General features: G+C 34.3%; 60 protein-coding genes and 2 tRNA genes (2 of these 62 only partly in view). 35 read left to right on the top strand and 27 right to left on the bottom strand.

Annotated features, from left to right (window positions below):
• The 6 genes from Q0770_RS07905 to Q0770_RS07880 all read left to right on the top strand — a co-directional run.
• On the top strand, window positions 1-491 hold the 3' portion of the coding sequence (locus Q0770_RS07905) for a thymidine kinase (protein ID WP_299115757.1). Its footprint begins 157 nt before the window's first position; 491 of the gene's 648 nt are visible here — the last part of the coding sequence; its start codon lies beyond the left edge, outside the window; its stop codon occupies window positions 489-491.
• Window positions 484-1,584: an alanine racemase gene (alr, locus tag Q0770_RS07900; RefSeq protein WP_299115755.1), complete on the top strand. Its 1,101-nt coding sequence runs from the start codon at window positions 484-486 to the stop codon at window positions 1,582-1,584. The genes Q0770_RS07905 and alr overlap by 8 nt, the downstream gene beginning before the upstream one ends.
• Window positions 1,585-1,672: 88 nt before the next feature.
• Window positions 1,673-2,077: a large conductance mechanosensitive channel protein MscL gene (mscL, locus tag Q0770_RS07895; RefSeq protein ID WP_299115753.1), complete on the top strand. Its 405-nt coding sequence runs from the start codon at window positions 1,673-1,675 to the stop codon at window positions 2,075-2,077.
• 130 nt (window positions 2,078-2,207) lie between these two features.
• Window positions 2,208-3,197, top strand: coding sequence for an aspartate-semialdehyde dehydrogenase (locus Q0770_RS07890; protein WP_299115751.1), 990 nt, complete (start codon window positions 2,208-2,210; stop codon window positions 3,195-3,197).
• A gap of 179 nt (window positions 3,198-3,376) precedes the next feature.
• Window positions 3,377-5,545, top strand: a complete 2,169-nt coding sequence (locus Q0770_RS07885; protein ID WP_299115749.1) for a prolyl oligopeptidase family protein — start codon at window positions 3,377-3,379, stop codon at window positions 5,543-5,545.
• A 69-nt stretch (window positions 5,546-5,614) separates the two neighbouring features.
• Window positions 5,615-6,526 (top strand): ABC transporter ATP-binding protein, encoded by a 912-nt coding sequence (locus tag Q0770_RS07880; protein ID WP_299115748.1) that lies wholly within the window; start codon window positions 5,615-5,617, stop codon window positions 6,524-6,526.
• On the opposite strand, the gene Q0770_RS07875 is transcribed toward Q0770_RS07880, so the two are convergent.
• The 14 genes from Q0770_RS07875 to lepA all read right to left on the bottom strand — a co-directional run bounded on the left by Q0770_RS07875 (window position 6,527) and on the right by lepA (window position 19,701).
• Window positions 6,527-8,776, bottom strand: coding sequence for an RND family transporter (locus Q0770_RS07875; RefSeq protein WP_299115746.1), 2,250 nt, complete (start codon window positions 8,774-8,776; stop codon window positions 6,527-6,529). It abuts the gene before it with no gap.
• 2 nt (window positions 8,777-8,778) lie between these two features.
• The gene (locus tag Q0770_RS07870) at window positions 8,779-9,342 is read right to left on the bottom strand and encodes a 4'-phosphopantetheinyl transferase superfamily protein (RefSeq protein ID WP_299115744.1); all 564 of its coding nucleotides are present in this window, start codon (window positions 9,340-9,342) and stop codon (window positions 8,779-8,781) included.
• Window positions 9,342-9,593, bottom strand: coding sequence for an acyl carrier protein (locus Q0770_RS07865; RefSeq protein WP_299116464.1), 252 nt, complete (start codon window positions 9,591-9,593; stop codon window positions 9,342-9,344). The genes Q0770_RS07870 and Q0770_RS07865 overlap by 1 nt, the downstream gene beginning before the upstream one ends.
• A gap of 113 nt (window positions 9,594-9,706) precedes the next feature.
• A complete protein-coding gene (locus Q0770_RS07860; RefSeq protein ID WP_299115742.1) occupies window positions 9,707-10,981 on the bottom strand; it encodes a beta-ketoacyl synthase in 1,275 nt (424 codons plus the stop codon).
• Window positions 10,978-11,415, bottom strand: a complete 438-nt coding sequence (locus tag Q0770_RS07855) for a 3-hydroxyacyl-ACP dehydratase FabZ family protein (protein ID WP_299115740.1) — start codon at window positions 11,413-11,415, stop codon at window positions 10,978-10,980. The genes Q0770_RS07860 and Q0770_RS07855 overlap by 4 nt, the downstream gene beginning before the upstream one ends.
• A gap of 1 nt (window position 11,416) precedes the next feature.
• Window positions 11,417-12,211, bottom strand: a complete 795-nt coding sequence (locus Q0770_RS07850) for an enoyl-ACP reductase (RefSeq protein WP_299115738.1) — start codon at window positions 12,209-12,211, stop codon at window positions 11,417-11,419.
• On the bottom strand, window positions 12,208-12,747 hold the full coding sequence (locus Q0770_RS07845; RefSeq protein WP_299115736.1) for a dihydrofolate reductase family protein: 540 nt from the start codon (window positions 12,745-12,747) through the stop codon (window positions 12,208-12,210). The genes Q0770_RS07850 and Q0770_RS07845 overlap by 4 nt, the downstream gene beginning before the upstream one ends.
• Before the next feature lie 15 nt (window positions 12,748-12,762).
• Complete coding sequence (locus tag Q0770_RS07840; protein ID WP_299115734.1) at window positions 12,763-13,815, bottom strand: type III polyketide synthase; 1,053 nt, start codon at window positions 13,813-13,815, stop codon at window positions 12,763-12,765.
• Complete coding sequence (locus Q0770_RS07835) at window positions 13,816-14,526, bottom strand: methyltransferase domain-containing protein (RefSeq protein WP_299115732.1); 711 nt, start codon at window positions 14,524-14,526, stop codon at window positions 13,816-13,818.
• Window positions 14,526-15,656 carry an NAD(P)/FAD-dependent oxidoreductase gene (locus Q0770_RS07830; protein ID WP_299115730.1) on the bottom strand — a complete coding sequence of 377 codons (1,131 nt, stop codon included), beginning with the start codon at window positions 15,654-15,656 and terminating at the stop codon, window positions 14,526-14,528. The genes Q0770_RS07835 and Q0770_RS07830 overlap by 1 nt, the downstream gene beginning before the upstream one ends.
• A complete protein-coding gene (locus Q0770_RS07825) occupies window positions 15,653-16,171 on the bottom strand; it encodes a YceI family protein (protein WP_299115728.1) in 519 nt (172 codons plus the stop codon). The genes Q0770_RS07830 and Q0770_RS07825 overlap by 4 nt, the downstream gene beginning before the upstream one ends.
• Window positions 16,172-16,279: 108 nt before the next feature.
• A complete protein-coding gene (locus Q0770_RS07820) occupies window positions 16,280-16,729 on the bottom strand; it encodes a 3-oxoacyl-ACP synthase (RefSeq protein WP_299115726.1) in 450 nt (149 codons plus the stop codon).
• A gap of 2 nt (window positions 16,730-16,731) precedes the next feature.
• Window positions 16,732-17,844: an FAD-binding oxidoreductase gene (locus Q0770_RS07815; protein WP_299115724.1), complete on the bottom strand. Its 1,113-nt coding sequence runs from the start codon at window positions 17,842-17,844 to the stop codon at window positions 16,732-16,734.
• 60 nt (window positions 17,845-17,904) lie between these two features.
• Window positions 17,905-19,701, bottom strand: a complete 1,797-nt coding sequence (lepA, locus tag Q0770_RS07810; RefSeq protein WP_299115722.1) for a translation elongation factor 4 — start codon at window positions 19,699-19,701, stop codon at window positions 17,905-17,907.
• 165 nt (window positions 19,702-19,866) lie between these two features.
• On the opposite strand from lepA, the gene Q0770_RS07805 reads away from it, so the two are divergent.
• On the top strand, window positions 19,867-22,281 hold the full coding sequence (locus Q0770_RS07805; RefSeq protein WP_299115720.1) for a TonB-dependent receptor domain-containing protein: 2,415 nt from the start codon (window positions 19,867-19,869) through the stop codon (window positions 22,279-22,281).
• 2 nt (window positions 22,282-22,283) lie between these two features.
• On the opposite strand, the gene Q0770_RS07800 is transcribed toward Q0770_RS07805, so the two are convergent.
• Window positions 22,284-23,396, bottom strand: a complete 1,113-nt coding sequence (locus Q0770_RS07800; protein WP_299115718.1) for a hypothetical protein — start codon at window positions 23,394-23,396, stop codon at window positions 22,284-22,286.
• A gap of 47 nt (window positions 23,397-23,443) precedes the next feature.
• Here Q0770_RS07800 and Q0770_RS07795 point away from each other — a divergent pair, with 47 nt between their 5' ends.
• From Q0770_RS07795 to dusB, 3 genes are read left to right on the top strand one after another with little or no spacing between them, the layout of a single operon-like run.
• The gene (locus tag Q0770_RS07795) at window positions 23,444-24,688 is read left to right on the top strand and encodes a M28 family peptidase (RefSeq protein WP_299115715.1); all 1,245 of its coding nucleotides are present in this window, start codon (window positions 23,444-23,446) and stop codon (window positions 24,686-24,688) included.
• A 7-nt stretch (window positions 24,689-24,695) separates the two neighbouring features.
• The gene (locus Q0770_RS07790; protein ID WP_299115713.1) at window positions 24,696-25,088 is read left to right on the top strand and encodes a DUF4345 domain-containing protein; all 393 of its coding nucleotides are present in this window, start codon (window positions 24,696-24,698) and stop codon (window positions 25,086-25,088) included.
• Window positions 25,089-25,110: 22 nt separating this feature from the next.
• On the top strand, window positions 25,111-26,103 hold the full coding sequence (gene dusB / locus Q0770_RS07785; protein ID WP_299115711.1) for a tRNA dihydrouridine synthase DusB: 993 nt from the start codon (window positions 25,111-25,113) through the stop codon (window positions 26,101-26,103).
• Here the strand turns inward: dusB and Q0770_RS07780 are convergent.
• On the bottom strand, window positions 26,100-27,308 hold the full coding sequence (locus Q0770_RS07780) for an FtsX-like permease family protein (RefSeq protein ID WP_299115709.1): 1,209 nt from the start codon (window positions 27,306-27,308) through the stop codon (window positions 26,100-26,102). The two genes, dusB and Q0770_RS07780, sit on opposite strands and share 4 nt — an antisense overlap.
• 64 nt (window positions 27,309-27,372) lie before the next feature.
• Window positions 27,373-27,765 (bottom strand): 30S ribosome-binding factor RbfA, encoded by a 393-nt coding sequence (rbfA, locus tag Q0770_RS07775; protein ID WP_299115707.1) that lies wholly within the window; start codon window positions 27,763-27,765, stop codon window positions 27,373-27,375.
• Between the two features lie 62 nt (window positions 27,766-27,827).
• Here rbfA and mce point away from each other — a divergent pair, with 62 nt between their 5' ends.
• The 3 genes from mce (at window position 27,828) to Q0770_RS07760 (ending at window position 28,946) form a co-directional block, all read left to right on the top strand.
• Window positions 27,828-28,232 (top strand): methylmalonyl-CoA epimerase, encoded by a 405-nt coding sequence (gene mce, locus Q0770_RS07770; protein ID WP_299115705.1) that lies wholly within the window; start codon window positions 27,828-27,830, stop codon window positions 28,230-28,232.
• Between the two features lie 86 nt (window positions 28,233-28,318).
• Window positions 28,319-28,392 (top strand) — tRNA-Ile (locus tag Q0770_RS07765).
• A gap of 320 nt (window positions 28,393-28,712) precedes the next feature.
• On the top strand, window positions 28,713-28,946 hold the full coding sequence (locus Q0770_RS07760; protein ID WP_299115703.1) for a hypothetical protein: 234 nt from the start codon (window positions 28,713-28,715) through the stop codon (window positions 28,944-28,946).
• Here Q0770_RS07760 and Q0770_RS07755 read toward each other — a convergent pair.
• Window positions 28,935-29,525 (bottom strand): riboflavin synthase, encoded by a 591-nt coding sequence (locus Q0770_RS07755; protein ID WP_299115701.1) that lies wholly within the window; start codon window positions 29,523-29,525, stop codon window positions 28,935-28,937. The two genes, Q0770_RS07760 and Q0770_RS07755, sit on opposite strands and share 12 nt — an antisense overlap.
• Before the next feature lie 91 nt (window positions 29,526-29,616).
• On the opposite strand from Q0770_RS07755, the gene pdxA reads away from it, so the two are divergent.
• The 6 genes from pdxA to accC all read left to right on the top strand — a co-directional run bounded on the left by pdxA (window position 29,617) and on the right by accC (window position 34,597).
• Window positions 29,617-30,657 (top strand): 4-hydroxythreonine-4-phosphate dehydrogenase PdxA, encoded by a 1,041-nt coding sequence (pdxA, locus tag Q0770_RS07750; protein WP_299115699.1) that lies wholly within the window; start codon window positions 29,617-29,619, stop codon window positions 30,655-30,657.
• A 79-nt stretch (window positions 30,658-30,736) separates the two neighbouring features.
• Window positions 30,737-31,279 (top strand): DUF177 domain-containing protein, encoded by a 543-nt coding sequence (locus Q0770_RS07745; RefSeq protein WP_299115697.1) that lies wholly within the window; start codon window positions 30,737-30,739, stop codon window positions 31,277-31,279.
• Window positions 31,280-31,287: 8 nt separating this feature from the next.
• Complete coding sequence (gene rpmF / locus Q0770_RS07740) at window positions 31,288-31,491, top strand: 50S ribosomal protein L32 (protein ID WP_296345562.1); 204 nt, start codon at window positions 31,288-31,290, stop codon at window positions 31,489-31,491.
• Window positions 31,492-31,659: 168 nt separating this feature from the next.
• Complete coding sequence (locus Q0770_RS07735; protein WP_299115695.1) at window positions 31,660-32,655, top strand: beta-ketoacyl-ACP synthase III; 996 nt, start codon at window positions 31,660-31,662, stop codon at window positions 32,653-32,655.
• Between the two features lie 30 nt (window positions 32,656-32,685).
• Window positions 32,686-33,162, top strand: coding sequence for an acetyl-CoA carboxylase biotin carboxyl carrier protein (gene accB, locus Q0770_RS07730; RefSeq protein WP_299115693.1), 477 nt, complete (start codon window positions 32,686-32,688; stop codon window positions 33,160-33,162).
• 82 nt (window positions 33,163-33,244) lie between these two features.
• Window positions 33,245-34,597: an acetyl-CoA carboxylase biotin carboxylase subunit gene (gene accC, locus Q0770_RS07725; protein WP_299115691.1), complete on the top strand. Its 1,353-nt coding sequence runs from the start codon at window positions 33,245-33,247 to the stop codon at window positions 34,595-34,597.
• 28 nt (window positions 34,598-34,625) lie between these two features.
• On the opposite strand, the gene Q0770_RS07720 is transcribed toward accC, so the two are convergent.
• Entirely contained in the window at window positions 34,626-36,467 is a 1,842-nt protein-coding gene (locus Q0770_RS07720) for a sodium:proton antiporter (protein ID WP_299115689.1), read from the bottom strand.
• Window positions 36,468-36,610: 143 nt separating this feature from the next.
• On the opposite strand from Q0770_RS07720, the gene Q0770_RS07715 reads away from it, so the two are divergent.
• From Q0770_RS07715 to Q0770_RS07690, 6 genes are all read left to right on the top strand, one after another.
• Window positions 36,611-37,468, top strand: a complete 858-nt coding sequence (locus Q0770_RS07715) for an MBL fold metallo-hydrolase (protein ID WP_299115687.1) — start codon at window positions 36,611-36,613, stop codon at window positions 37,466-37,468.
• Between the two features lie 13 nt (window positions 37,469-37,481).
• The gene (locus Q0770_RS07710; protein WP_299115685.1) at window positions 37,482-39,086 is read left to right on the top strand and encodes a S8 family peptidase; all 1,605 of its coding nucleotides are present in this window, start codon (window positions 37,482-37,484) and stop codon (window positions 39,084-39,086) included.
• A 6-nt stretch (window positions 39,087-39,092) separates the two neighbouring features.
• Window positions 39,093-40,901: a M1 family metallopeptidase gene (locus Q0770_RS07705; RefSeq protein WP_299115683.1), complete on the top strand. Its 1,809-nt coding sequence runs from the start codon at window positions 39,093-39,095 to the stop codon at window positions 40,899-40,901.
• A 106-nt stretch (window positions 40,902-41,007) separates the two neighbouring features.
• Entirely contained in the window at window positions 41,008-41,397 is a 390-nt protein-coding gene (gene rnpA / locus Q0770_RS07700; RefSeq protein ID WP_299115681.1) for a ribonuclease P protein component, read from the top strand.
• Entirely contained in the window at window positions 41,381-43,015 is a 1,635-nt protein-coding gene (locus Q0770_RS07695) for a S41 family peptidase (RefSeq protein ID WP_299115679.1), read from the top strand. Before rnpA ends, Q0770_RS07695 begins: the two co-directional genes overlap by 17 nt.
• 84 nt (window positions 43,016-43,099) lie before the next feature.
• Window positions 43,100-43,924 carry an OmpA family protein gene (locus tag Q0770_RS07690; RefSeq protein WP_299115677.1) on the top strand — a complete coding sequence of 275 codons (825 nt, stop codon included), beginning with the start codon at window positions 43,100-43,102 and terminating at the stop codon, window positions 43,922-43,924.
• A 1-nt stretch (window position 43,925) separates the two neighbouring features.
• Here the strand turns inward: Q0770_RS07690 and Q0770_RS07685 are convergent, their stop codons facing one another.
• The 3 genes from Q0770_RS07685 to rpiB form a co-directional block, all read right to left on the bottom strand.
• Complete coding sequence (locus tag Q0770_RS07685; RefSeq protein WP_299115675.1) at window positions 43,926-44,369, bottom strand: GNAT family N-acetyltransferase; 444 nt, start codon at window positions 44,367-44,369, stop codon at window positions 43,926-43,928.
• A 285-nt stretch (window positions 44,370-44,654) separates the two neighbouring features.
• Window positions 44,655-45,572 carry a cation diffusion facilitator family transporter gene (locus Q0770_RS07680; protein ID WP_299115673.1) on the bottom strand — a complete coding sequence of 306 codons (918 nt, stop codon included), beginning with the start codon at window positions 45,570-45,572 and terminating at the stop codon, window positions 44,655-44,657.
• A 20-nt stretch (window positions 45,573-45,592) separates the two neighbouring features.
• Window positions 45,593-46,027 carry a ribose 5-phosphate isomerase B gene (rpiB, locus tag Q0770_RS07675; RefSeq protein ID WP_299115671.1) on the bottom strand — a complete coding sequence of 145 codons (435 nt, stop codon included), beginning with the start codon at window positions 46,025-46,027 and terminating at the stop codon, window positions 45,593-45,595.
• Window positions 46,028-46,638: 611 nt separating this feature from the next.
• On the opposite strand from rpiB, the gene Q0770_RS07670 reads away from it, so the two are divergent.
• The 8 genes from Q0770_RS07670 (at window position 46,639) to Q0770_RS07635 (ending at window position 53,365) form a co-directional block, all read left to right on the top strand.
• The gene (locus Q0770_RS07670) at window positions 46,639-48,873 is read left to right on the top strand and encodes a ribonuclease R family protein (RefSeq protein WP_299115669.1); all 2,235 of its coding nucleotides are present in this window, start codon (window positions 46,639-46,641) and stop codon (window positions 48,871-48,873) included.
• A 64-nt stretch (window positions 48,874-48,937) separates the two neighbouring features.
• On the top strand, window positions 48,938-49,189 hold the full coding sequence (locus tag Q0770_RS07665; RefSeq protein WP_299115667.1) for a hypothetical protein: 252 nt from the start codon (window positions 48,938-48,940) through the stop codon (window positions 49,187-49,189).
• A 5-nt stretch (window positions 49,190-49,194) separates the two neighbouring features.
• Window positions 49,195-49,494 carry a heavy metal-binding domain-containing protein gene (locus Q0770_RS07660; protein WP_299115665.1) on the top strand — a complete coding sequence of 100 codons (300 nt, stop codon included), beginning with the start codon at window positions 49,195-49,197 and terminating at the stop codon, window positions 49,492-49,494.
• A gap of 2 nt (window positions 49,495-49,496) precedes the next feature.
• On the top strand, window positions 49,497-49,733 hold the full coding sequence (locus tag Q0770_RS07655) for a hypothetical protein (protein ID WP_299115663.1): 237 nt from the start codon (window positions 49,497-49,499) through the stop codon (window positions 49,731-49,733).
• Window positions 49,734-49,791: 58 nt separating this feature from the next.
• On the top strand, window positions 49,792-50,463 hold the full coding sequence (locus Q0770_RS07650; protein ID WP_299115661.1) for a head GIN domain-containing protein: 672 nt from the start codon (window positions 49,792-49,794) through the stop codon (window positions 50,461-50,463).
• A gap of 57 nt (window positions 50,464-50,520) precedes the next feature.
• Entirely contained in the window at window positions 50,521-51,204 is a 684-nt protein-coding gene (locus tag Q0770_RS07645; protein WP_299115659.1) for a LysE family translocator, read from the top strand.
• Window positions 51,205-51,291: 87 nt separating this feature from the next.
• A complete protein-coding gene (locus tag Q0770_RS07640; RefSeq protein WP_299115657.1) occupies window positions 51,292-52,899 on the top strand; it encodes a class I SAM-dependent methyltransferase in 1,608 nt (535 codons plus the stop codon).
• 7 nt (window positions 52,900-52,906) lie between these two features.
• Window positions 52,907-53,365, top strand: a complete 459-nt coding sequence (locus Q0770_RS07635; protein WP_299115655.1) for a VOC family protein — start codon at window positions 52,907-52,909, stop codon at window positions 53,363-53,365.
• Between the two features lie 176 nt (window positions 53,366-53,541).
• Here the strand turns inward: Q0770_RS07635 and Q0770_RS07630 are convergent.
• The 3 genes from Q0770_RS07630 to Q0770_RS07620 all read right to left on the bottom strand — a co-directional run bounded on the left by Q0770_RS07630 (window position 53,542) and on the right by Q0770_RS07620 (window position 54,270).
• A tRNA-Cys gene (locus Q0770_RS07630) sits at window positions 53,542-53,612 on the bottom strand.
• 41 nt (window positions 53,613-53,653) lie between these two features.
• Window positions 53,654-54,025 carry a dihydroneopterin aldolase gene (gene folB, locus Q0770_RS07625; protein WP_299115653.1) on the bottom strand — a complete coding sequence of 124 codons (372 nt, stop codon included), beginning with the start codon at window positions 54,023-54,025 and terminating at the stop codon, window positions 53,654-53,656.
• A gap of 44 nt (window positions 54,026-54,069) precedes the next feature.
• Window positions 54,070-54,270, bottom strand: coding sequence for a zinc ribbon domain-containing protein (locus tag Q0770_RS07620; protein WP_299115651.1), 201 nt, complete (start codon window positions 54,268-54,270; stop codon window positions 54,070-54,072).
• A gap of 88 nt (window positions 54,271-54,358) precedes the next feature.
• Between Q0770_RS07620 and Q0770_RS07615 the strand changes: the two genes are divergently transcribed.
• Together Q0770_RS07615 and Q0770_RS07610 are read left to right on the top strand one after the other, a co-directional pair.
• The gene (locus tag Q0770_RS07615; RefSeq protein WP_299115649.1) at window positions 54,359-56,359 is read left to right on the top strand and encodes a glutamine--tRNA ligase/YqeY domain fusion protein; all 2,001 of its coding nucleotides are present in this window, start codon (window positions 54,359-54,361) and stop codon (window positions 56,357-56,359) included.
• A gap of 92 nt (window positions 56,360-56,451) precedes the next feature.
• Entirely contained in the window at window positions 56,452-56,940 is a 489-nt protein-coding gene (locus Q0770_RS07610; RefSeq protein WP_299115647.1) for a DUF1761 domain-containing protein, read from the top strand.
• A gap of 57 nt (window positions 56,941-56,997) precedes the next feature.
• On the opposite strand, the gene Q0770_RS07605 is transcribed toward Q0770_RS07610, so the two are convergent.
• Both Q0770_RS07605 and Q0770_RS07600 read right to left on the bottom strand, forming a co-directional pair.
• Window positions 56,998-57,519: a hypothetical protein gene (locus Q0770_RS07605; protein ID WP_299115645.1), complete on the bottom strand. Its 522-nt coding sequence runs from the start codon at window positions 57,517-57,519 to the stop codon at window positions 56,998-57,000.
• Window positions 57,520-57,521: 2 nt separating this feature from the next.
• A protein-coding gene (locus tag Q0770_RS07600) for an SPFH domain-containing protein (RefSeq protein ID WP_299115643.1) crosses the window boundary here: on the bottom strand, window positions 57,522-57,671 show its 3' end. The gene runs 780 nt beyond the window's last position; only the last 150 of its 930 coding nucleotides appear in the window; its start codon lies off the right edge, out of view; it ends in the stop codon at window positions 57,522-57,524.

Here is a 57,671-nt window from a genome sequence, read left to right as displayed (position 1 = left end):
ATGTGCGTTATGATGAGGAAAAAGTAATTTCTCATGACTCTAATGAAATACGTTCAACACCTGTTCCTGCAGCTGCCAATATTCCTATTTTGGCAGATGGTTGCGATGTTGTAGGTATTGACGAAGCTCAGTTTTTTGATGACGAAATTGTAAGTGTTTGTAACGATTTAGCTAATAAAGGTATTCGTGTTATAGTTGCTGGCCTTGATATGGATTTTAAAGGCAATCCGTTTGGCCCAATGCCAAATTTAATGGCCACTGCCGAGTACGTCACTAAAGTACATGCAGTATGTACAAAAACTGGGAACTTAGCACAATATAGTTATCGAAAAGCAAAAAGTGATGACCTTGTTTTATTAGGTGAAGTTGACGAATACGAGCCTCTAAGTCGAGCTGCCTACTATAAATGTATGCTTCGTGAAAAAGTACGCCAGATGAAAGTTAAAGACGCGGAAGAGTTGATTACAAAAGACAAAAATTCTGATGCCTAAAGCTCAAGAAACCATCTTAGAAATTCACTTAGATGCGTTGACGCATAACTATAACTATTTAAGATCTAAACTCAAGCCCCAAACTAAATTTCTAGCTGTTGTAAAAGCATTTGCCTACGGAAGCGATTCTGTAGAAATTGCAAAACACCTCGAAACACTTAACGCAGATTATTTTGCGGTAGCCTATACAAGAGAAGGTGTTGCGCTTCGCGATGCAGGCATTATAACTCCAATATTAGTCTTGCATCCGCAGGTTACAAACTTTAAAACTATTATAGAGCGTTGCCTTGAGCCAAGTGTATATAGTCCAAAAATCTTAAGAGAGTTTATAAGAGTTGCCGAAGAAGAAAAGCAAAATGATTATCCTGTCCATATAAAATTTAATACAGGTTTAAACCGCTTAGGCTTTTGGCATAATGATGTTGATTATATCGCAAATCAACTAAAAAACACATCTTCAATTATTGCTAAATCTTTATTTTCTCATTTGGCGGCAAGCGAAGATGAAAATGAATTTACCTTAAGACAAATCAAAGATTTTAAAACCATCGCAGTTGATTTCGAGTCTCAAATGGATTATAGACCATGGTTACATCTTTGTAATACTTCTGGAGTTATTAATTATCCTGAAGCGCATTTTGATATGGTACGCTGCGGGATTGGACTTTATGGTTTTGGAAATTCCGCTACTGAAGACCAAAACTTAAAACCTATAGCAAAATTAAAATCTATTATCTCCCAGATTCATTTAATTGAGAAGGATGAGACTGTAGGTTATAATCGAGCTTATGTTTCTAAAGGGTTCGAAAAAACGGCCACTATTCCTATTGGACACGCCGATGGAATTTCAAGACAATTCGGTAACGAAAAAGGCTTTGTTTTTATCAATGGGCAAAAAGCACCAATCATTGGTAATGTGTGTATGGACATGATTATGGTTAATATCACAAACATTGATTGTAAAGAAGGAGATGAGGTTATCATCTTTGACCAAGACCATAAGGTTTTAAATTTTGCAGAATCCATAGGTACAATATCCTATGAAGTACTTACCGCTGTATCTCAACGCGTAAAGCGCGTGTTTTATCGATAATCTTTTCTTTCAAAAAAATAAATTTTTTACAAATGTTAATTTTTTAACTAAATTGCTATATAAATACTAACTATAAACAACTTTAATTATGCTTAAAGAATTTAAGAATTTTATAATGACTGGAAATGTCATTGATTTTGCAGTTGCTGTTATTATGGCAGGAGCTTTAGGTGCTGTTATCAATGGTTTTGTTTCTAACATTGCTATGCCTTTTGTAGGTTATTTTGCTGGTGGGATGAACTTTGAGGACTTACATATTGCAATGGATGGTAAAGAATACGCAACTCTTGCTGCAGCTAAAGAAGCTGGAGGTGCAGTAATTGCTTATGGTGCTTGGATTAATACAATTGTTAATTTATTGATTGTTGGATTTGTAATGTTCTTAATTGTAAAAGCTTACAATAAAACTAAAGCTCCAGCTGAAGAACCAGCTCCATCAGGGCCATCTGAAATCGATTTATTAACTGAAATCAGAGATTCCTTAAAAAAATAATATAGCTTACCGCTACATTACATATTTTTAACAAAACCGCTTCATTATGTGAAGCGGTTCTTTTTTAGGAAAAAATTTAGGGTTTCAATTGTAGAAATAGCTAATTTTGACCTCATAAATTTCTTATTAGATGAAGATTGCAATTGTTGGTGCTACTGGTCTTGTTGGTAGTGTTATGCTCAAGGTTTTAGAGGAAAGAAACTTTCCTATGGACGAATTATTACTGGTAGCCTCACCAAGATCTGTTGGTAAAGAAATCCCATTTAAAAACAAACTGATTAAAGTCATTGGTATTCCTGAGGCAATTGAGCAAAAGCCCGATATTGCCTTATTTTCTGCTGGCGGAAGTACTTCTATAGAATGGGCACCAAAATTTGCAGAGGTTGGCACAACAGTAATTGATAATTCATCAGCCTGGCGCATGGATATAGATAAGAAGCTTGTGGTACCAGAAATTAATGCAACTCAACTTTCTAAAGAAGATAAAATTATAGCCAATCCAAACTGTTCAACCATACAAATGGTAATGGCTTTAGCGCCTCTTCATAAAAAATATAAGATGAGACGTGTAGTTGTTTCTACATATCAATCCGTTTCTGGTACTGGGGTAAAAGCTGTAGAACAACTAGAAAACGAAATCGCTGGCAAAAAAGGTGAAATGGCTTATCCATATCCTATAGCAAAAAATGCCATTCCGCATTGCGATGTTTTTGAAGAAACCGGTTATACTAAAGAAGAGATGAAATTGGTACGCGAAACACAGAAAATTCTTGACGATAAAACCATAGCCGTAACAGCAACTGCTGTTCGTATTCCCACTGCTGGCGGCCATAGCGAATCTGTAAATATTGAATTTGAAAATGATTTTGATGTCACTGATGTTCGTAAATTATTAAGCGAAACTGATGGTGTTGTTGTGCAAGACAATATCGACGTAAATACATATCCAATGCCAATGTATGCTAACGGAAAAGATGATGTGTTTGTTGGTCGTATACGTCGTGATATGTCACAGCCCAATTCGTTAAATATGTGGATTGTTAGTGATAATCTCAGAAAAGGGGCAGCAACAAATACTGTACAAATTGCAGAGTATTTAGTAGCTAATGGTTTAGTTTAGTAGATAATTATAACCTAGAATATCTCGACTATCGCTCGATATTAGAAATCGGTAGCTGAGCAGTTCGACTCAGCTCACTGACCATGTAGTCGAAGCTAAAAAATTCTTAAAAAAGCATCTTTCGACATCCGATAGGTGCTTTTTTCATTAATTTTAGGAAAATAAACCACCTTGAAATAATGAAAAACATATCTTATGTGCTTGTAGCACTCGTATTTTTTATGTCTTGTAAGAACGAATCCAAACCAAAAAAAATCATTAAAGTAGATTATCCTGAAACTGCAAAAGTAGAACATACTGACACCTATTTTGGTGAAGATGTAAGTGACCCTTATCGTTGGTTAGAAGATGATAGAAGTCCAGAAACTGAAGCATGGGTAAAAACTCAAAACGCAACGACTGGAAGTTTTTTAGACAGCATTCCTTACCGTGAAGAATTAAAAGAACGCCTTTCAAAATTATGGAACTACGAAAAAGTAGGTGCTCCTTTTATAGAAGGTGATTACACATACTTCTATAAAAATGATGGCCTGCAAAATCAATATGTAATATATCGCTACAAAAACGATGCGGACCCAAGTACTGCAGAGGTGTTTTTAGACCCAAATACGTTTAAGGAAGATGGCACCATTTCTCTTGGCGGAACAAGTTTCTCTAAAAATGGTAAAATATTGGCTTATTCGATTTCTGAAGGGGGAAGCGATTGGCGTAAAATTTTAATCATGGATGTGGAATCTAAAAAAATTGTTGAGGACACGCTTGTAGATATCAAATTTAGCGGTATGTCCTGGTACAAAAACGAAGGGTTTTACTATTCAAGCTATGATAAGCCTGTTGGAAAAAGTGAGCTCTCTGCAAAAACAGACCAACACAAAGTATATTATCACAAGCTAGGTACAAAACAATCTGATGATCAATTAATTTATGGTGGTACTCCAGAAGAAAAGCACCGTTACATTTATGGTGGTGTTACTGAAGATGACCGTTACTTAATTGTAACACCTCGTGTTTCTACATCAGGTAATAAACTAATGATTAAAGATTTGACGCAGCCAAATTCAGAATTCATTACCATTTTAGACCATACAAATACTGATTCTAATATTATTGAAAATGTAGGTTCTAAATTATACATTATGACCAATATGGATGCCCCAAACCAACGTATAGTTACAGTTGACGCTAGTAATCCAGCACCAAAAAATTGGATAGATTTTATTCCTGAGACAGAAAACGTGTTGAGTCCATCAACTGGCGGTGGTTATTTCTTTGCAGAATATATGGTAGATGCCGTATCTAAGGTTTTACAATATGACTACGACGGAAAATTGATAAGAGAAGTAAAACTACCTGGTATTGGTTCTGTCGGTGGTTTTGGAGCTAAAAAAGAAGATACAGAATCCTATTACTCTTTTACTAATTATGTCACTCCAGGAAGCATCTATAAATACAATATTAAAGATGGTACTTCAGAATTATTCCGTAAACCTGATATTGATTTCAACCCTGAGGATTATGAAAGTAAGCAAGTGTTTTATACCTCAAAAGATGGCACAAAAGTGCCTATGATAATAACTCACAAAAAAGGGCTTGAGCTTAATGGTAAAAACCCAACAATCCTATATGGGTACGGAGGTTTCAATATTAGTTTAACGCCTAGTTTTAGTATTACAAATGCCGTTTGGATGGAACAAGGTGGTATTTATGCCGTACCTAATCTTCGTGGTGGTGGCGAATACGGAAAAGCATGGCATGATGCAGGAACGCAACTAAAAAAGCAAAACGTATTTGACGATTTTATTGCTGCCGGAGAATATTTAATTGAAAACAACTATACCTCATCAGATTATCTAGCAATAAGTGGAGGGTCTAACGGTGGTTTATTGGTAGGCGCGACTATGACGCAACGCCCAGATTTAATGAAAGTGGCTTTACCTGCTGTTGGCGTTTTAGATATGTTACGCTACCACACATTTACAGCAGGTGCAGGTTGGGCGTACGATTATGGAACTGCTGAAGACAGTAAGGAAATGTTCGATTATTTAAAAGGGTATTCACCAGTACATAACGTTAAAGAGGGTGTTGAATATCCTGCAACACTAGTAACTACTGGAGATCATGACGACCGTGTCGTCCCTGCTCATAGCTTTAAGTTTGCTGCAGAGTTACAAGCCAAACAAACAGGTGATAATCCTACTTTAATACGTATAGAAACTGATGCTGGTCACGGTGCAGGAACACCTGTGAGTAAAATACTCGAAAGAACCGCAGATGTATATGGTTTTACACTATTTAATATGGGCTTTGAAGATTTACCAAGTAAGTCAAAAGAAAAGCTAAAAGACTAAAACAAAAAATTAATAATACATTAAGCCTGCTTAAAATTAAGTAGGCTTTTTTTATGGTATTTTTGCAGCATGCTTCAAGTAAAAAACATCCATTTTGGTTATGATAAAACTCCCGTTTTAGAAAACATCTCCTTCTCTATTAATTCTGGTGAAAATCTAGCTGTAATAGGCGAAAGCGGTTCAGGAAAAAGCACGCTTTTAAAATTGCTTTATGGTGAGTATGATTTACTTCAAGGCGAAATTTTCTGGAAAGAACAACAAATTCTAGGGCCAAAATACAATCTCGTAATTGGTTATGATTTTATGAAATATGTAACTCAGGAATTTGATTTGATGCCTTTTATAACAGTCGAAGAAAATATTGGTAAATATCTGTCACGTTTCTATCCTGAAGAAAAACAAAAACGCACTAACGAACTCATCAAAGTTGTAGAGCTTGAAGCTTTTGCAAAAACAAAAGTCAAAAACCTCAGTGGTGGTCAAAAACAACGTGTGGCTTTAGCTCGTGCACTGGCTAAACAACCTGAAATTTTATTGCTCGACGAGCCTTTTAGTCATATTGATAATTTTAAAAAACAGTCGCTTCGTAGAAGTGTCTTCAAATACTTAAAAGATAAAAATATTGCTTGTATTGTTGCTACTCATGACAAAAGTGATGTTTTGGGATTTGCAGACAAAATGATTGTTTTGCATCATAAAAAAATCATTGCTAAAGACACGCCACAAAACTTATACAACACCCCGAAACTACCCTTAATTGCTTCTTTTTTTGAAGAATTTAATGTTATTGATGATAAAATTTACTATTCGCATCAGCTTCAAATAGTAGAAAATTCAGAATTAAAAGGTATTGTAAAAAACTCCTATTATAATGGCAATTCTTGGTTAATTGAAGTTGAGTATGACTCAAAATCTATTTTTATTGAGCATACTTCAGAAATAATCCCTAAAAGTTGTGTGTGTGTTTTACTCAACAATTGATTACCTATCAAACCTCTTCAATAAAGCCGGTAAATAAAAGATGTCCGTAATTAGAGCAATAGCAACGGTTACTGCGCAAAGCAAACCAAAATCTCTAACAGAAGGTACTGCGCTTGAGGCTATGATTAAGAAGCCTCCGACGAGTGCAATTGTGGTAGAAAATAAAGCGCTACCTGTGTAATGCATGGCGCGGTCCATGCGTTCTTCTGATGTGCCTTGAACGCGCTTACTTTTTCGGTATTTATGCACTAAGTGAATGGTATCGTCCATGGCGATTCCTAGCATAATTGGTGTAATCATAGCTGTAGATACATCCAAAGGTATATCTAATAAACTCATGAAAATGGCCAAAATAGCTAATGGTAGAATGTTTGGAATAAGCACCAAAATTGTGGTTTTGATTCGTTTTATAAAAAACCATAAGCACAGAAATGCTACAAAAAATGCGGCGAAAAATGATTTAAATTGTGTCTGTAAAATAAAGTCATTAAGCTGTGAGAATACTACTGAAAATCCGTTGATTTTTAAGCTGTATTTGTTGGTATCAAAGTTATTTCCAAAAGCCGATTTTATATCTCCCAATACCGTTTCTAACTCCGATGTTTTTATCTCTTTAACCCCAAGTGTAATGCCTGCGGTTTTGAAGTCTTCGGAATAAAGCTTAAAAAACTCACTACTATTTGAGCCAATATCCGTCAAAGTTGAATTGATTGCTTCTTTAGAAATATTGGATTGAAATAAAACTGGTGAGCGTTTTTCTAAAAACTGTTTGATGTTTACTACAGATACTGGTGCTGAAAGCAGGGCGTTTTCATTCAACACGTTTTGCAGTTTTTCTAATTGAACGATGGCCTCTCGCTCTAACATGGTTCCTTTCTTGGCAGTAATATTAAGCTGCAATCGAGAACTGCTGTTTAGTTTACTCTCAACATAACGCAAGTCTTCTTTGGCTTTTCCTTCGGCAAGCAAGTCAAGTGAATTCGTGTCAATTTGCACTTTAAAAATCGAATACAAGCCAAAAATTAGTATCAACGATGACACCACAATAATACTATTCTTATAACGAGAAGTAAACGTATTAAGCCAATTAATTGTTTTGGTTTGACTATAACGTTCTAAACTCAAAATAGGTTTAGCTGTCTTAAAATTTAAATCCATAAAACTGAAACCTATAATGGTAATAATATACACTAACACAAAGGCCATAACTAAACCAATGCAAGTAAAAACACCCATGTTTTTAAATGCAGGTAATGGCGATAAGTACAAAGCAAAATACCCAACAAACGTAGTTAAGGTCGTATAAAAACAAGGCGTGATACTTTTACGCACCGCAAGTGTCAGAAGGTCTAATTTTGAAAGATTTTCGTTGTCTATACCTTCTTTATGGTAGATATTGATAATATGAACCGCATCACTAACACTATACACCATCAAGATGGTTGGAATTAGCATCGAAATCATATTTAATGCAAAACCAAACGAAGTTATAATTCCAAATAAAATTGAAATTGGTACAGCAACACATAACAAAGACACTATTAAATACCGTTTACTCGGTAATAGAAATAACAACATTATGGTAATCACCAAAACGGTTAAAATACCAAAGACTAGACTCTCCTTATAAATACCTTTGCTATAGGCCTCGTTAAGCACAGGCGCACCTGTTAGGTAGTAGTCGTCATAATAATTTTCAATAACGACTCTGATATCTCCCGCAATAACATCACGTTTTTCTTCTATGGTTGGTGTTGGGTTTAATTGAATGTAGAAAAACAAGTTTTTATAATCTTCAGTAACTAACTGCTGTGTAATATTTGGTAATTTTTTGAATAAATTCTTTAGCCCTTTTTCACTGCGTTTGGATGTATATAAATCATCAAAAAGTAAATTGTTGTTTGCGTAAATAGGATACTTTGCCTCAGCTAAACTAAATGATGTTTTGACATACCAAAGCGAATCTAGTGCGGCATGTAATTTTTTAAGCTGGATTATATTCGATGCTTCAAGAGCGTTTTCAACAGGAATCATCCCAACAAAAATCTCGTCAGAACCAAAACGCTCTTGGTAATCGATATATGCTCTGTAACTTGGGTCATCTTCCAAAAACCAAATACTCAACGAGTTATCAACGCTTAATTTGTTAAGTGTTTGATATCCAGAAAACCCCATAGCTACTACCAAAACAGTTATAATTACTATTCTGAATTTGATAATCGTCGCTATGATTTTTCTTAATTTTTTCATTTTTAAGCTATTGCAAAAGCACCAAAATTACCATGATGAGTTAAGCTTATGTGCATTTTATTATCATTAACCACTAAAGCAGGAATCCCATAATCGTCCTTTTTTAACTCTAGCTTGCCTTCTATAATATGATGTAGTTTTGAAGCAGATAAAATCAGTTTCCTCCTCAAAATTTCACTTTGATTGTTTATCCTCAGAGAATTGAATTTAACGATTTCAGAGCTCAATTTTGATGGTTTTAGGGAGGCTTCAGAGATTATGTAATCTGATGTGGTTTTAGTTTCTGTATAGCAACTAAAGTTTTTAAATTTTACTACACCTGCATCATTTTCAATAAAACATTTAAACTGTCTTGGTGCATAAAATCGATTCGGGTTTAACTGAATGCATAATTTATACGCAGCTTCTTTCATACTCCATAAGCGCCAAACCATTTCAGTTTTATCCTTTGAATTATGAATCAAATACTGCTCATTAATCGTGAAAATTTTATCTAAAAAACGAGGTCGTTGCCAGTTAGAGTCTTTTTTAGCTTGGGCGATATCTACAATATCATTACCAACCATTAGCCAGCTAACTTTGTGTTTACAATAGCCATAGCAGATTTTACATCGAGCATTTTTTCCATGTCTTCATTTTCTAATCGGATATCAAATTCGTCTTCAATATCTAGAATGATATCTACCAAATTGGCGGAGTTAATCTTCAAATCTTTTACAAAATCTGTGTCTTCAGAAAGGTTTTTGAATGCCTCTTCATCTTGTATATAAGGTGATACAATCGCTTTTAATTTGGCAATTAATTCTTGGTTAGTCATCATGTAGTTTTATAATGTAAAGTTACGCTATATATCGCTTAAATAATACTTCGACAAGCTCAGTATGGCAAAAAAGTCCTAACAGTCAATCTGAGCTTGTCGAAGATGGTCAATTACTCTTGATATTTCTTAAAAATCACACAGGCATTGACATCACCAAAGCCAAAACTTGCTTTTGCAATGGTATTAAAGTTTAAATCTATTTTTTCTGTCGGAATGTGTTCTGACGCAACAAGTTTCTCTATTTCTGGGTGTAAGTCTTCGCAATTAATATTTGGAGAAACAAACTGCTCATTTAGTTGAATAACACTCGCCACACTCTCAATAGCGCCAGCTGCTGCTAAACAGTGTCCAACCATGGATTTAGTAGCGTTTAAATATGGAAAATCTTTTCCGTCTCTGTTTAGTGCCTTCGACCAATTTTCGATTTCTAAAGCATCTTTAGAAGTTGCTGTGAGATGTCCATTAATAACTTCAATCTCACTTGCATTTATGCCTGAATTTTCAATTGCCTTTTTGATACAACGTTGAACAGCTTCAGCGTTTGGCGCAGTTAATGTTCCGCCTTGCCGTTGGCCTCCAGAATTGATTTCGCCTCCTAAAACCTCAGCATAAATTTTTGCGCCACGTTCTAAAGCACTGTCGAGTGATTCTAAAACCAATGCACCAGCACCACTTCCGGGTACAAATCCAGAAGCTGTTGCACTCATTGGTCGAGAGCCTTGCTTTGGCGAATCATTGTGCTTGTAGGTCATGACACGCATAGCATCAAATCCTCCCCAAACATAAGGTCCGTGGTCACTACAACTACCAACTAACATGCGCTTCGCATTTCCGTTTTGGATGCGCTCAAAGCCCATTAAAATCGCTTCTGTTCCTGTTGTGCAAGCCGAAGAATTTGTTGTGACTTGATTTCCTAAACCTAACATCCCGCTTAAATATGCACTTACACCACTTGCCATGGTTTGTAAAACAACGGTGCTTCCTAATCGTCTTACATTACCTTCATCTAGTTTATAAATCGCTTCACGAAATTTCTCAACACCAGATGTGCCTGTTCCGAAAATAAGTCCTGTCTGGTAATCTAATTTACTATCTGGATTCGTATCGAAACCTGCATCTTTCCATGCATCAATGCCTGCAATACAACCGTATAAAATGCCAGAACTATTAAAACCTCGTAATTGTAAATCGGTGAAATATTTAGACTTTAAGTCGTCTGAAATATTTGGAATTCCTCCTATTTGGCAAGAGAAGTTTAAGTCCTTTAATTCTTGATGAAACATAATGCCAGACTTGCCTTGTTTTAAAGATTCCGTAAAGTCTGAAACACCAACACCGTTTGGTGCAACTACGCCTAATCCTGTTATGACAACTCTTTTTTTCATGCTTTCATCATTCCTGAAATTAGCCCTTTTGCTACCAATTCGCCTTTTTCATTGAACATTTTTACTTTGCACTTTAATTTGTTAAATCGAAACACTTTTTTTTCTGAAATCACCGTCACTTTTTCTTCTGGAAAAACAGGTAAATAAAAATCCATTTGGTGTGCCGTTAATGCGATTTTTGGTAGATTCTCTGAATTCAACTCGTCTTTTAATAAATAAATACCCAAACACACCAAACCTATTTGCGCCATACATTCTGTGAGAATTACGCCAGGCGTTATTGGGTTGTTTTTAAAGTGCCCTTCGTAGAAGGTTTCGTTCTTTTGGAATGTGTAATGTCCTGTTATGCCTTCTTCAGAAATAGTATTAATACCATCCACAAACAAAAATGGTTTTTGGTAAGGTAATAGTGTTATGATTTTTGATACAGTCATTCTAACTTAAGTGTTCTCCGCCATCCACAGGGATAATCGTTCCTGTAATCCAAGCGGCTTCATCTTTACTTAATAAATAAACAGCATCTGCCACATATTCTGGTAATGTTAATCGTTTATTTGGGTTTCGCTCTAAGCTGTGTTCGATAATTTTTTCACTTCCAGGAATCATACGTAACGATAATGTATCCGTCACACCTGCTTGTATGCAATTGGCTTTAATTCCAAATGGCGCAAACTCTAAAGCTATATTTCGTGTAATCGCCTCAAGTGTGACTTTAGCTGCCGAAACTGCGGCATAATTTTGCCATGCTTTACTATTCCCTTCACTTGTAAAACTTATAATTCTTGAGTCCTCCGCGAATAAATCAGCCTCAAAAAGCGCTTTTGTCCAATCGTATAAACTAATACCCATCGCATTAATAGTTAATGCAAAATCATCATGCTTTAAAACTGGGTTTTCATCCGAAACCATAGGTTTTAGATTTCCTTTGGCAACGCTATGAACTAGAGTTCTTATTTTGTGTTTTGTTCCGAATTCAGTTTTTAGGGTATCAATAATAACTTCAATCTTTTCAGGTTTAAAAGCGTCGGTATTAAAGGATTTGAATTCTATACCTTCTTGTTTTATGGTTTCAAATTCAGCTTGAATTTCATCTTCTTGCATTCGAGAGTTACGATGAACAATACAGATGTTAATACCATGTTTGGCTAGTTTTTTTGCCGTCGCTAAACCTAAGCCAGAACTGCCGCCAAGTATTAATGCCCAATAGTTTTTATTTTGAAATTCTTTCATTTCTTTATTTCATATGTTATTTCAACCATTCCGTCTGAAAATGAAGTCACGTCCTTAAGATGTAAATGCTTTTCTGTATTTACATAATCGAAAAACAAAACACCATCACCCAAAATAATTGGTACAATTGTCATGACTATCTCATCGACCAAATCAGCTTTAATGAATGATTTTGTAAGCTTTGAGCCTCCTGCAACCCAAATATTTTGATGCTTTATACTTAGTTTATCTTTAATTAAGGTTTGTAAATCCCCCGAATAAAATTCAATATTATTTCTTTCTGACTTTAAATGTCTATTCGTAATTACAAAAACTGGTTTTTCTCCATAAGGCCAACCTAATTTTAATGTGTCCTCATATGTCTTTGAGCCCATGACATAACAATCAATTGATTTTAAAAACTCTTCAATAAAATCATTGGAAAGGACTTTGCCTTTTAGGTAAGTATCTTTTGAATGCATCCATTGAACATCACCATCTCTTTTGGCTATAAAACCATCTAAACTTGATACCATATGTAATGTTACTCTCGACATCTTTTCGTTATTTAATTACCACTCTAATAAAACACGTTGTGCCGAAAAACCGGGTCCAAAGCTGAGCATGATACCTCTGTCGCCTTTAGGTAAATCTCTATCCATAAAACGTTCTAAAACATATAAAACTGTTGCGCTACTCATATTACCATACAATCGTAATACCTCCTTAGTATCATCTATATTCTTACCTAAATCTCCGAATAAGTCTTCGACGGTTTGTACAATTTTCTTTCCTCCTGGATGAAACACCAAGTGGTCAATATCTTCAATAGTTAAATTATTTTGCTCTAAAAATGGATGAATAATTTTTGGAAAATGGTCAGCAATAGTTTGGGGCACGCTTTGGTCTAAAACCATTTGTAAGCCCGTATTTCTGAGCTTGAAGCCCATCATGTGACTAGCATCATAAAAATGATACATCGCTTCGTCTTTAATTTCTGGTCCAACCTCATCTTTATACGACGATAAAATCACACTTGCGCATCCATCTCCAAAAATAGCAGCACTGACAATGTTTACCATGGAATAATCTTCTAACTGAAATGTTGCTGTTGGGGATTCTACCGCAATCACAGCGGCACGTTTGTTTGGGTTTGCTTTTAGAAAATTCTTCGCATAAATAATACCTGAAACACCTGCAGCACAACCCATCTCAGTCACTGGTAAACGTACGATATCCTGCTTCATCTTTAGGTTGTTAATCAAATAAGCGTCTAATGACGGAATCATAATACCAGTACAACTTACGGTAATGATATAGTCGATGTCTGTTGGCTTTAGACGTGCCTTATCCAAAGCTTTCACCAAGCTTTTTTCAGCTAGTTTTACACTTTCTCTAACGTAAATATCATTTTTTTCTTCAAAAGAAGTGTTCAAAAAAACGTCTTCGGCATCCATTATAGAGTAACGTTTATCTACGGCAGCATTCTCAAAAATCTTAAGTACTTTTCGTTTAAATCGGTCTTCTTGACCATCAAGCCACGCTTCAACAAAAGGTAAAATGTCTTTTGTTTCTCTAGTATATTGAGGCAACTGTTTAGCTACCGATGTAATTCTTACAGCCATCTAATTTTTAATTAACCACTGGTAACGGAATGCCCATTTCCAACGGATTTCTGATTTGAGGTTTAACTTTTGAGTTAGATGTTCTAAATCTTTTCTTTTAAAAGCTCGTAATATGGAAGTTAACCCATCTTCGACTATCATTTGATTAGAAATTACTAAACTTAATAATTTAAAAAGACCATAAGCCATTTCACTTCTATGTAAGTCGTTAATAACCAATCCTAATTTCGCTTTGCTTGATAATTGTTTTAATAGTACTTCTAATTCTTCGGTTTTGAAATGATGCAAAAACAAGGTAGCTAAAGCAATATCGTAATCTAATTCTTTAAATTCTTCGGAGAAAATGTCTTTATTCTCGAATGATAATTCTGGGTAATCCGCAGACAATTCAGCAGCATAGTCAATAGCATCTTGGTTTGCATCAATTCCTATTAACTCGAACTTATAATCTTCGCGCCGACCATAATCTGCAATTAACCTTAAAATATCGCCATGTCCACAGCCCAAGTCAACAATTTTATAGATTCTGTCCTTGGGTTGACCTTGAAGTATTTTCTTTACACCATTGAGCGTTACACGGTTTCCGCCTAGCCATTTATTGATATTTCCCAACTTATCTAGAGTATCACGAAGCAATTCGCCTTTCATAGAAAAGTCATCCATGATTTCGGTTTTGTTGCTTCGATATGTAGTATCAACGAATAATGGCATTATACTTTCATGGGTTTACCGTGCGTCATTTTAATGATTTGTGGTGCCAAAAACGGAAACCACCTCAGGAACACCAAAAGCTTTGGCGCTAACCAATCTTTACGAAATAAATAGGCGATAACATGACCCGCTTTAAGCCTAAAACTGAATGTTTTCTTCCAGCGTCTGACATACTCTTTTTCTAATTCTTCTCGTGTTTTAATTTTTCCTTTAAGGTAGTCAATTATGAGTAGGGATGCTAATTGAGAGCTTCTTATAGCCATTCCCATTCCATTTCCACACAAAGGATGAATCATCCCTGCTGAATCCCCACACATAATCATATGGTTTTCTATAGGCTCCTTGGTTTCGAATGAGATCTGACTTATGGTCAATGGGGTTTCAAATTGCGGTTTTGAATTTTTGAATACCTCATTTAAAGCAGCATTTTTAAATAACACGTCTTCCTGAAAAGCCTCGATATTTTTATACTTTTTGAAAGCTTCATAATTCGTAATGTAACACAAGTTGATGCTGCCATTCTCCACTTTTGATACACCGCAATAACCGCCTTTGAAGTTATGAAGGGCTACTTTATCTTCTGGGAATTGCCCAGAAACATGAATTTTCACACCCAAATACGGTGATTTTTTTTGGATGAATTTTCGTTGGAATTTGACATCTAAATTAGAACGTTTTCCGAACGCTCCGAGGACTATCTTTGCTTGTAAATCTGTGTTTGATTTGGTTTCTATATGAAACACATCATTCTTAAAAACAACATCTATAACAGTGTCTTGAAGAACTTCTACCTCATTTTTAAGCGCTAATTGATACAATTGAAAATCCATTTCGTATCGACTCATCCCAAATCCGCCTAGTGGCAATTTGGTATTAATGCTTTTGTTATTGTGCGTCGTTAATTGAAACTCTGAAATGCGTTTAGCTCCAAAACCGAAGGGGTTAAAGCCTATAGAATAGAGATATGGTAATACTTCGTTAGAAACATATTCCCCGCAAACTTTATGTTTTGGATAGCTGTTTTTCTCAATCAATAAAACCCTGATGCCTTCTTTCGATAGATGAATTGCGCTCGTTAACCCGGCTAAACCGCCACCAATAACAATAACATCTACCTCGGATTTATTCATTGCTTTTTCTCTATATGAATGACTTTTAATTTCACCGTTTTACTCATAATAAAACTACCACCGCCAACGTTAAAATCGCGTCGATTAATTTCGAAATTAGAGCTTAGTTTTCTTTGAGTTTCTAAGTTTTCATATTTTACAGGAATAGTAATTTGTTTGGTTTTTCCCTTGATGGTAAGATTGGCCTTAATCTTATATTCCGAACTTGAAACTTTACGTATTGAAGTGCTTTTTAGTTTGATAAAAGGAAATTTTGAAGTGTGAAAGTATTCCTCTTCTAGAAGATGTTCGTCTCTACTTTCGATTCCTGTTTTAATCGACTTTACTTTTATTTCGCCTTCTAGTTTTTTTAGCTGACCAGATGCATCGAATTTTGTGGTTATCGAAAATGTATCAAAATGCCCATCTACGTTAACACCTAAATTTCGGATGGTGAAATCTATAGAAGGTGTATTCTGAGCAGAGGCATTAATCGCCAAACACAAAAGCAACGTGAATATTAAACGTATTCTCATAACTATTTTTTAGTGTGAAGTTATGACAATATTTTATAGACTCATAAGAGAAAAACGACAAATCAATATACAGAGTAGAAATAACCTGCTAAGAAATACACTTTTATTTTAGTAAACCTCTGTAATTGTAAATTGTTGCGCCCTAAACCTAATACTATTACCGACCTGTTTAGAGAGTAGTAATTGCCCAATGGGTGTTGCAGGAGAAATGGCATAAAACCATTCGTTATTACATTTAAGTTCACCACCACTTACACTAATAAAATAATTAGCTCCCGATGTTTTTACAATGCTTCCTAAAGCTACTATTTGATGTTTTTGTTCTGGATTGATTTTGCGTAGTAACTCTTGTTGTTTTTGAAGTTCTGCCAATTGTTGTCCTGCTTTCTCTCGTTCCAATTGTAGCATGGCTCTTCCGGTTTCGTGCTTGTCGCCAGCTGTGCTTTTAGTTTCAGATTGCAATGAATTTTGGATATCTGCGATTTTATTTTTAATGACTTCTAAACGCTGGTTGAGCTGCTCTTGGCATTGGTTGTATAGGTTTTGTTTTAATTCCATATTTATACCAAATCTGCCAAACCTTTACCAATTATGCTTCCAATAGCAACTCCCATTCCACCCAATCTTACGCCACAAAATATATTATTACTTAGTTGCTTTACGATTGGCTTTTTTTGCTGACCAACACCCATAATGCCAGACCAATAGTGGTTGATTTTCACTTCTTTATTTGGTAAAATAGTCGTTTTTAAAAGTTCTTCAAGTTTGTTTTTTACCAATTGGGTTTGTCCAAATTCAGAAGTTTCTTCGGTTTTAAAATCGAGATTTCGTCCACCCCCAAAGAGGATTCGGTTATCAATATTTCTGAAATAATAATAACCTTTATCTAAGTGAAAAGTGCCCTTAATGTTTAAGTTTTCGATAGGTTCTGTGATTAAAACTTGGGCGCGAGCAGGTTTAACGTTTTCGTCTAATAATTTTGAAGCAAAACCATTTGTAGCAATTAGTAATTTCTTAGTTGAAAACTCGAAATGATTCGTTTTTATTTTGACTGAATTGACATCTTCTGAAAACGATAAAACCTCAATGGCATTCAATATTTTAATACCACTTTGATAGGCTTTCTGAAGCAATGCCTCCATCATTTTACCTGTATCAATTTGCCCTTCAAACTGGTTAAGTCCGTATTTATCTTGAATATTTTGAAAGCCAAACTGATTGTCCTTAAAACTAAAAACTTCAGTTTGAAAAATAGGTTTTAGTAAATCATTAATTTCATCTTTTCGGCTTAAGCATTCCTCGTAAAGCGATTTATGGTCTTTGGTAAATAATTCATAACCGCCGAGTTCTTGATAATCAATATTTGAATCACCGAGTGTTTGTCTCAATAATTGTAAACCATCAACGCGTTGCCTTACCAAATCTATAACATCTACTTCGGTATGTGTTTTTAAGTCCTCAATCAATTCGCTTAAACTCCCAAAACAGGCAAAACCTGCATTTTTAGTGCTTGCACCTTGAGGTAAAACCCCTTTTTCGAGAATTAAAATTTTAGCCTTTGGATGTTTTTGTCGCAACTGTAACGCACAATTGAGTCCAACAATGCCACTTCCAACTATTGTGAAATCTACATTTGCTAGCCAAGATTTTATTTCCCAGTAACTTAAGTTCATCTTATAAAAAAGCCTCTAAAGATAGAGGCTTCAAAGTATAAAATATATTTTAGTTAATGGCTAGTCATTCAACTTTAAAACCGCCATAAATGCTTGTTGTGGTATTTCTACATTTCCAACTTGACGCATACGTTTCTTTCCTTTTTTCTGCTTTTCTAAAAGTTTACGCTTACGAGAAATATCCCCACCGTAACATTTTGCGGTTACATCTTTACGGAGTGCTTTCACAGTTTCACGCGCAATAATTTTTGCGCCAATGGCAGCCTGAATAGGAATATCGAACTGTTGTCTTGGTATTAATTCTTTTAGTTTTTCGCACATTTTCTTACCAATAGTATGCGCATTATCTGCGTGAATTAATGCAGAAAGCGCATCTACAGGCTGAGCATTTAATAGTACATCTAAACGCACTAATTTAGACACCTTCATACCAATAGGCGAATAGTCAAATGAGGCATATCCTTTAGAAACTGTTTTTAATCTATCGTAAAAATCGAAAACAATTTCGGCTAATGGCATTTCAAAAATCAGCTCAACACGTTCAGTGGTTAAATAGGTCTGATTCATTATCATACCACGTTTTTCGATACACAAACTCATAACGTTACCCACAAAATCGGCCTTGGTAATAATCGTTGCTTTTATATAAGGTTCTTCTACACGATTTACGGTTGTAGTTTCTGGTAAATCACTTGGATTATTAACTATAAAAGGAACATCTGGTTCTTTATTTGTGTATGCATGATAAGACACGTTAGGTACTGTTGTAATCACCGTCATATCAAACTCACGCTCTAAACGTTCTTGGATAATTTCCATATGTAACATGCCCAAGAACCCACATCGAAAACCAAAACCTAATGCCGCGGAGCTCTCTGGTTGAAAGACCAATGAGGCATCATTAAGTTGTAATTTTTCCATCGAGTTACGAAGCTCTTCGTAATCTTCTGTATCTACCGGATAAATCCCGGCAAAAACCATAGGTTTTACATCTTCAAAGCCTTCGACAATGTTTGTTGTTGGGTTTGCAAAATCTGTGATTGTATCCCCTACTTTTACCTCTTTTGCTGTTTTAATTCCTGTGATTAAATACCCAACATCTCCTGCTTTTACACTTTGCTTAGGAATTTGATTTAGTTTTAATGTTCCTACCTCATCGGCAAAATATTCTTTATCGGTAGCAACAAACTTAATTTTCTGACCTTTTTTTATTTCACCATTAAAAACCCTAAAATAGGTTTCAATGCCTCTAAAGGTATTGTAAACCGAATCAAAAATTAAGGCCTGTAAAGGTGCTTTAGGGTCGCCTTTTGGTGCTGGAATGCGTTCAATAATAGCTTGTAAAATATCATCTACACCAAAACCTGTTTTTCCACTAGCATGAATCACTTCTTCTGAGTCGCAACCTAACAAATCTACAATATCATCTGTGACTTCTTCTGGGTTTGCACTTGGTAAATCGACTTTATTTAAAACGGGAATAATTTCTAAATCATTCTCTAAGGCTAAATATAAATTAGAAATGGTTTGTGCTTGTATGCTTTGAGCAGCGTCAACAATTAGTAGTGCGCCTTCACATGCAGCAATAGAACGTGACACTTCGTATGAAAAATCTACGTGGCCAGGTGTGTCAATAAGATTTAATACGTACTCTTGGCCTTTAAAAACATACTCCATTTGTATGGCGTGCGACTTAATGGTGATACCACGTTCTCGCTCCAAATCCATACTGTCCAACAACTGATCTTGCTTCTCGCGCGCTGTAACAGCGCCTGTATAATCTAACAGACGATCTGCCAAAGTACTCTTTCCATGATCTATGTGCGCAATGATGCAAAAATTTCGGATGTGCTTCATGTAATTCTTTCTTAAGCAATTTTGATTTGCAAATATAATTCTTTTATAATCCTCTAGCCTATCAAAAGTTATAAGAAAATCACTGTTAACTGCCTATTTTCTTCGTTTTAAAGTAAAAAACTATTTATATATTGTGAACCACAACTAACTAAAATGTCAATCAGATTGAAGCCCCTAATTTCTGCTGTCCTTTTAATGTTCAGCTTTTTTGCATTCTCACAAGAGTTTACCCTGACTGGTAAAGTCGTTGATGAGCAAGAACAACCATTGTCATATGTGAATATCCTTATAGCAAAATCAGTAGTCGAGCCTATTGAAATTAGTAGTGGTTTCAGACAACCAAAAGGGACTGCAACTAATGATGATGGTACTTTTTCTTTTGGTAATCTTGAGCCTGGAACGTATAAAATATCAGCAAGTTTTATAGGTTACAAAACCTATAGTGAAATAATAAAAATTGAAGAAAATAAAAACCTACCAACAATTCTTCTTAAAGAAGATTCTGAAGCTTTAGACACTGTAACCATTACTGCGAAACGCCCAACTATCACAAGAAAACCTGATCGTTTAACTTTTAATATAGAAAATACCGCACTTACTGAAGGTTCAACACTCCAGGTATTAAAAAGTACACCTGGCGTTATCGTTTCCGAAGGAAGCATTAATATTAAGAGTTCACCTGCTACGGTTTTTATTAATAATCGTCGCGTACAATTAACTTCGGATGAGTTGATTCAGCTATTAGAAAGCGCACCTGCAAATAGTATAAAATCAGTTGATGTTATTACAAATCCACCTGCAAGTTATGATGCCGATAGTGGTTCTGTTATAAATATTATTATGAGTAAAAACCTCGTGACCGGCTATCGAGGAAGTGTTGCTACCAATTATACTCAAGGTGTTTTTCCTAGATATAATGGCGCTACGAGTCATTATTTTAAGAATAATAAAATCAACCTTAATGTTAATTACAGTTATACCAAACAGAAAATTAATAGAGAAGAAGAAAATAGTATCGACTATTTTGATACCACGGGAAATATTGACCAAATTTGGGATTCTGACATTGACCGAAACACAAAATCCGAAACACACAATGCTAATCTAAATTTTGATTATTATTTAAGCAAAAAAACAACACTGAGCATAACGTCAACAGCATTATTTACGCCATATTTTAAATATAGAATCTCAAATAACACTGACATTAACAACGCTAATTCTGCCTTTTTAGAAAACTTTACAGCTAATAACTTATCACGGGATGATAAATTTAATTTAGGTACCGACTTAAATTTAAGAACTGAGTTTGATCGTGGTAGCAGCTTATCTTTTAATGCACATTATACCACTTACACATACAATCGCGACCAGAATGTGTTTCAGGACAATCAAAATAATCCAGACTCTGAATTTAAGACAATAGCAAATCAGGATACAGAAATATACACAGCCAAAGCTGATTATAGCTTGCCTATAAGCGAAAGTTCCTCATTTGATACCGGTGTGAAATTATCAAATATTAAAACTGAAAGCGACATTACCCGACTAGATATTATTAACGGTTCTGAAGTAATAAATACAGCTAATAGTAATGCCTTTGATTATGACGAAAATATCTTTGGTGCTTATGTCAATTACAGTAAGTCATGGGATAAATGGGATATCGCTTTAGGCGTAAGAGCAGAGCAAACAGATGTTGATGGTTTTTCACCAACTCTAAATCAAACCAATACGCAAGACTATTTTGAGTGGTTTCCAAACGCAAGTATTTCTCATAACTTTTCAGATAATTTTAGTTTATACGGCAATTACAAACGTAGTATAACACGACCAAGTTACGCCAACTTAAACCCGTTTACTTTCTTTATAAACGAAAACACCACAGTTGAAGGAAATCCGGCTTTACAGCCTACTTTTCAGGACCATTTTGTTGTGGGAACAAACTTTTTAGAGCACTTTACAATTGAAGCCTATTACATAAATTACGATGGGGCTATTAATGAAATTCCTCGTCAAGATAACACTACAAATATCTTGGCTTATACGCCTGTAAACCTTGATAAAACTATAGATTTTGGATTTGACTTTGCGTTAGATGTTAACCCTACGGATAAGTGGAATTTATATTTTGTGACTTCTTTTTATAATATCACTGAAGAAAATGGTTTTGGTACTGATAAGATTGAGCTAGACCAATGGTCTAACTATAGTGTTCTTGCTAATAATTTGTCGCTTTTAGAAGACAATAGTTTGAATGTAAACTTTACTCTAACTTGGGTTGGTAAAAATCTTCAAGGACTTCAAGTTGTTGAAGACCGATTAGTTTCAGAATTAAGTGTCACTAAAAGCATCTTTAAAAAGCAAGGTACATTGTCTTTGTCTATAGAAGATATGTTTAATGAGCAAGATTACAGAATCAGCACTCGATACTCTAACCAGTCGAGTAGACAATTTACTAATTGGGATAATCGTTTTGTAAGATTAGGCTTCCGATATAAATTTGGTAATACTAAATTAAACACCAATGAGCGCGCTACTAATGCTGAAGAACGCGATAGAATTAAAGATTTACAATAAGTTTAGTCTTGCCACTCAGCTATAAACAAATTGGTATCTCTACCGCCACCGTTATTGCGGTTAGATGAAAACGCTAAATATTTACCATCGTTAGAAAATACAGGGAAAGCGTCAAAAGTTTCACCATGTGTGATACGCTTAAGGTTCTTTCCGTCAGTGTCAATCATATATAAATTAAAAGGAAAACCTCGCTCTGCTTCAAAGTTTGAAGAGAATAATACCTTATCTCCACTTGGTAAAAAGAATGGGCTCCAATTAGCATTTCCTAAGTCGGTTAACTGTCTAAGATTACTACCATCAGCATTACAAATGTAAAGTTCCATCTCAGTTGGCTCTACTAAACCTTCGGCTAATAAATCTTTATAGTCTTTAATCTCTTTTTCTGTTTTAGGACGTGATGATCGGAAAATTAATTGACTTCCATCTGGCGAAAAGAAAGCACCACCATCATAACCTAATTCATTTGTAATTTGCTTAACATCACTTCCGTCTATATTCATAGTGTATAATTCCAAATCGCCACTTCGGGTTGATGTAAATACAATTTTATCTCCTTTTGGTGATACGGTTGGTTCGGCATCGTAACCAATTTCATTAGTTAATTGCTTAACTATATTACCTTCTAAATCAGCAACAAAAATATCGTAGCTATCGTAGATTGGCCAGATGTATTTTCCGTTTTTACGTAACGGTGTGTCTGGGCATTCGTCCTGTTCTAAATGTGTTGATGCATAAATAATATGCTTGTTATCTGGCAGAAAATAAGCGCATGTTGTGCGTCCTTTTCCTGTACTAATCATTGGAGGCACTTTGTCTTTAAATGTTTCATCGACATCCATTAAAAACATTTGGTCGCAACCTACATTCCAAGCGGCGTTGTTAGACTGAAACACCAATTGTTTGTCATCAAAACTCCAATAGGCTTCGGCATTATCACCGCCAAATGTCACTTGTCTTAAAGATTTAAAATGAACCTCTTCAGGATATATTAAAGAATCATTAGTAACCGTAGTTTCGTTATTAACTTTCTCTTGAGGCTTATCGCCTTTATTGGTTTCATTCTTACATGAAAAAACTGAAAAACAAACTAAAAGAATAACAACTAACTTCCTCATAACTATAATTTTTAATGCCTAATTTTGTGCAAAAATAATATATAGTCATGAGAAGATTGGTGTTTTTATTTCTTTTAGCCACAATTATATCTTGTAAACAAAATCCTCAAGTTGCAGAAAATAAGATTAAGGAAGATGTTAGTGTCTTAGCGGATGATAAATTTGAAGGACGACAAACAGGAACTCCTGGAGAAAAAGCAGCTTCAGATTATATTTCAGAACGATTTAAAGCTATTGGCTTATTTCCAAAAGGCACTGATGGGTTTCTTCAATCTTTTAGTTTTAAACCAAAAACAGACCCACACAAAGAAGTAGAATTTACAACTAATGCAGACAGTACAATTACAGGTCGAAACGTTATTGGTTATATTGATAATGGCGCAAAAACAACTGTAGTCATAGGTGCGCATTACGACCATTTAGGGTTTGGCGGAGAAGGTTCTTTATATCGTGAAAAAGATAAAGCAATTCATAATGGCGCAGATGACAATGCAAGTGGTGTTGCGGTTATGCTGAACATAGCAAGTCGACTAAACGTAAAAAACAACCAAGCTGAAACTAAAGACAAAAACAACTATCTTTTTATGGCTTTTTCAGGTGAAGAAATGGGGCTTTTAGGTTCTAACTACTTCTCTAAAAATCCAACAATTGACTCAAAGTCCATCAATTATATGATTAACATGGACATGGTTGGTCGCATGAAACCCGACAGTACACTTGCTGTTTATGGTTTAGGAACGTCTCCAATGTTTAAGCAAACTTTAAAAGCAAATAACGAGAAGTTTAAACTTATACAGAACGAAAGTGGTGTTGGGCCAAGTGACCATACGTCTTTTTACCTTATCGATATTCCGGTGTTGCATTTTTTTACAGGTCAGCATGAAGATTATCACAAACCAGGTGATGATTCTGAAAAGCTTAATTATGAAGGCATGGGTTTAATTTCTGATTACATTTTCACCATCATTAACGACTTGGATGATAACGGAAAACTTGCCTTTAGAAAAACAAAAAACGAGAGTGATAATGTACCTACTTTTAAAGTTGGTTTAGGCGTGGTGCCAGATTATTTATTCGATGGTAAAGGTATGCGTATTGATGGGACTCGTGAAGATACTCCAGCTACAAATGCAGGTCTGCAAAAAGGAGATATTGTCATTAAACTTGGTGAATCTGAAGTAACGGACATGATGAGTTACATGGCGGCACTTTCTACATACGATAAAGGCGATGAAACATCGATTACGGTAAAACGTGGCGACAGTATTATTGATGCTAAGGTGAAGTTTTAAACATCGTATGAAAACCAAAGCGGGTATCATACTAAAAATTCATCTTATTATTTCAGTAATAATTGTAGCTCCTGTTGCAATTATTTACGGATTTTTCCCAGATTTAGAATTCGATTTATTTCCTAAAACTATTGACAAATATAGTTTTTATAAAGCCATAATGGGTTTGTATTTAGCATTTTCTATAATTTGGATATTAGGCGTCTTTAAAAGCTCTTATTTAAAGATTGCTTTGATTAGTAACATCACTTTTATGTTAGGTTTAGGTTTTGGAAGGCTAATAAGTCTGTTTACGGATGGAGTACCAACTCAAGGTTACCTCATTGGTACGTTTTTAGAATTGTTTTTAGGATTTTATGGAATTGGGGTAATTAGTAGTAAATACTATAAAAAGCACTAATTTTGCATCAAAATAAACAGATTTGGTAAAAATTGGAGACATAGAATTAGGTGAATTCCCACTGCTTTTAGCACCGATGGAAGACGTGAGCGACCCACCATTTCGTGCTTTGTGTAAAGAACAAGGTGCTGATGTTGTGTATACCGAGTTTGTCTCTAGCGAAGGTTTAATCCGTAATGCAGCAAAAAGCGTTATGAAGCTTGATATCTATGAAAAAGAGCGTCCTGTTGGTATTCAGATTTTTGGTGCCAATATGGAAAGCATGTTACAAACCATAGATATTGTTGAGAAATCAAAACCAGATATCATTGATATTAATTTTGGCTGCCCAGTAAAAAAAGTGGTCAGCAAAGGTGCTGGAGCGGGTATTTTAAAAGATATCTGCTTAATGGAAAAGCTCACTGCCGAGATGGTAAAACGCACAAACCTACCAGTTACTGTAAAAACACGATTAGGCTGGGATCATGACTCTATCAAGATTGTAGAAGTGGCGGAACGATTACAAGATGTGGGTATAAAATCTATTGCTATTCATGGTCGTACTCGAGCGCAGATGTACAAAGGTAATGCTGATTGGAAGCCTATTGCCGCTGTAAAAAACAATCCTCGTATGCACATTCCTGTTTTTGGAAATGGTGATGTAAACACCCCTGAAAGTGCTGTGAGAATGCGAGACGAATATGGTCTGGATGGCGCTATGATTGGTCGTGCAACCATTGGTAATCCTTGGTTTTTTAAACAAGTAAAACACTTTTTTAAAACTGGAGAACATTACCGACCTATTACAATGCAAGAGCGCGTAGAAGCTGCGCGCCGACACCTACAAATGTCTATTGATTGGAAGGGTGAAACACTTGGTGTCTTTGAAACAAGGCGCCATTATACAAATTACTTTAAAGGTATTCCTGATTTTAAACCTTATCGCATGAAAATGGTTACCAGTGATGATGCTAAAGACGTTTTCGCAGCTTTTGATGAAGCCTTAGAGAAATTTGGAAATCACCAGTTTGCCTAGGCCGCTGTTTTAATCAAATCTTTAGTAATTCTCTGAGAAGCTAATTTTGAAGCAATTATTCCTAATCCAAAAATGGTAACTATTACCACTACAATATTCATTAGCTCTAATTTTACAGGATAAGGAAATTCTGGAGTTAACATTACCCATTCTAATTTTACTTGAGAGTATATAATTATTAAGCCAATAACTATACCGATGATTCCGCTTAAAATAGTCATTAAGCTTCCTTGTAAAAAGAAAACAGATTTAATCATTTTAGGCTCAGCGCCCATATTAAATAAAGTGTTTAAAGATTTCTTTTTATCTAAAATCATCATAATTATCGCGCCAATAACATTAAATAGAGAAATGATGATAACCAAGGTAAATATGAGGTAAACTGCTAGGTTTTCGGTATTCAACATTTTGAATAGTGCATCATTAAGTTGTGCTCTATTCTTAATAAGAAACTGATTGGGAAAAGCCATTTTTATTGAGTTTCTAATTGCATCTTCATCTGCTTCAGGATTTAATTTAAATTCCATGGCACTGATTTGGGTGGGCTTATAATTTAATAAAGAACGCGCCAACTCAATGTTCGAGAAAATATATTCATTATCTAAATTTTCATTTACGTTAAAAAGGCCAACATTGGTCACTACTTCAGAATTAAAATAACTTGTTCGACTACTGCCCTGACCTTTACCTGGCTTTGGGACATAAATGGTTAATGGCTTTAAAAAATTAAAAACCCCAAAAGACAAATTATTTGATATTCCCCAACCCGAAACTACATCATTACTTTCTGGACTAATCCATTGCCCTTTAGATACCATGCTGTCTATCTGCGTAACTTTTAAATAATTTTCATCCACGCCTTTAAGTGTGGCTAAAAGGTTTTTGTTTTCAGATTTTATAACAATACGCTCTTCTATTATTTTTGATACGGCCATAACACCGTCAATGTTGTTAAGTGTGTTCCATTCTTGTTCAGAAAGTTGAAATGATTTACCCTCAAGAGGTAAAATTTTTAAATCTGGGTCTGTGAAATTTGAAAAATCTAAACTGTAGTCTTTTAATCCCGCAAAAACGGATAGTACAATTAACAATGCTGCCGATGCCACTATAACACCGCCAGAAGCAATTAGACTCATAATATTAATAGCATTGTTGCTGCTTTTAGAAAACAGATATCGCTTGGCTATGTAAAATGACGTGTTCATTAACTACAGTCTTGGCATAAAATTAGACATAAAACGACTGTAATAGTTATGAATTTAAGAAGAATTAAGATTTTTTTCTTCGGTCTAATAAATCTTCATCCTTAATAGGGTTCTCTTCTCCTTTTAAAGAACGCTCAATATTATCTATATACTCCAAAGAATCGTCAATAAAAAACTCTAACGTTGGCATGCGTCTTAATTGATGACGTGTGCGCTGAGCTAATTCATGCCGAATTAATGGTGTATTAGAGCGGATACCTTTAAGTAGTTCTCCTGCCTCTTTGTTTGGAAAAATACTAAGATACACCTTGGCAATAGACAAATCTACTGTAACACTAACCTTAGATACTGATATGATAACGCCCTTTAATCCACCTTCAGAAGCTGCACGCTGTAAAACATCAACTAAATCTTGTTGAAGAATTCCTGCTATCTTTTTTTGTCTATTACTTTCCATTTTGCAAAAGTATATGTTATTTAAGTATTATAGTATTTTTACACTACAAAATTAAAGCCATAATGAATAAAATAGAACATATTGGTATCGCTGTCAAAAATTTAGAAGATTCTAACAGTCTATTTGCCGCTCTTTTTGGAAAAGAACACTATAAAATTGAAGCTGTTGAAAGTGAAGGTGTAATGACCTCGTTTTTTAAGTGCGGACCAAATAAAATTGAATTATTACAGGCTACATCAGAAGATAGCCCAATTGCAAAGTTTATTGAAAAAAAGGGAGAGGGCGTTCATCATATAGCTTTTGCGGTAGATAATATTGAAGAAGAAATAGAAAGGTTGCAGAAAGAAGGTTTTAAAATGATACACGAAAAACCTAAAAAGGGCGCTGATAATAAGTTGATTGCTTTTTTACATCCAAAATCTACAAACGGCGTACTTATTGAGTTATGTCAAGATATTGACAATTAAATTGGGTTTAATTTTCTTGTAGAGTATTAAAATATATAGTAATATTGCACACTCTTTACTTATGAAGAGTGTTGGCAAAGCCATCAGGTCCTATAGCTCAGTTGGTTAGAGCACCTGACTCATAATCAGGTGGTCCATGGTTCGAGTCCATGTGGGACCACAAATTTTAAAAGACTTTAGTATTAAACTAAAGTCTTTTTTATTTTATAAAAATACTTATAAGTCAACTATTAACAATTTGATAATCATTAATGTTAATAGCTTTTTATTTTCTTAAACATTTTATCTTACAATTATAATATTTTAGCTAAAGCTATTAATCAAAATTCAATTGTGAGAAAAAGAATACAAGAATAAAATTTTGCACAAAAAATATGTTTTTTATCGGATTTTTTTACGTTTAAAAGGTGTTTTTTAAGGTTTAAAATTTTGTCAGCATACTTTTTTTTATACATTTGCGTTAGTCTTTTATAATAAAGTATGAAGATTGCCTCAATAATTTACGGTTTAGTTCTTTTAATTCAAGGACCTTGTAGTGGTTGCCCAAGTGGTACACCGTGTGCTCCATGTTGTTTTGACCCTATGCCTTGTGGTGGTGGTCCACCCCCACCTCCTGGTTTCCCTATAGACAATTATATGTTCTTCTTATTTTTTGCAGCTTTGGCTTTTGGCATATATACCATTAAAAAAAGACAGAACAGCTTATTGTCTTAAATCGTTTAAGCGTTTTACATACTTTCCGACAACATCAAATTCTAAGTTTACATTATCACCTGCTTTCAAATCTTTAAAAGTAGTATGCTCATGTGTATATGGTATTATAGCTACAGAAAACTTATTTACCATTGAATTAACCACGGTAAGACTGACCCCATTAACAGTAATAGATCCTTTTTCAATGGTTATATTGTTTAATGTTGTATCGTATTTAAACGTATAAGACCAGCTACCATTTTCTTCAATAATATTTACACATGTCGCTGTTTGGTCTACATGCCCTTGTACAATATGACCATCTAATCGGTCTCCTAATTTCATGGCGCGCTCTAAATTTACAATGTCTCCTGCCTTAAGTTCGCCAATAGTCGTTTTATCTAGGGTTTCTTTTATTGCAGTAACAATATATTCATCATTATGAGTTGAGACGACAGTTAGGCAAACACCATTATGAGCAACGCTTTGATCTATCTTTAGTTCACCCGTAATACTACTTTTAATTGTAATATGTAAGTTGTCTTTATCTTTTTGAAGTGCTTTTACAATACCTAATTCCTCAATAATACCAGTAAACATAATTCTATTTTATAATGGTTAAATTTGCGATGTAAAGTTAAGGACAAAAAAGCACTAAGCTTATATCCGTAATAATATTAAAATTCCTTTTGTGAAAAAAGAAGACATTATAAAAGTAGGCATCTCTATAGGTGACCTCAACGGCATCGGGTCAGAAATTATATTAAAAACATTTGAAGATTCGCGCTCATTAGACTTGTGTACTCCAGTAATATTTGCCTCATCAAAAGTGATGAATTTCTTTAAAAAACATTTTTCAAGTAAAATAAGTTTTTATGAAATAAACTCGTTACATCAAATCGCCCATGGAAAGGTCAATGTCTTAAATGTTTGGAAAGAAGGTGTAAATATTCAGTTTGGTCAAGAAGACAAAAAAATAGGTGAATATGCTATCCAATCACTTGAGGCTTCAGTAGCAGCATTAAAAGAAGGGCATATAGATGTTTTGGTTACCGCACCAATAAATAAACATAATATACAATCAGATACTTTTAAATTCCCTGGACATACCGATTATCTCAATCAGCAACTAGAAGGTGATAGTCTTATGTTTATGATTTCAGAAAATCTAAGAGTAGGTCTATTAACTGACCATGTCCCTGTCAAAGATGTGCCTAGCCACATTACTGAAGAGTTAATACACCAAAAAATAAAAACTGTTTCTACGTCACTTAAACAGGATTTCGCAATTAGTAAGCCTAAAATTGCAGTTCTTGCTGTTAATCCTCATGCTGGTGATAATGGTGTTATCGGCAACGAAGATGACACGGTATTAAGACCTGCTTTAGAAAAATTAAGAAAAGAAGGTGGCTTAGTTTATGGGCCGTATTCTGCGGATAGTTTTTTTGGCTCTAACAGCTATCAAAAATTCGATGCCGTTGTTGCTTCATATCACGACCAAGGGCTTATTCCATTTAAGACCATAACCTTTGGTAACGGTGTTAATTTTACTGCTGGCTTAAATAAGGTGCGAACCTCTCCAGATCACGGTACTGCTTATGAAATTGCTGGAAAAGGTGAGGCTGATGAAAGCTCTTTTAAACGCGCTATGTTCACTGCTATTGAAATATTTAGGAAGCGACGAGATTATAATTTTTACTCTAAAAATCCTCTAAAAAAAATGTCTCGTTAGATATTAACATTTTTTGTTGATATCTAGGCCTCTATATAGAAAAAAGTATTATATTTGCACGCTCAAAATGAATGTGATAATGAAACCAATGAAAGCGTATACAATACAATTTGTAGGGCTAAAAGTAGGAGAGCACCATTTTGATTATCAAATTGATAATGCGTTCTTTTTAGAATTTGATTTTGATGAATTTAATGAGGCTGACCTTAAAGTGGATCTTCTTTTTGAAAAGAAAACAACCCTTTTAGAGTTAAACTTCAGTGTCAAAGGCACCGTTAATGTTAACTGTGATGTTTCTAATGAACCTTTTAATCAAAGCATTAAAGATACATTTAAGCTAGTGATTAAATTTGGTGAAGAATACAATAATGACAATGAAGAGATATTAATTATCCCTCATGGTGAATATCAAATTAATGTTGCTCAGTACATCTATGAACTTATTGTTTTAGCTGTGCCGGCAAAAAAAGTTCATCCTGGCATAGAGGATGGCACATTACAATCTGATATATTAAATAAATTAGAAGAATTAAGTCCTGAAGAAGGCAAGGCAGAAGAAAATAATACCGAGGAAACAGATCCTCGTTGGGATACATTAAAAAAACTATTAACGGATAAATAACATTTAAAATGGCACATCCAAAACGCAAAATATCTAGAACAAGAAGAGACAAAAGAAGAACGCACTATAAAGCTACTGTTCCTCAAATTGCAACTTGCCCTACAACTGGTGAGCCTCACCTTTACCATAGAGCGCACTGGCATGATGGTAAGCTTTATTACAGAGGTCAAGTTCTTATAGACAATTCTGCTGAAGAAGAAAACTTAGCATAGATATTATGCACGCATATAATAAAACGCCCACTTTTGGGCGTTTTTTTTGTTTTATTGCTTCTAATCGTTCAAAAACCACTTAATTTGCATAATTATTTGCTTAAAATGGCGAAAATGAACGATTTTTAGCTGATTTTTCGATAGTTTTAATTAATCTAAACGCTAATAATGAGTAAAATTACAGCGGCTATAACAGCTGTAGGAGGCTATTTGCCTGATTTCGTTTTATCTAACCAGATTTTAGAAACAATGGTTGATACTAATGACGAATGGATTACTACACGCACAGGAATTAAAGAAAGACGTATTCTTAAAGAAGAAGGCAAAGGCACTTCTTTTTTAGCAATAAAAGCAGCAGAAAACCTTATAGAAAAAAGCGGTGTCGACCCAAAAGAGATTGATTTAGTTATCGTTTCTACAGCAACACCAGATATGAAAGCAGCTTCTACCGCTGCATATACAGCCACACAGATTGGTGCTGTAAACGCTTTTTCTTATGACTTAGAGGCAGCTTGCTCAAGTTTCTTATTTGGTATGTCAACTGCGGCTGCCTATATAGAATCTGGGAGATATAAAAAAGTATTGCTTATTGGAGCCGATAAAAATTCATCTTTTATTAATTATGAAGATCGCGCTACATGTATCATTTTTGGAGACGGTGGTGGCGCTGTTCTTTTTGAGCCTAACGAAGAAGGTTTAGGGCTTCAGGATGAATTACTAAGAAGTAATGGCGAAGGAAGAGAGTTTTTGAGAGCTCAATATGGTGGGTCTTCTTATCCAATTACTGCAGATACTTTTAATGACGGCTCACATTACGTTTTTCAAGATGGTAAAACAGTTTTTAAGAATGCCGTTTTTAATATGGCAGATGTAGCAGAGCGAATCTTAAAAAGAAACAACCTTACCAATGCTGATGTTAATTGGTTGGCTGCCCATCAAGCTAATAAACGTATTATAGACGCTACAGCTAACAGAATTAACCTTGAGGAAGATAAGGTGATGATGAATATACAGAAGTATGGAAACACGACTTCTGCAACCCTACCGCTTTTATTAAACGATTACGAATCGCAGCTTAAAAAGGGCGATACAATAATATTCGCTGCCTTTGGCGGTGGATTTACTTGGGGGTCTATTTATTTTAAATGGGCCTATAACTCATAAAAACTAACTAATTATAACAACTGAATAACTATGGATTTAAAGGAAATTCAAAACTTAATTAAATTTGTTGCTAAATCTGGCGCAAGTGAGGTTAAGTTAGAAATGGACGATGTTAAAATTACCATTAAAACTGGCTCAGAAAATGAGACAACTATCGTTCAACAAATGCCTGTTGCTACAACTCCTATGATGCCGCAAGCAGCTCCGATTGCAGCTCCTACCCCAGCAGCTGAAACTCCTGCTCCTGCAGTAGCAGACGATTCTAAATATGTTACTATAAAATCACCAATAATTGGTACCTTTTACCGTAAGCCGTCCCCAGACAAACCTGTTTTTGTTGAGGTTGGTACAGACATTAAAGAAGGTGATGTGTTGTGTGTCATCGAGGCTATGAAGCTTTTTAATGAGATTGAATCTGAAATCTCAGGTAAAATTGTAAAAGTGTTAGTAGATGATTCATCTCCTGTAGAATTTGATCAACCACTATTCTTGGTTGACCCATCATAACAATTGAAAATTCCAATCCACAAATCCCAAACCCAATTCTTGGAATTTGGTGCTTGGAAGTTGAATTTTTAAATTAAAAGTTATGTTTAAAAAAATATTAGTTGCCAATAGAGGAGAAATAGCACTTCGTGTTATTAGAACCTGTAAAGAAATGGGTATTAAAACTGTAGCTGTTTACTCTACAGCAGATGCAGATAGTTTGCCAGTGAAATTTGCCGATGAAGCCGTTTGTATTGGTCCCGCACCAAGTAATGAGTCTTATTTGAAAATGGCAAATGTAATTGCTGCTGCAGAAATCACTAACGCTGACGCTATTCATCCTGGCTATGGTTTTCTGTCAGAAAATGCTAAATTTTCTAAAATTTGTGAAGAGCACGATATCAAATTTATTGGTGCGTCTCCAGAAATGATTGACCGTATGGGAGACAAGGCAAACGCCAAGGCTACTATGAAAGCTGCCGGCGTGCCATGTGTGCCTGGAAGCGAAGGTGTTATTGAAGATTATAAAGAGTGCGAAAAGCTTGCCAAAGAAACAGGTTACCCTGTAATGCTTAAAGCATCTGCTGGTGGTGGTGGAAAAGGTATGCGTGCTGTTTGGAAGCAAGAAGATTTAAAAGACGCTTGGGATTCTGCAAGGCAGGAATCAAAGGCTGCTTTTGGAAACGATGATATGTATATGGAAAAGCTTATAGAAGAGCCGCGCCATATAGAAATTCAAGTTGTTGGAGACTCTACGGGCAGAGCTTGTCATTTATCTGAACGTGATTGTTCTGTACAAAGACGTCATCAGAAATTAACAGAAGAAGTACCTTCTCCTTTTATGACAGATACATTGCGTAAAAAAATGGGGAAAGCCGCCGTAAAAGCTGCTGAATATATTAAATATGAAGGCGCAGGAACTGTTGAGTTTCTAGTGGATAAGCACCGTAATTTCTACTTTATGGAAATGAACACACGTATCCAAGTAGAGCATCCTATTACTGAGCAGGTTATTGATTTTGACTTGATTAGAGAACAAATTAAAGTAGCCGCTGGTATTCCAATTTCTGGAAAGCACTATACGCCAAATTTACACTCTATTGAATGCAGAATTAATGCCGAAGACCCATATAACGACTTCAGGCCTTCTCCAGGAAAAATTACTGTTTTACATGCGCCGGGGGGGCATGGGGTGCGTTTGGACACACATGTATACGCTGGCTATAGTATTCCGCCAAATTACGATTCTATGATTGCGAAGTTGATTACTACAGCGCAAACACGTGAAGAGGCAATTAATAAAATGAAAAGAGCCTTAGATGAGTTCGTTATCGAAGGTATTAAAACTACAATTCCTTTTCATAGAGAATTGATGGATCACCCAGATTATTTGGCTGGTAATTATACTACTAAATTTATGGAAGATTTTGAAATGCCAAAACAACAAGATAATTAAAAAAGGCCCTCAAAAATGAGGGCTTTTTTTATACGTTTATTTTTTCTATATCAATGGGTTTTCCTAGATAGACAAGTTTCCAGTTTTCACCAATATCTTCTACCTCGTTATTATGGGAGGAAATAATAATTAATTCGCCATTATTATCTTTTAAGAATATAGGTATAACATCTTTATCGGTCTTTGTTAATTCAATTATACTATTATAATGCTTCATATTATCTACTACAATTTCTTGAACACTTGGGTAATTTTTACTCACATTCATTAAAGATTCATAGTCATCTGTATGAGAAAACAAACCTTCTTTTGGATTGTTGTTTTCGTCTCGCATTTCATCTTTAGAAACTAGGCGAAATGCGCCATTTTCTCCAAACTGTTTACTAAACTTTGTTATGGCATATTTATTAATATCTGGGCTCCCCGTTAAAGCCATTAAATAACCTACGTCATTTAGTTCAATATTATCCGACAATGTGTTAGAGTAAATATCTGTAGAAATAGCGTCTAGACCCATTTCCTTTGCTTTTTCAATATTGGTTTGGTTGCTGTCGATTAACACCACATTTCTATTATTGGTGTCTAAATAATGTGCCAATAAACGAGATACTTTTGAGGCGCCAACAATTAAAATTCCGTCAGATTTGGTCAAAAACACACCAACCACTTTAGCAAAAAGTCTAGCTGTTGTGGCGTTAAGCAAAACAGTACCTAAGACAATCATAAATACTAGTGGGGTAATATATTCTGCACCTTCAACGCCTTGCTTTATAAGTTTACTTCCAAATAGAGAGGCAATTCCTGCTGCCACAATTCCTCTTGGCCCCACCCAACTCACAAAAAGACGCTCATTCAGATTTAAACTAGATTTATGTGTACTTGCAAAAACTGCAAGTGGCCTTATTATTAAAACCACCACTAAGAATAAAACTGCAGTTTTCCAACTGTATAACAGATATAAATCTTCAATATTGATATTAGCCGCCAAAAGAATAAATAATATTGAAATCAGTAATACACTAAGTGATTCTTTAAAGTAGAGTAGCTCTTTGAGGTTTTCTAGTTTACTGTTTCCTAAAACCATTCCCATTACAACAACAGCTAAAAGCCCAGATTCGTGAGCAAAAATTTCAGATTCAACAAAAACAAGAAGCACAACCGAAAGCGAAACAACATTCAATAAATAATGGGGAATTAATTTTTTGTTAATCGCAAAAGCTAATCCGTGTGCAAATGTAAAACCAAAGGTGGTTCCGAATAAAACAATTTTTCCAAACTCCATAAAAGCGGTTTTAGTAAAACCACTATCGCCCTCAACGCTTATAAATTCAAAAACTAAAACTGCTACTAATGCTCCAATCGGGTCAATTAAAATACCTTCCCACTTCAATACTGCAGATATGTCTTTCTTTAACGGGATATTTCTTAAGATGGGCGTTATTACTGTTGGTCCAGTAACTATAATTAGTCCTGAAAATAAAAAAGAAAGTTCCCAACTTAAACCAAATAAAAAGTGCGCAGCCAATCCAGCTCCAAAAAAAGTTATAATAGCCCCTACAGTAATCAGCTTAGTTATGACAGGTCCCACATTTTTTACTTCATTTCTCTTAAGCGTTAAACCTCCTTCAAATAAAATTATGCTTATAGCTAAGGACACAAAGTAGTATAAGCTTTCGCCTGGAAAAAGGCCTTTTTCACCATTCCACATGGGTTCTATCCATTTTTGCTTATCATCAGATAAAAACTCTGCAGCAATGGGCCCTACCAATAAGCCTATTAAAATTAATGGTAAGATTGCTGGAATTTTAAGTCGCCAAGCGACCCATTGTGCTAAAATTCCTAAAATTATAATACCTGCTAGTTCAATCATTTTCTTTTGGTATAGTTAAATCATAAAATTATAAATATACATTAAAAACATCGGAAATAGAGAACTAACATACATCATAGAAAATGGTAATAAACTCTTAAGTTTATGGGTGGTCTGAGGCATATTTCTTATTTTCGTTTCTTATGAATTTATACCCTATTGAAGCAGGAAATTTTAAACTTGATGGCGGTGCCATGTTCGGCGTGGTTCCAAAATCACTTTGGCATCGTACAAACCCCGCTGATAATAATAACATGATAGATATAGCGGCACGTTGTTTATTGATTGAAGATGGTAATCGCCTTATTTTAATCGATACCGGAATGGGTAATAAGCAAAGCGAAAAATTTTACGGCTACTATCACCTTTGGGGCGATAATTCTATTGATAAGTCACTAGCCTCTTATGGGTTTCATAGGGATGATGTAACAGATGTGTTTATGACGCATTTACACTTTGACCATTGTGGCGGAAGTATTCAGTATAACAAAGACAGAACAGTTTTAGAGCCAGCTTTTAAAAATGCAGATTTCTGGAGCAATAAAGATCATTGGGCTTGGGCCACCTTACCAAATAGACGTGAAAAAGCTTCTTTCCTAAAACAAAACATATTACCCATGGAGGAAAGCGGACGGCTTAAGTTTACCTCACTTCCAAACAATTCTATTTTAAACAATTCAGAATTGGGTTTTGATATTTTCTTTGCCAACGGCCACACAGACAAACAAATGATACCAATGATTAATTATAAAGGTAAAACCATTTGTTTTATGGCAGATTTACTACCAACGGCTGGTCATTTACCAATTCCATTTGTTATGGGTTATGATACTAGACCTTTATTGACTCTAGATGAAAAAGAACAGTTTTTAAATCTAGCCGCAAACAATAATTATTATTTATTTTTAGAGCATGATGCTCATAATCCAATTATAACTGTAAAACACACTGAAAAAGGTGTTAGACTTAATGAGGTTTATACCTGTAAAGACATTTTCTAAACTAATATATATTATGAATTACAACAAAAAACTCTTAATTGCTTATACGTTTTTAGCTTCTGTTTTGGTAAGCTGTGGTGGGGCGCCACTTATTTCTACCCCTATAGAAAATATAGACACCTCTCCGTTAAAAGTTGCCGAATTAACTAAAGCTGAAAAAGAAAATTGGGGACATCTCGACCTTGAAAAGGATACGATTCCTGGAATGGGTGTTGACCGTGCTTATGCAGAAGTTATTAACGGTAATAAAGGCAAAAAAGTTATTGTAGCTGTCATAGATTCTGGTATTGATATTGACCACGAAGATTTAGATGGTGTTATTTGGACTAATAAAGACGAAATCCCAAACAACGGAAAAGACGATGATAATAATGGATATGTTGATGATATTCACGGTTGGAATTTCTTAGGAAAAGCTTATGATGAACAATTAGAATTAACGCGTATAGTTGCCAATGGTGATGCTAATGCGCCAAGATATGCAGAAGCAAAAGCAGAACTAGACAAAACTGTCACAGAAAATCAGGCCTATAAAACCAGAATAGAGCAAATAAATACAGCATTTTTGCAGGCAGATAAAGCTGTGGCTACTCATCTTAAAAAAGAAGATTACACACCAAAAGAAGTCAATGAAATTAAAACTGAAGACGAAACACTTCTTAATCATATCGCTGTTTTAAATCAGATTTATGGTTTTGGATTAGAAGATTCTGCTGCTGCAAAAAAAGCTCTAAAAGGTGAAGTTGAACGCATTAACGAGAGCTTAAACTACAACTACAATGTTAGCTTTAAAGGCCGTAAAACAGGTGATAACCCTGATGACTTTGACAGCTATCCTGGTTATGGTGATGGTAACGTAAAACCAGTAAAGAAATCGGAAAGTCATGGTACGCATGTCGCTGGTATTATTGCTGCTGAGCGCAATAATGGAAAAGGTGCTAACGGTGTGGCAAATAATGTGGAGATTATGTCTATTAGAGCTGTACCTAACGGCGATGAGTATGACAAGGATGTTGCAAAAGCCATACGTTATGCTGTAGATAACGGGGCAACTATAATTAATGGAAGTTTTGGTAAGTCTTTTTCACCTCATAGTGATTGGGTAAGAGATGCTATAAAATATGCTGCAGATAAAGATGTACTAATTGTACATGCTGCTGGTAATGATAGTAAAGACATCGATGTGGAGCCTAATTTCCCTGCGGATAATATCAATGGAAAAGAAGTGGCAGACAATTACATTTCTGTTGGTGCTTTAGCTCCAAAATACGGAAGCGGGATGGTAGCAGGTTTTTCAAATTATGGTGATAAAAATGTAGATATTTTTGCTCCAGGCGCGCAAGTATATTCTACAACTCCTGAAAACGAATACGGCACAAAGGGTGGAACTTCAATGGCCGCTCCTGCTGTTGCGGGTATTGCTGCTTTAATACGATCTTACTATCCAAATCTATCGGCTGTGCAAGTTAAAAACGTTATTCTTGATAGTGGATTACCTTTAACAACAAAAGTTGTCGTTGGTGGAGATGCAGAAAATGTGCAACCGTTCTCAAATTTGTCAAAAAGTGGGCGTATAGCAAATGCTTTTAACGCATTAATTATGGCTTCTAAATTATAATTATTTATGAAAAAAATAGTTTCTATTCTAGCAATTGCCTGTGTTTTGATGTCTTGTGACGGTTCAAAACAGGCGGTTCAAAATAACAGTTTTCAATCAGTAACAACTAATACTTCTAACAGTTACTGGCAACAACATGTCGATTATAAGATGAATATAGACATGAACACGAATAATTATCAGTACAAGGGTGACCAGACATTGGTATATACTAATAATTCGCCAGAGGCATTAAATCGTGTGTATTATCATTTATACTTCAATGCTTTTCAGCCTGGTAGTGAAATGGATGTGCGTTCGCGCACAATTTCTGACCCAGATCGACGTGTTGGAGATAGAATTAGTAAACTAAAACCAAGTGAAATAGGCTATATAAAAGTGAATTCTCTATCTCAAAACGGAACTGCTTTGGCTTTCGAAACTGTTGGGACTGTTTTAGAAGTAAAACTCAATAAACCTATTCAACCAGGGGAAAAAGTGACTTTTAAAATGGATTTTGACGCTCAAGTGCCTATTCAAATTCGTCGTTCAGGTAGAAATAATGCCGAAGGTGTAGCGCTATCTATGACGCAATGGTATCCAAAATTAGCCGAGTATGATGATGAGGGTTGGCATGCAGACCCGTATATAGGAAGAGAGTTTCATGGTGTTTGGGGAGATTTTGATGTGTCTTTGACAATCAATAAAGATTATGTTGTTGGTGGTACTGGTTATCTTCAAGGAGAACCAACCATCAATGGTTCTAAAAAAACAATGCGTTTTTTAGCACCTAATGTTCATGATTTTACTTGGGCTGCAGACAAGGATTATATTCATGATACTTATAAGATGGTCAATGGGCCCGTTTTAAACTTCTATTACAAAAAAGATTTGCCTGCTGAAAACTTAAAAAACTGGAAGGATTTACAAGCAGACACAGCAAAACTAATGACTTTTTTCTCAGAAAATATTGGTAAATATCCATATGATCAATATTCAGTTATTCAAGGTGGCGATGGCGGTATGGAATATGCCATGTCCACTCTAATTACAGGAAAGAGAAGTTATGGTAGTTTACTTGGCGTAACGGCTCATGAATTAGCACACACCTGGTTTCAGTTTTTATTAGCAACTAACGAAGCGAAACACGAATGGATGGATGAAGGCTTTACAAGCTATATTTCTGCATTAGCAATGAATGATTTGAGAGATAAGCCAAGAGAAAACCCGACTTCTGGTTCTTACCGCGGTTATTTGGGCCTTGCTAAATCTGGTGTTGAGCAGCCCCTAACAACACATGCTGATAGATATAACTTAAATGGGGCTTATGGGGCTTCGGCCTACAGTAAAGGTGCTGTTTTTATTGCACAATTAGGTTATGTTATTGGTGAAGATAATTTGAAGAAAACATTAAAAAAGTATTACAAAGATTTTGCCTTTAAACACCCTAAACCAATGGATATTATAAGAACTGCAGAAAAAGTTACAGATTTTGAATTAGATTGGTATCTCATCGATTTTGCGCAAACAACTAATACAATTGATTATGGTGTTAAATCTATAAATGGCTCAACAGTAACCTTAGAGCGCATAGGCCCAATGCCAATGCCGATAGATGTGAGTGTGACATATGCTGATGGTTCAAAAGAAGATTTTTATATTCCGTTACAAATGATGCGTGGAGAAAAACCAACCAAAGCTAGTATTGTTGGTGATTGGGCATGGGCATATCCAACTTACGATTTAAAAACCGCAAAAGACGTAAAGTCTATCGAAATTGACCCATCGCAAATGATGGCTGATATAGATAGAACTAATAATGTTTCAAGTCTATAATTAATATTTGCTTATAACATAAAAAGACGTCTTATAGGCGTCTTTTTTGCTTCAATACATTTCATACAATTGGTTTGTGCTATATTTACTTTACTAAACTTATTGAATGAATTTTAGCTATTCAAAAAAAGACAAACTTAAAAGCAAAAAACTTATAGAGCGGCTTTTCTCAGAAGGAAAATCAATAACGGTTTTTCCGCTGCGTTTGGTTTATTTAAAAACAACTTTTGAAGACGACTCTGTTCTAAAAACAGGAGTATCTGTGAGTAAGCGCATTCATAAAAATGCTGTTGACAGAAACAGGATAAAACGCCTAATGCGAGAGGCCTACCGCTTAAATAAGCCCAAATACTTTAACAAAAGTTCAACATCGTACGCCTTTATGATTTTGTACATTAGTAGAAACAAAACAACTTTCGAAGAATTAGATAGTACAACTAGTCTTCTTTTTCAGAAATTTTTAAAACATATACCTAAAGATGAAACGGTTTCTTAATAAAAAAATAATTCTTCCAATAGCTCTGGTAATGGTGTTTCTAAGTACCACGGCTTTCAATTCTAATTTCTTTGAAATTGCAAAGCAAATAGAGATTTTCACGACCATGTTTAAGGAATTAAACATGAACTATGTCGATGATACCAATCCTGGTGATTTAATGGATACTGCTATTAAAAGTATGCTTAATGAGTTGGACCCCTACACAACATTTTATAACGAGCAAGATGTGCAGTCTTCAAGAATTAACAATGCTGGAGATTATACGGGTATTGGCGCAAAAGTAAGAACCTTAAAGGATAAACTGGTAATTGTCGAGCCTTATAAAGATTACGCTGCGGATAAAGCTGGATTAAAAGCTGGAGATGAAATTATTAAAATCGATAATGTAGATATTACTGACTTTAAAGATGACGCTGGTAATCTGCTGCAGGGTGCTGCAGGAACTGAAGTAACTTTAACTTATAGAAGACAAGGTAAAATTAACACCATTAAAGTTACAAGAGAGTCTCTTGAAATCAATGCGGTACCACATTACTCAATGATTAATGAAGACACTGGATACATAGTTTTAAGAAAATTCAATAAAAAAGCGTCTTCTCAAACTGTAAAAGCCCTTAATTCCCTAAAGAATGTTGGTGCTAAAAATATTATTTTGGATTTAAGAGGAAATCCTGGAGGCTTACTTAATGAAGCGGTAAATATTGTGAATATTTTTGTACCAAAAGGACAATTGGTAGTAACTACCAAATCTAAAGTAAAAAAGTATAATAAGACCTACTATACAACGCGAAACCCTGTTGATTTAGATATTCCTGTAGTAGTTTTAATAAATGGTAGATCTGCTTCTGCGAGCGAAATTGTTTCTGGTGCGTTACAAGATTTAGACCGTGCCGTTGTTATAGGTGCTCGTAGTTTTGGTAAAGGTCTTGTTCAGCGTCCAAAACCACTGACATACGGTACACAAATGAAGATTACCATCTCCAGATATTACACACCTTCTGGTCGTTGTATACAGGCTTTGGATTATTGGAATAGAGACGAAAAAGGAAATGCCACACGCACTAAAAAAGAAAACTATAAAGCTTTTAAAACTAAAAAAGGGCGTGCTGTTTTTGATGGTGGTGGCGTGCAGCCAGATGTAGAAATTGCAGAATCAAAACAAACACCCATTACTAAAGCAATTGAAAATGAAAATTTGATTTTTGATTTCGCTACTGAGTATTTTTATAAAAATAAAGTTTCAGACTTGAGTGGGTATACATTTTCAAATTCAGATTTTGAAGCTTTTAAAAATTATTTAAAGAGTAACGATTTTAATTTTGAGACTAAAACAGAGAAAGCGCTTAGTAAAGCTATAGAGGTTGCTGAAGAAGAAGAGCTAAATAACACAATTGCTTCTGAATACAATCAATTAGTTTCTGCTTTAGAAGACTATAAAACTTCAGCTGTCAACAAGGACAAGGAAAAATTATCTTTGCTTTTAAGAGATGAAATTATAAAACGCTATTTCTATTCTGAGGGGCTTTACGATTATTATAAAGTCAATAATACTGAAATAAAGAAAGCGTTAGATCTTCTTTCAAATCCATCTAAATACAACAAGATTTTAAACTAAAAATCTAAATTTTATATATTTATAAAGCGGATAAGCTACAAACCTTGCTTTAAAAGCAAAGTTTTGTGGTAAAAACCCTTTATAATGAAAAGGTTATTTTTTCTTGCTCTTTTTTGTTTTCAGTTGGTAATATCTCAAACCGAGATAAAACACATTGTCTATTTTGAAACAGACAAATATTCTATTCCAGAAACTGAAATGTATAGACTTCTTCTCTTCTTAGATGATATTGAGTCAGTGGATATAAATAAGATTTCTATTTATGGTTTTTGCGATGATCGAGGCAGCCATTCCTATAATATGGTACTCTCCCAAAATCGGGCCAATGTTATTAAAGAAGTCTTAACCAATAACGAATTTGATGAGTCTTTAATTACCAATACAGACGGTAAAGGAGAATTATTGCTTCGTATTATTAAAGAAAATGATGTAAAAAGAATTAGGGGTCTTAATAGAAAAGTAGAAATAATAGTATCTCCTGTTTTCCCTGCCAGAGAAAATAATTTCGATTCCAAAAATTTAGAAACAATTTTAAGTGGAGACTTAAAGGTGGGAGATAAAATATTGTTAGAAAACTTGTTGTTTGAGCGTGGTTATAGTTACTTAATACCAGAATCTAGAGTAATATTAAATAAAATTGCTTCCATTTTAGTAAAACGTAGTGACATTTATTTTACAATTGAAGGTCATGTCTGTTGTACGAGTGGAGAAAGAGATGCTATTGATGGTAAGACAAAAAAAAGAAATTTGTCTTATGCGCGCGCAAAATATATTTACGATTATCTAGCGAGTAAAGGAGTCAGCAGGCATAGAATGAAATATATTGGTATGAAACGTAAGTTTCCTTTAGGTGGTCCTCAAAGGCTTGATCGCCGTGTGGAATTTTTAGTAACAAAAGTTGGACACTAATCTAACTTTTCTTCATTTTAATATGAGGAATTCCGTCTTCTAAGTATGTATCTCCTGTTTCATAAAAACCTAGATTATTATAAAAGCGTTTTAAGTAAACTTGAGCAGAAATTAAAATAGTCTCTGTATTATAATGATTTTCTATAGTTTTTACAGATGCTTTCATTATATCGTAACCATATTTATGGTGTCTTTGATTTTCTACAACCACTACTCTACCAATGCTGGCTTCATTAAAATAATCTCCTGGTTTAAAAATTCGTGTATAAGCTACAAGTTTTCCTTTTTTATAACCTAAAACATGTAATGCTTTTTGATCTTTACCATCAATATCCTGATAAATACAATCCTGCTCAACCACAAAAACTTCACTTCTAAGTTGAAGTATGTCATATAATTCCTGTGTATTAAGTTCAGAAAATTGTTTTATAGAAGTCTCTATCATTAAGCTATTTATTAAGTTACAACAAACTTAAGCTAAAAAGAAATTAGGATAAAAAAACCTTGAGTAATATATACTCAAGGTTTAATCTGTCAAGTATAATTAATCCCCATTAAATTATACTTATTAATCTAACTATAAAGTGTTTAAAACGTTATTAAAAAAACTTCAATTATTTCACCATTTATAATGTTAGATTAAAGTAATACGATGCTAAATTAACTAATGAAATAGCAATTATAAAATAAAAGCCGTTAAATACTATTTTTTTTGATTACGTGTTTATTTTCAATCTTGTACAATTACAGATTTAGTATCACACTTACCATATTCTGGTTGAATATTTACATGGTTAATCTTGTATTTATGTAATAGGAGTTCCTCTACTTCATGAAGAACGGTGTTAAATTCTGAAAGTGATATATCATCTATAAAGTCTATATGAGCTTCGAGATGGATCTCATCTTCATTTAATTGCCAAACATGCACATGGTGTACATTTTTTATAGATTTAATGGTTTGAACATCTTTAATAATAGAATCTATAGGTACATCGTCAGGGGTAAATAACATTAAAACTTTGGTAGAATTTTTTAGTAAATCCCAACCCATAACAATGAGATATAAAGCTATAACTAAAGTTAAAGCACTATCTACCCAGTAAACTTGATAATACTTCATTAAAAGACCTCCAATTAAAACAGCTATACTTGCCATCATATCCGTTAAGAGATGTAAGTAAGCGCTTTTCATATTCATATTATCATCAGCATTATTTTTAAGTAGTAGTACACTAAAACCATTACCTAAAATTGCAATTATAGATAACCAAATCACTAGATTAGATTCTATTTGTTGTGGGTTTTGAAAACGTTCTGTCGCTTCAAAAATGAGAAGTATTGCAACAATTACAAGAGTTGAAGCATTGATAAAAGCTGCTAAAATTTCTGCACGTTTATAACCAAAAGTACGTTTTATAGATGCTTTACGTTTTACAAGTTTATTTGCAATATAACTTATAACAAGAGATATAACATCGCTAAAGTTATGAAGTGCATCACTTAATAAAGCTAAACTACCAGATATTATACCGCCAATAATTTGAGCTATAGTTATAGCTATATTTAAAATAATTGAAATTAAAAGATTGCGGCCGTTAACGTCTTTATGACTGTGTGAATGATGATGAGAATGACCGTGACCCATGTTATTTTATTTACAACATATTAGCAACTCATAGGTATTTTATTAACTCTGTTTTGGTGACGACCGCCTTCAAAAGCGGTTTCTAAAAATGTATCTACCATCTTTATAGCTTGCGGTATGGCTGTATATCTTGCTGGAATACATATAATATTAGCATTATTATGCTGCCGTGTGAGTTCTGTTATTTCATTCATCCAACAAATACCAGCACGTACATTAGGATATTTATTTGCTGTCATCGCTACACCATTTGCAGAACCACAAACAAGAATACCAAAATCTACGTTATTATCATTAACATCTTTTGCTACAGGATGTACAAAATCTGGGTAATCAACGCTATCTAAAGTATCGGTACCATAATTTTTCACAGTAATTCCTTTTGATTCAAGATGTTTTACAATAGCTTGTTTATAATCTGGACCTGCATGATCATTACCTATAGAAATTGTCATTTTTTTGTTTTTTTATTAGTGTAAAGTTACGATTATTTCAAATTAGTTAACAAGGTTATTCATTACTTGTTAATAAGTGTTGACAAGTATTTAGAAGTAAAATTTTATTTATTCAATAAAAAATGCAAACCAGAATTGGTTTTAAAAAACCAAAAAAGTTAGCCTTTAATTTTAGATGAGTTATCAGACAAAAAAGAGTATCTACTAACATGAAATTCTAAAAGACTTATTAAAAATAATACGTTAATTTAGGTTATTAACAACTGTGAATAGTAAATCAAAACCTATTGAATTATAAGTCATTAATTATTTTATAACGTGTTAATAGAAAACAGTAAGTCACTTTTACAACTAACATCATAAAAAGTTATACAGCTATTAACAGTCTATAATAACCATCATTTTTATTTTAAATTTTTAAAAAGAAAAAATGTATGATAATATAATTGTGGATAACTGTAAATTTCAGTTGATTTAACTTTAATTAAACGTGGTTAAATAATAATAGCTTAGCTTTGTACCAACTTAATATAATTACTTCACCTGATATTAAGTGGATTATAGAAAGAATTCCTGACACTTTCAGGAAAATGAAAATGACAAATAATTAAATGACAAGACAAAAAAAGAAGAAATCCAAAAAAGGGATTTCAAACCTTACTAATACAATTCTTAGTATTCTTAAAAAAGAACGAAATAAATCCTTTAACTACAAACAGATTGCAGCTATACTTGGTGTTAATGACGCTAGTAGTCGCAATCAAATTATAAAAACTTTAGCTAAACTTACTGCTAAACAAGAGATAGAACAAGTAGACCGTGGAAAATATAAAGCCATTGTCACTGCAGAATACCACACAGGTATTTTTGATGCCTCTTCAAAAGGAAATGGTTATATAATAAGTGATGATTTTGAAGACGATATTTTCATAGCTTCAAACAATACAAATAAAGCATTACATGGCGATGAGGTAGAGTTTTACGCTTACAGAAGACGTCATCGAGGAAAGCAAGAAGGAGAAATTACTAATATTTTAAATCGTGCAAAAAGTGAGTATGTTGGTACTATCCAAATACAAGAAAAAAAGAATTTTGCTTTTGTAGTTTGTGATAGTAATAAGATGTACAAAGATATTTTTGTACCAATTAATAAAATTAACAAAGCACAAGACGGAGATAAGGTATTAGTAAAACTTGCAGATTGGCCAGAAAAAGCCGATTCTCCTTATGGTAAAGTGCTTAAAGTATTAGGAAAACCAGGAGAGCATAGTACCGAGATTCATGCGATACTTGCAGAATATGGTTTACCAGCAGAGTTTCCTTATGAAGTAGAAGAATATGCTAATAATATTGATATTTCTATTAAGGAAGAAGAAATAAAAAAACGTCGCGATATGCGTAAAGATTTAACCTTTACCATTGATCCAAAAGACGCAAAAGATTTTGATGATGCTTTATCGTTTAAGGTTTTAGAAAATGGAGATTATGAAATAGGAATTCATATTGCTGATGTATCACACTACGTAAAACCAGATACAATTTTAGATGATGAAGCTTATGAGCGTGCAACTTCTATTTATTTAGTAGATCGTGTGGTGCCAATGCTTCCTGAACGTCTATCTAATGGTGCATGTTCTTTACGTCCACATGAAGAAAAATATACATTTTCTGCAGTCTTTAAAATGAATGCTAAATGCGAAATTAAAGACGAATGGTACGGACGAACAGTTACGTATTCTGATGCACGCTTTGCTTATGAAGAAGCGCAAGCTATCATAGAAAACAATCTAGATATTACTTTAGATACTATCAATAACTTTCAAATAGATACGACAATTCCTAAAGAAGTTTCTTTAACAGGAAAAGAATATAAAACGCAATCAGAAATTGCTGAAGCTGTATTGGTTTTAGATAGATTAGCTAAAAAATTGCGCTCTCAACGTATGCGTGAAGGTGCTATTTCTTTTGATAAAGTCGAGGTAAAATTCAATTTAGATAGCGATGCAAATCCTGTTGGTGTATTCTTTAAAACAAGCAAAGACGCTAATAAATTGATTGAAGAATTTATGTTATTAGCAAACCGAAAAGTATCAGAATTTATAGGAAAGCAAAAACCAAAAAAGACCTTTGTTTATCGTGTTCATGATGAGCCAGATGAAGCAAAACTTGCACAACTTCAAAATGTAGTTAGTCGTTTTGGTCATAAACTTAACTTTAAAGATAAAGCGAGTGTATCTTCTTCATTAAATAATTTATTAAAAGATGTCGTTGGTAAAAAAGAACAGAATCTAGTAGATACACTAACCATCCGTACGATGTCTAAAGCAGAATATACAACACATAATATTGGGCATTACGGCTTATCTTTTGATTATTACAGTCATTTTACATCACCTATTCGTCGTTATCCAGATGTAATGGCACATCGTTTATTACAATATTATCTAGATGGTAATAAATCTGCTAATGAAGAGATTTACGAAGAAAAATGTCGTCATAGCAGTGATATGGAAAACCTAGCAACAAAAGCAGAGCGAGATTCTATCAAATACATGCAAATTAGATTTATGCAAGACCATCAAGACGAAGAATTTGTTGGTGTTATTTCTGGTGTTACCGATTGGGGTATTTATGTCGAAATTATTTCAAATAAATGCGAAGGCATGGTTAGTGTTCGAGACATGAAGGATGATCATTATTATTTTGATCAAGACCATTACGCCATGGTTGGTAAAAACACGCAGACAATGTATCAGCTTGGTGATGAGGTTATTGTAAAGGTTAAGAACACAGACTTAGTTAAGAAACACCTTGATTTCTTTATGGTTGGTAAACCTCAAGAATAAACACCATCTGTAACAAAACCATAATAAGTTTGACAGATATAGAAACGATAAATTTCTATAAATTATGAAATCAGAAACTTGTTCAGCTTGCGGGTCTACAAAAATAATGCACGACATGAGAATTGTAGATTTTGGTCACGGTAATGCTAAAAAAGATTTATCTATTGAGATTAAAACAACAGATAGAGTTCTTTTTAATAAATTTGAAAAAGGTGCCCTAAAAGCACAAATCTGTGGTTCTTGTGGTAAAGTAGATTTATCTATAAATAATCCACAAGAATTATGGCAAGCTTATCTTAAAACAAAAACATTATAAAAACTATGATATTAACAACTACAAATACAATTGAAGGTTTTAAAATTGCAGATTATTTAGGTATTGTAACTGGTGTTGCTATTAACGAGCAAACATTAGCCTCAGGATTTAGTACTTCAAAATATTACAAAAAACTTCAAGACAGTGTCGATGTTGTAAAAGAAAAAGCATTTCAATCTTTAACGGAAAATGCTAAAGCTCAAGGCGCTAATGCAATAGTTGGTATTAAAATAGAAATTGAATTAACCACCACAAATTATCCAATGGTCTCGGTCACTGGCACAGCAGTTAAAGTAATGGTCTAATTATGAACTCTAGTACAAAAGCCATTATCATTTCACTACTTGTTTTTCTAGGAATTTTTTTAGTAGTATTACTGTTTTTTAAAGTTGTACTTGGTTTATCTGATGGTCCAATTGCCGGAATGATTTCAGCAGTAATAGCCGCTCTTTTTTCACCAAGACGTACAGTTATTAGTAAACAATCTGGAAAAGAAGTGCAGTTAAAATGGTTTTTTAGCGAGCGAATTTATATCATTAAATAATTAAACCTGTAACAGTTCGTTTATAGTATTATCTGTATAAGTATAAAATTAAAGCAAGATGAAAAAAGCAATAACCATCATAGCATTTGTAATAAGCACAATAGTATTTGCGCAAAGTCCAATTGTAAAAGATGTTGGCGAATTTAAAGAACTTAAAGCCTTCGATTTAATTAATGTTACCATGATTAAATCAGATGAAAATAAAGTGGTTATCGAGGGTGCTAATAGAAGAAATGTACAAGTCATTAATAAAAACGGAAAGCTTAAAATTCGTATGGAGCTTGAAGAATCTTATGACGGTAATGACACACAAGTGATGCTGTATTACACATCAGTAGATATAATTGATGCTAATGAAGGTGCTAATATTAAAGTTAAAGGCACAATAGAGCAATTTGATGTGAAGTTCAAAGCCCAAGAAGGTGGGGAGATTACCGCTAATATCAAAGCAACTTATACAGACGTAAGAGCAGTTACTGGAGGCGTTGTGAATCTTACAGGACAATCCAAGAACCAAGATGTGACTATCTATACAGGCGGTGTATTTAATGGTGAAGAATTTAAAACTAAAAACACCGAAGTATCTATTAATGCAGCAGGTGAGGCTAAGGTAAATGCTTCAGAATTTGTTGAGGTTAGAGTTAGAGCTGGCGGTGAAGTTTATATCTACGGAAATCCAAAAGAAATTGACGAAAAACGTGTCCTTGGTGGCCGTATAAAACGCATGTAAACAACCTTTCCTGTTCGTAATATCTTTACTACATTTGTGTAAACCATCGATGTTTACATGTTTGACGATATATTAACAGCTATCCCTTTTGGAATTATACTTGCCTTTACTATTGGGCCTGTATTTTTTGTGCTATTAGAGACTAGTGCCACAAAAGGATTTAAAAGTGCATTAATATTTGATTTAGGCGTTATACTAGCCGATGTTGTTTTTATCCTCTTAGCCTTTTACAGTACAAATAAAATTGTCGAAAAAGTAAAAGACGACCCTAGCTTTCTAATTTTCGGCGGTGTATTACTTATAGTTTATGGTGTTATTTCTTTTATAAAAACCTCAAACTCTTTCCGAGCGATTGTTAGAGAATATCATAAAGTAGAAATACAAAAAGACTATGGAAAACTCTTTATAAAAGGATTCTTACTCAATTTTATAAATATTGGTGTACTCTTAGGTTGGTTAGGCTTTATTGTCATTGGCACCTCCTTGACCACTTCAGAAAACGGAACATTTATTTTTATTACCACAATGCTAACGACGTATTTTGTTGTGGATTTATTTAAGATAGCTGCCGCAAAACGATTGCGAACAAAATTGACACCAAGACGTATTTTTAAAACCAAAAAAATTGTAGCACTTGCTATTTTAGGCTTTGGTATCTTACTATTAACCCAAGGTCTTTTCCCAGAAATGTATGAGAAAAGCAAAGAGCAGATAGAAAAAATTAATCCTGTAAAGCATTGATAATAAAACCTTTTTGCTACTAATAAACGAGTTTCTACTTATTTACTATCTTAGGTCACATACTAGAAAATTATCCATAGACCTAGCATGAATTCAACTCAAAAAGCAAGCTTAAGAAGTAAACTATTCCGTCACCTTGATGGTATTGTTATTTCACCAACGGCTTACACCTTAAAAACACACGGAGTAACAGATTATTTACTGCAAAACAAAGCCGCAACACTTAAGGAACTCACAACTAAATTTAAGGCCAATGAAGGTTATTTAAATATTGCGCTTAGGGGGCTTTGTTCTCAAGGATGGCTTATTCAAAATGTAGACAATAAAAACGATTCTATTAGTTATCAAACCAATGAAGCATCAGAAATAGCGTTCAATTATTTTTATCTGTATAAGGATGTTACAGACTTATTAAAAATGTCTGAGAATTACCATCCAAGAAAATTTGAAATCGAACCATTTTTAAAATTAGAAAGCATATACAACAAGTACAAAACCAACTACGGCATTCAGTTATCTAAAAATGAGTTTCAAAGAAAAATAGAAGAACAAATCTTAGCACATATCGAAGGCGTTATTGTGGGCCCAACAATTGTGTATTTAGGTATTACAGGCATGTTTCATAAGTATTTTATGGAATCAAGATTTCGGGCAGAAGAATTCTACCAAAACCATCAAGAATTTAATAAGCTGCTTATAATCCTCACCGAGTTGGGATGGTTTAATCAAAAAAATGGCTCTTATTCATTTACTGAATTTGGGTTGTTTTTTGCAAAAAGAGCAAGCGCATATGGTGTTACAGTTTCCTATAAACCGACGCTTTGTAAATTAGACAACCTAATATTTGGCGACCCACTAATACTTAAAAAACAATCTACAGCATCTGAAGAAAAACATGTAGATCGAGAAATGAATATTTGGGGAAGTGGTGGTGCTCATAGTGCCTATTTTAAGGTTGTAGACCAAATTATCATCGACCTTTTCAACAAACCAATAGATCAACAACCTCAAGGCGTTCTTGATATGGGATGTGGTAACGGCGCTTTTTTAAAGCATTTATTTTCAGTTATAGAAAACCAAACATATAGAGGCTCTATTTTAGATGAATATCCCTTAAAAATAATAGGCGTAGACTATAACGAAGCGGCGCTCAAGGTGACTAAGAAAAACCTTATTCAAGCCGATATATGGGCGAAGATTATTTGGGGAGATATTGGCAATCCTAATCGTTTAGCTGAAGACTTAAAAGAAAATTACGACATTGATATAAGAGAATTGCTTAACGTAAGAACGTTTTTAGATCATAACAGAATTTGGAAACACCCTAAAACCAAACCCTCAAGAGTGAGTTCGTCAACGGGCGCATATGCATTTGAAGGCGAAAGAATCAATAATAATTTAGTTGCAGAATCATTAAAAGAGCATATTGGCAAATGGACGCCTTATGTCAAAAAATTTGGCTTATTACTAATTGAGTTACATACCGTAAACCCAGAATTAGTTGCACAGAACTTAGGAAAAACGGCAGCCACTGCTTATGATTTAACGCATGGTTATTCCGATCAATATATACTTGAGCTGGACGAGTACTTAAATGTAATTCAAGAAGCTGGTTTAGCTCCTGATATGAGTAAGTTTAAAAAATTCCCAGATTCTGATTTTGCTACAGTGTCAATTAGCTTATTAAAAAACTAAGAAGACGATGATAAAAGGACTTTATGAAACGCATTTATTTGTTGAAAACCTTGAACGCTCTGTAGATTTTTATAAAAACACGCTTGGATTAAAACAGTGCCGTTTTAGTCAAGAGCGAAAAATTGCTTTCTTTTGGATTGGAGAAGACAAACAGTTTATGTTAGGGTTGTGGGAAAAGCCAAAAGAAAAGATTGATATTAGACATTTTGCGTTTGAGTGTGACCCAGATTGGGTTTTAAATGAATCGGTCAATTTTCTCAAAGCCCGAAATATTAAATCATGGAATTTTTTAAATGATGATAAAGAAGTTCCTATGGTTTTTGTCTGGATGCCTGCGATATCCATTTATTTTAATGACCCAGATGGACATGACCTAGAATTTATCGGAATCTTAGAAGGAAAAACAAAGTCAGACAAAGAAAGACGAGTAGTCACTTATGAAGAGTGGCTAGCCATAAAAGAATAATTAGTATAGCTTCTAGAGCAGTCATTTAACGAATCACACCCATATAAAGGTTTTCTAGATGTGTTATGAGATTCAAACTTTTATTCAGAAAGGACCCAAACCACATAACACTTCATCTAATTTTTTCTTAAAATTTAAAAACAAAAAAAGCGCTACTAAAAAGTAACGCTTTGTTGAGGTGTCGAGCGGATTCGAACCGCTGTAGATGGTGTTGCAGACCACTGCCTAGCCACTCGGCCACGACACCCTATATGCGTTGGCAAATATAAAAATATTTACTGTTTTACACTATTTACTATTGTTTTTTCGCTTCTGATTCATTTTAATGCTTACCATTTCAACATCACCTCCAATAGGTGGGTTTATCTTGCTTACACTAACTGTAGCTTTAGTCACCATTTTATCTTCAGAGAAAATACGATTTAGAATACGTTGTGCCACTGTTTCCAATAACTTTGAAGGTTGCGCCATTTCTTCTCTAACAACCGTATTTAAAAACACATAATCAACAGTGTCACTTAATTCGTCCGTGTTTGCAGATGTTTTTAAATTAGCTTTTACCTCCAAGTCTACACGGTAATCACTACCAATTTTGGTTTCTTCAGCTAAGCAACCATGATGCGCAAATACGCGTATATTTTCAACTTTTATTATTCCCATAAAGCAAAAATAAACCTTTCTATTAGATCGAGCTTGTCTAGGCGTTAATTGGTAAACAAATCAAAGATATTGCTCAATGCACTTGTTTTTGCTTTAAAAAACTCGGTATAAGAACACTTTTTACAAGTTACGGAAGTAAATTTCTTGTTTTGTACATCAAATATTTTTGATAATGTTCCGCCAGTGGCTCTCATTTCGCCAACATCGTAAGTGGTATTATCGCATTTTGGGCATTTATAGCTCATGTTTTATAAGATTTAGATTCGTTGTATAGGTGTAAAATAAAGCAGTTTTGTTACAATTTTGTGTAATTTTACACTTTAATTTTTTGCAATGTCTGAAGAAACAAAATCACTCAATTTTATTGAGCATATTATAGAAGAAGATTTAGCCAATGGTTTACCAAAAGAAGACCTTCGTTTTAGATTTCCTCCTGAACCTAATGGCTATTTACATATAGGACACACTAAGGCTATTGGTATTAGTTTTGGCTTAGGCGAAAAATATAATGCGCCAGTTAATCTCCGATTTGACGACACAAACCCAGCAAAGGAGGAGCAAGAATACGTAGATGCTATTAAAAGAGATATTGCTTGGTTAGGTTATCAATGGAAAAACGAATTGTATTCTTCAGATTATTTTCAAAAGCTTTACGATTGGGCGGTTTTAATGATTAAAGATGGTAAAGCCTATGTAGATTCTCAATCTTCAGAAACTATGGCTGAGCAGAAAGGGACACCGACACAAGTAGGCACAAATAGCCCATACAGAAGCCGAACAGTTGAAGAGAACTTGGATTTATTCCAACGTATGAAAGCTGGAGAATTCAAAGCCGGAGAGCATGTTTTGCGTGCCAAAATAGACATGGAAGATCCAAATATGCTTATGCGCGATCCTTTAATGTATCGTATCATGTATGCGCATCATCACAGAACAGGCGACGATTGGTGTATTTACCCAATGTACGATTGGACACATGGAGAGAGTGATTATATAGAACAAATCTCACACTCCTTATGCTCTTTAGAATTTAAGCCACACAGAAAATTATACAATTGGTTTAGAGAACATGTATACGATTACTCCAAGGGAGAACTACCAATGCCACCTAAACAACGTGAGTTTGCTCGCTTAAACTTGAGTTACACCATAATGAGTAAACGTAAGTTATTACGCTTAGTTGAAGAAGGTATAGTAACAGGTTGGGATGATCCACGTATGCCAACCATTTCTGGCTTACGTCGTCGAGGCTATACGCCAAACTCTATACGTCAATTTATAGATAAAGTAGGTGTTGCTAAACGCGAAAACGTGATTGATGTGTCTCTTTTAGAATTTTGTGTGCGTGAAGATTTAAACAAATCCGCTAATCGTGTAATGGCAGTTTTAGACCAGCTAAAAGTTGTGATTACGAATTATCCTGAAGGAAAAGAAGAATGGCTTGACGCCGAAAACAATCCAGAAGATGATAATGCTGGCTCAAGAAAAGTGCCGTTTTCAAGAGAAGTCTATATAGAAAAAGCAGATTTTAAAGAAGAGGCAGGAAACAAGTTTTTTAGGCTTAAGCTCGGTGGCGAAGTTCGCTTAAAGAATGCGTATATTATTCAAGCTAACGATGTTGTTAAGGACAATGGCGGAAACATAACAGAAGTACATTGTACATATACCACAGAAACAGAAAAAAGAGTTAAGGGAACATTACATTGGGTTTCTGTGCCTCATGCAATTGAAGCTGAAATAAGAGAGTACGACCGTTTGTTTATGGACGAAGCTCCAGACGGACATAAAGACAAAGACTTTATGGACTTTGTAAACCCTAATTCTTTAAAAGTAAAAACAGGCTATTTAGAACCTAGTTTAGCCGAAGCCAAAGTAGGAGAGCAGTTTCAGTTTCAACGTTTAGGCTATTTTAATGTTGACGAAGATTCTAAGCCAGATGCTTTAGTGTTTAATAAAACAGTTGGTTTGCGTGATAGTTGGGTAAAACAAAAACCTAAACCTCAACACCATCAATCTCAGAAACAAGTACAACAAAAGCGTCCAGCAATAAGTATCATTCAGCAATTAGGAAAAAAATATACCAACTTACCTGAAGAAAAGCAGTTGAAAGCAAAAGCAGAGATTCAGTCATTAGCTAAAGATGTGCCTTATGAAGATTTAGAAGCGTTATTTGGGACCGCGGTAAAAAAGGCAGGTACACGCATTGCAGTTTTGATTGCTTTAAAAGAACAGCTTAAAAATGGCTTAGGGCGCAATGAAAACATTGATGCTTTTATAGCTAAAGCAAAAGAGGATAAAAACGAATTGTTAGTTGCCGAAGCAAGCGAAATTTAGAACATTATATGTTATAACTAAAAACCTCTAGGTAATCACTTAGAGGTTTTTTTGTACTTTTAAAATATACTAACTAAAAAATCTTTATAATTATGGAATTACCAATTAACCCTATAGCAATACCTATTGCGGCAGTAGCAGCATTAGTTGTTGGCGCATTATGGTACAACCCAAAAATAGGTTTTGGAAATCTATGGATGCGAGAATCAGGAATGACTGAAGAAAAAATGAAAAGTGGAAAAATGGCTGTTATTTTTGGACTTTCTCTCGTTTTTGCAGCATTATTGTCTTTGTTGTTAATGCAATTTACCAATCACCAGTGGGGTGCTTTAGGTATGGTTGGAGGCGAACCAGAAACCGCCAAAGCCTCTTTTGATGCTTTCATGGCTGATTACGGTAATGAGTTTAGAACTTTTAAACACGGTGCATTACATGGAACAATCTTTGGTGTTTTTGGAGCTTTACCAATTATAGGTACTATAGCTTTATTTGAACGTAAAAGCGCAAAGTATATCTTTGTTAATGCAGGGTACTGGATTTTAACGCTTGCTGTTATGGGAGCTATCCTTTGTGGACTTTAAATGAAGCATATAAAAACAAAAACCTCGAAGTAATCCTTCGAGGTTTTTTATTTTGTGCTAATTATCATTAGGGATGTATTTCATTTCGCTTTCGGGAATATCTAAACTTGTTTTAAAAGACGGAAGAATTTGATTTAACATAGCTTTGTTTTTAAGCTGTTTAGCTTCTAGGAAATACCAGATTTTTTCTTTTTCATCATAAATACCAAGCAAGTAACTTTTAGAGCCAATCCTTTGTCCAGACATTTTCATTTGGTTATACCCCTCAATAACACAACGAAATTGATTTTGTTCTTTTATAATTTCTGAAACATTAAGAATATCTGCTTTTTCAAAAACAAAACCTTCAGATTTCATTTTATTAAAAGTGCTTTCAATAGTATTAAGAGCAGTGTCCTTTCCGCCCATTAATTCAACAATTTTTGGAAGAGTGTGTTTTAAAACTGTTTTATAATCTTCTTTCAATGTTGCCTTAGATGTAATTTTCGCATCCCTTAATGCATCTTCTTTTGTTTGAGAACACACACTAGTTATTAATATTAATTGTAAAACAAAAAGAATAGATTTTCTTAATATCATAACTATTCTTCTTTTTTATTGTTTTTGGCATTTTTCATAGCCTCACCAATTTGGTTACTAGCAGTAAAACTCGCCACCATATCATTAAGCATTTGACTTCCTGCTTGAGGAGAGTTTGGCAACAAGATGAGATTACTATTTGTTTCTTGTCC

Source organism: uncultured Winogradskyella sp., from assembly GCF_947501905.1.
Classification (GTDB): Bacteria; Bacteroidota; Bacteroidia; order Flavobacteriales; family Flavobacteriaceae; genus Winogradskyella.
The sequence above is the reverse complement of the archived record's forward strand: the minus strand, read 5'-3'. Positions and strand labels throughout refer to the sequence as shown.

Coding starts and splice junctions, on each gene's coding strand:
- Q0770_RS07615 (WP_299115649.1), top strand. CDS start 54,359: ATGTCTGAAGAAACAAAATCACTCAATTTTATTGAGCATATTATAGAA.
- Q0770_RS07885 (WP_299115749.1), top strand. CDS start 3,377: ATGAAAAACATATCTTATGTGCTTGTAGCACTCGTATTTTTTATGTCT.
- Q0770_RS07665 (WP_299115667.1), top strand. CDS start 48,938: ATGAAATCAGAAACTTGTTCAGCTTGCGGGTCTACAAAAATAATGCAC.
- alr (WP_299115755.1), top strand. CDS start 484: ATGCCTAAAGCTCAAGAAACCATCTTAGAAATTCACTTAGATGCGTTG.
- Q0770_RS07865 (WP_299116464.1), bottom strand. CDS start 9,593: ATGACTAACCAAGAATTAATTGCCAAATTAAAAGCGATTGTATCACCT.
- Q0770_RS07670 (WP_299115669.1), top strand. CDS start 46,639: ATGACAAGACAAAAAAAGAAGAAATCCAAAAAAGGGATTTCAAACCTT.
- Q0770_RS07755 (WP_299115701.1), bottom strand. CDS start 29,525: ATGTTTACTGGTATTATTGAGGAATTAGGTATTGTAAAAGCACTTCAA.
- Q0770_RS07620 (WP_299115651.1), bottom strand. CDS start 54,270: ATGAGCTATAAATGCCCAAAATGCGATAATACCACTTACGATGTTGGC.
- Q0770_RS07710 (WP_299115685.1), top strand. CDS start 37,482: ATGAATTACAACAAAAAACTCTTAATTGCTTATACGTTTTTAGCTTCT.
- Q0770_RS07645 (WP_299115659.1), top strand. CDS start 50,521: ATGTTTGACGATATATTAACAGCTATCCCTTTTGGAATTATACTTGCC.
- Q0770_RS07790 (WP_299115713.1), top strand. CDS start 24,696: ATGAAAACCAAAGCGGGTATCATACTAAAAATTCATCTTATTATTTCA.
- Q0770_RS07735 (WP_299115695.1), top strand. CDS start 31,660: ATGAGTAAAATTACAGCGGCTATAACAGCTGTAGGAGGCTATTTGCCT.
- Q0770_RS07635 (WP_299115655.1), top strand. CDS start 52,907: ATGATAAAAGGACTTTATGAAACGCATTTATTTGTTGAAAACCTTGAA.
- accB (WP_299115693.1), top strand. CDS start 32,686: ATGGATTTAAAGGAAATTCAAAACTTAATTAAATTTGTTGCTAAATCT.
- rnpA (WP_299115681.1), top strand. CDS start 41,008: ATGAATTTTAGCTATTCAAAAAAAGACAAACTTAAAAGCAAAAAACTT.
- Q0770_RS07825 (WP_299115728.1), bottom strand. CDS start 16,171: ATGAGAATACGTTTAATATTCACGTTGCTTTTGTGTTTGGCGATTAAT.
- Q0770_RS07815 (WP_299115724.1), bottom strand. CDS start 17,844: ATGAACTTAAGTTACTGGGAAATAAAATCTTGGCTAGCAAATGTAGAT.
- Q0770_RS07690 (WP_299115677.1), top strand. CDS start 43,100: ATGAAAAGGTTATTTTTTCTTGCTCTTTTTTGTTTTCAGTTGGTAATA.
- Q0770_RS07780 (WP_299115709.1), bottom strand. CDS start 27,308: ATGAACACGTCATTTTACATAGCCAAGCGATATCTGTTTTCTAAAAGC.
- Q0770_RS07850 (WP_299115738.1), bottom strand. CDS start 12,211: ATGAAAGAATTTCAAAATAAAAACTATTGGGCATTAATACTTGGCGGC.
- Q0770_RS07860 (WP_299115742.1), bottom strand. CDS start 10,981: ATGAAAAAAAGAGTTGTCATAACAGGATTAGGCGTAGTTGCACCAAAC.
- Q0770_RS07880 (WP_299115748.1), top strand. CDS start 5,615: ATGCTTCAAGTAAAAAACATCCATTTTGGTTATGATAAAACTCCCGTT.
- rpmF (WP_296345562.1), top strand. CDS start 31,288: ATGGCACATCCAAAACGCAAAATATCTAGAACAAGAAGAGACAAAAGA.
- mce (WP_299115705.1), top strand. CDS start 27,828: ATGAATAAAATAGAACATATTGGTATCGCTGTCAAAAATTTAGAAGAT.
- Q0770_RS07835 (WP_299115732.1), bottom strand. CDS start 14,526: ATGCCATTATTCGTTGATACTACATATCGAAGCAACAAAACCGAAATC.
- Q0770_RS07845 (WP_299115736.1), bottom strand. CDS start 12,747: ATGTCGAGAGTAACATTACATATGGTATCAAGTTTAGATGGTTTTATA.
- Q0770_RS07715 (WP_299115687.1), top strand. CDS start 36,611: ATGAATTTATACCCTATTGAAGCAGGAAATTTTAAACTTGATGGCGGT.
- Q0770_RS07680 (WP_299115673.1), bottom strand. CDS start 45,572: ATGGGTCACGGTCATTCTCATCATCATTCACACAGTCATAAAGACGTT.
- rpiB (WP_299115671.1), bottom strand. CDS start 46,027: ATGACAATTTCTATAGGTAATGATCATGCAGGTCCAGATTATAAACAA.
- Q0770_RS07655 (WP_299115663.1), top strand. CDS start 49,497: ATGAACTCTAGTACAAAAGCCATTATCATTTCACTACTTGTTTTTCTA.
- Q0770_RS07685 (WP_299115675.1), bottom strand. CDS start 44,369: ATGATAGAGACTTCTATAAAACAATTTTCTGAACTTAATACACAGGAA.
- Q0770_RS07890 (WP_299115751.1), top strand. CDS start 2,208: ATGAAGATTGCAATTGTTGGTGCTACTGGTCTTGTTGGTAGTGTTATG.
- Q0770_RS07870 (WP_299115744.1), bottom strand. CDS start 9,342: ATGGTTGGTAATGATATTGTAGATATCGCCCAAGCTAAAAAAGACTCT.
- Q0770_RS07830 (WP_299115730.1), bottom strand. CDS start 15,656: ATGAATAAATCCGAGGTAGATGTTATTGTTATTGGTGGCGGTTTAGCC.
- Q0770_RS07640 (WP_299115657.1), top strand. CDS start 51,292: ATGAATTCAACTCAAAAAGCAAGCTTAAGAAGTAAACTATTCCGTCAC.
- Q0770_RS07745 (WP_299115697.1), top strand. CDS start 30,737: ATGAAACCAATGAAAGCGTATACAATACAATTTGTAGGGCTAAAAGTA.
- Q0770_RS07820 (WP_299115726.1), bottom strand. CDS start 16,729: ATGGAATTAAAACAAAACCTATACAACCAATGCCAAGAGCAGCTCAAC.
- Q0770_RS07610 (WP_299115647.1), top strand. CDS start 56,452: ATGGAATTACCAATTAACCCTATAGCAATACCTATTGCGGCAGTAGCA.
- rbfA (WP_299115707.1), bottom strand. CDS start 27,765: ATGGAAAGTAATAGACAAAAAAAGATAGCAGGAATTCTTCAACAAGAT.
- mscL (WP_299115753.1), top strand. CDS start 1,673: ATGCTTAAAGAATTTAAGAATTTTATAATGACTGGAAATGTCATTGAT.
- Q0770_RS07760 (WP_299115703.1), top strand. CDS start 28,713: ATGAAGATTGCCTCAATAATTTACGGTTTAGTTCTTTTAATTCAAGGA.
- Q0770_RS07840 (WP_299115734.1), bottom strand. CDS start 13,815: ATGGCTGTAAGAATTACATCGGTAGCTAAACAGTTGCCTCAATATACT.
- Q0770_RS07695 (WP_299115679.1), top strand. CDS start 41,381: ATGAAACGGTTTCTTAATAAAAAAATAATTCTTCCAATAGCTCTGGTA.
- accC (WP_299115691.1), top strand. CDS start 33,245: ATGTTTAAAAAAATATTAGTTGCCAATAGAGGAGAAATAGCACTTCGT.
- Q0770_RS07855 (WP_299115740.1), bottom strand. CDS start 11,415: ATGACTGTATCAAAAATCATAACACTATTACCTTACCAAAAACCATTT.
- Q0770_RS07650 (WP_299115661.1), top strand. CDS start 49,792: ATGAAAAAAGCAATAACCATCATAGCATTTGTAATAAGCACAATAGTA.
- lepA (WP_299115722.1), bottom strand. CDS start 19,701: ATGAAGCACATCCGAAATTTTTGCATCATTGCGCACATAGATCATGGA.
- Q0770_RS07720 (WP_299115689.1), bottom strand. CDS start 36,467: ATGATTGAACTAGCAGGTATTATAATTTTAGGAATTTTAGCACAATGG.
- Q0770_RS07800 (WP_299115718.1), bottom strand. CDS start 23,396: ATGAGGAAGTTAGTTGTTATTCTTTTAGTTTGTTTTTCAGTTTTTTCA.
- Q0770_RS07660 (WP_299115665.1), top strand. CDS start 49,195: ATGATATTAACAACTACAAATACAATTGAAGGTTTTAAAATTGCAGAT.
- Q0770_RS07875 (WP_299115746.1), bottom strand. CDS start 8,776: ATGAAAAAATTAAGAAAAATCATAGCGACGATTATCAAATTCAGAATA.
- Q0770_RS07605 (WP_299115645.1), bottom strand. CDS start 57,519: ATGATATTAAGAAAATCTATTCTTTTTGTTTTACAATTAATATTAATA.
- folB (WP_299115653.1), bottom strand. CDS start 54,025: ATGGGAATAATAAAAGTTGAAAATATACGCGTATTTGCGCATCATGGT.
- Q0770_RS07795 (WP_299115715.1), top strand. CDS start 23,444: ATGAGAAGATTGGTGTTTTTATTTCTTTTAGCCACAATTATATCTTGT.
- Q0770_RS07705 (WP_299115683.1), top strand. CDS start 39,093: ATGAAAAAAATAGTTTCTATTCTAGCAATTGCCTGTGTTTTGATGTCT.